This window comes from Chryseobacterium sp. JAH (genome assembly GCF_001507335.1).
Lineage (GTDB): Bacteria > Bacteroidota > Bacteroidia > Flavobacteriales > Weeksellaceae > Chryseobacterium.
In genome coordinates, this window is the sequence record NZ_LMAH01000003.1 from 691,671 (window position 1) to 749,341 (window position 57,671).

Annotated in this window: 57 protein-coding genes (2 of these 57 cut by a window edge); 19 read left to right on the forward strand and 38 right to left on the reverse strand. The window is 35.5% G+C overall.

Going from position 1 to position 57,671, the window contains the following annotated elements; genetic code table 11:
• Nucleotides 1-395, forward strand: partial view of a YjjG family noncanonical pyrimidine nucleotidase gene (locus AR685_RS10370; protein ID WP_059124504.1) — the 3' portion only. It extends 301 nt beyond the left edge of the window; 395 of the gene's 696 nt are visible here — the last part of the coding sequence; the start codon falls outside the window, past its left edge; its stop codon occupies nt 393-395.
• 69 nt (nt 396-464) lie between these two features.
• Here the strand turns inward: AR685_RS10370 and trpS are convergent, their stop codons facing one another.
• From trpS to ileS, 11 genes are all read right to left on the reverse strand, one after another.
• Nucleotides 465-1,433 (reverse strand): tryptophan--tRNA ligase, encoded by a 969-nt coding sequence (trpS, locus tag AR685_RS10375; protein ID WP_059124505.1) that lies wholly within the window; start codon nt 1,431-1,433, stop codon nt 465-467.
• A 110-nt stretch (nt 1,434-1,543) separates the two neighbouring features.
• Nucleotides 1,544-2,404, reverse strand: a complete 861-nt coding sequence (locus AR685_RS10380; protein ID WP_059124506.1) for a hypothetical protein — start codon at nt 2,402-2,404, stop codon at nt 1,544-1,546.
• Nucleotides 2,405-2,527: a hypothetical protein gene (locus tag AR685_RS18370; RefSeq protein WP_317040572.1), complete on the reverse strand. Its 123-nt coding sequence runs from the start codon at nt 2,525-2,527 to the stop codon at nt 2,405-2,407.
• A gap of 12 nt (nt 2,528-2,539) precedes the next feature.
• Entirely contained in the window at nt 2,540-3,115 is a 576-nt protein-coding gene (locus AR685_RS10385; protein WP_317040573.1) for a hypothetical protein, read from the reverse strand.
• Between the two features lie 48 nt (nt 3,116-3,163).
• Nucleotides 3,164-4,162: a hypothetical protein gene (locus tag AR685_RS10390; RefSeq protein ID WP_059124507.1), complete on the reverse strand. Its 999-nt coding sequence runs from the start codon at nt 4,160-4,162 to the stop codon at nt 3,164-3,166.
• Between the two features lie 7 nt (nt 4,163-4,169).
• The gene (locus AR685_RS10395) at nt 4,170-4,814 is read right to left on the reverse strand and encodes a vancomycin high temperature exclusion protein (protein WP_059124565.1); all 645 of its coding nucleotides are present in this window, start codon (nt 4,812-4,814) and stop codon (nt 4,170-4,172) included.
• Between the two features lie 128 nt (nt 4,815-4,942).
• Nucleotides 4,943-5,581: a lipoprotein signal peptidase gene (locus tag AR685_RS10400; RefSeq protein WP_047443583.1), complete on the reverse strand. Its 639-nt coding sequence runs from the start codon at nt 5,579-5,581 to the stop codon at nt 4,943-4,945.
• The gene (locus AR685_RS10405) at nt 5,581-5,778 is read right to left on the reverse strand and encodes a DUF2683 family protein (protein WP_059124508.1); all 198 of its coding nucleotides are present in this window, start codon (nt 5,776-5,778) and stop codon (nt 5,581-5,583) included. Before AR685_RS10405 ends, AR685_RS10400 begins: the two co-directional genes overlap by 1 nt.
• A 43-nt stretch (nt 5,779-5,821) precedes the next feature.
• On the reverse strand, nt 5,822-6,067 hold the full coding sequence (locus tag AR685_RS10410) for a DUF6576 domain-containing protein (RefSeq protein ID WP_059124509.1): 246 nt from the start codon (nt 6,065-6,067) through the stop codon (nt 5,822-5,824).
• A gap of 85 nt (nt 6,068-6,152) precedes the next feature.
• Entirely contained in the window at nt 6,153-6,533 is a 381-nt protein-coding gene (locus AR685_RS10415) for a TraR/DksA family transcriptional regulator (protein ID WP_047443777.1), read from the reverse strand.
• 58 nt (nt 6,534-6,591) lie between these two features.
• A complete protein-coding gene (gene ileS / locus AR685_RS10420; protein ID WP_059124510.1) occupies nt 6,592-9,990 on the reverse strand; it encodes an isoleucine--tRNA ligase in 3,399 nt (1,132 codons plus the stop codon).
• Between the two features lie 399 nt (nt 9,991-10,389).
• On the opposite strand from ileS, the gene AR685_RS10425 reads away from it, so the two are divergent.
• A complete protein-coding gene (locus AR685_RS10425; protein WP_059124511.1) occupies nt 10,390-11,682 on the forward strand; it encodes a phenylacetate--CoA ligase family protein in 1,293 nt (430 codons plus the stop codon).
• A gap of 95 nt (nt 11,683-11,777) precedes the next feature.
• Nucleotides 11,778-12,374, forward strand: coding sequence for a hypothetical protein (locus AR685_RS10430; RefSeq protein ID WP_059124512.1), 597 nt, complete (start codon nt 11,778-11,780; stop codon nt 12,372-12,374).
• 38 nt (nt 12,375-12,412) lie between these two features.
• Here AR685_RS10430 and AR685_RS10435 read toward each other — a convergent pair whose 3' ends face one another.
• Nucleotides 12,413-13,660, reverse strand: coding sequence for an NAD(P)/FAD-dependent oxidoreductase (locus tag AR685_RS10435; protein WP_047443593.1), 1,248 nt, complete (start codon nt 13,658-13,660; stop codon nt 12,413-12,415).
• A gap of 98 nt (nt 13,661-13,758) precedes the next feature.
• Here AR685_RS10435 and hutH point away from each other — a divergent pair, with 98 nt between their 5' ends.
• The 7 genes from hutH to AR685_RS10470 all read left to right on the forward strand — a co-directional run bounded on the left by hutH (nt 13,759) and on the right by AR685_RS10470 (nt 22,268).
• Complete coding sequence (gene hutH, locus AR685_RS10440; RefSeq protein WP_047443594.1) at nt 13,759-15,276, forward strand: histidine ammonia-lyase; 1,518 nt, start codon at nt 13,759-13,761, stop codon at nt 15,274-15,276.
• 125 nt (nt 15,277-15,401) lie between these two features.
• Nucleotides 15,402-16,133 (forward strand): 3-oxoacyl-ACP reductase FabG, encoded by a 732-nt coding sequence (gene fabG / locus AR685_RS10445; RefSeq protein ID WP_047443596.1) that lies wholly within the window; start codon nt 15,402-15,404, stop codon nt 16,131-16,133.
• Nucleotides 16,134-16,198: 65 nt separating this feature from the next.
• Nucleotides 16,199-17,419, forward strand: a complete 1,221-nt coding sequence (locus AR685_RS10450) for a beta-ketoacyl-[acyl-carrier-protein] synthase family protein (protein WP_047443597.1) — start codon at nt 16,199-16,201, stop codon at nt 17,417-17,419.
• 4 nt (nt 17,420-17,423) lie between these two features.
• Nucleotides 17,424-17,678 carry an acyl carrier protein gene (locus AR685_RS10455; protein ID WP_047443599.1) on the forward strand — a complete coding sequence of 85 codons (255 nt, stop codon included), beginning with the start codon at nt 17,424-17,426 and terminating at the stop codon, nt 17,676-17,678.
• A gap of 109 nt (nt 17,679-17,787) precedes the next feature.
• Nucleotides 17,788-18,672 carry a lipid A biosynthesis acyltransferase gene (locus AR685_RS10460; RefSeq protein ID WP_059124513.1) on the forward strand — a complete coding sequence of 295 codons (885 nt, stop codon included), beginning with the start codon at nt 17,788-17,790 and terminating at the stop codon, nt 18,670-18,672.
• 337 nt (nt 18,673-19,009) lie between these two features.
• The gene (locus AR685_RS10465) at nt 19,010-20,548 is read left to right on the forward strand and encodes a phytoene desaturase family protein (protein WP_059124514.1); all 1,539 of its coding nucleotides are present in this window, start codon (nt 19,010-19,012) and stop codon (nt 20,546-20,548) included.
• A gap of 58 nt (nt 20,549-20,606) precedes the next feature.
• On the forward strand, nt 20,607-22,268 hold the full coding sequence (locus AR685_RS10470) for a C45 family autoproteolytic acyltransferase/hydolase (protein WP_059124566.1): 1,662 nt from the start codon (nt 20,607-20,609) through the stop codon (nt 22,266-22,268).
• Between the two features lie 132 nt (nt 22,269-22,400).
• On the opposite strand, the gene AR685_RS10475 is transcribed toward AR685_RS10470, so the two are convergent.
• From AR685_RS10475 to AR685_RS10560, 18 genes are all read right to left on the reverse strand, one after another.
• Complete coding sequence (locus tag AR685_RS10475) at nt 22,401-23,585, reverse strand: DUF2062 domain-containing protein (RefSeq protein ID WP_059124515.1); 1,185 nt, start codon at nt 23,583-23,585, stop codon at nt 22,401-22,403.
• The gene (locus AR685_RS10480; RefSeq protein WP_047443606.1) at nt 23,586-24,071 is read right to left on the reverse strand and encodes a hypothetical protein; all 486 of its coding nucleotides are present in this window, start codon (nt 24,069-24,071) and stop codon (nt 23,586-23,588) included.
• Nucleotides 24,068-24,445, reverse strand: a complete 378-nt coding sequence (locus AR685_RS10485; protein WP_082002097.1) for a 3-hydroxyacyl-ACP dehydratase — start codon at nt 24,443-24,445, stop codon at nt 24,068-24,070. The genes AR685_RS10480 and AR685_RS10485 overlap by 4 nt, the downstream gene beginning before the upstream one ends.
• Nucleotide 24,446: 1 nt before the next feature.
• Nucleotides 24,447-25,082 (reverse strand): hypothetical protein, encoded by a 636-nt coding sequence (locus AR685_RS10490; RefSeq protein ID WP_047443607.1) that lies wholly within the window; start codon nt 25,080-25,082, stop codon nt 24,447-24,449.
• The gene (locus AR685_RS10495) at nt 25,048-25,674 is read right to left on the reverse strand and encodes a LolA family protein (RefSeq protein ID WP_047443608.1); all 627 of its coding nucleotides are present in this window, start codon (nt 25,672-25,674) and stop codon (nt 25,048-25,050) included. Before AR685_RS10495 ends, AR685_RS10490 begins: the two co-directional genes overlap by 35 nt.
• On the reverse strand, nt 25,674-26,423 hold the full coding sequence (locus AR685_RS10500) for a polysaccharide deacetylase family protein (protein ID WP_059124516.1): 750 nt from the start codon (nt 26,421-26,423) through the stop codon (nt 25,674-25,676). Before AR685_RS10500 ends, AR685_RS10495 begins: the two co-directional genes overlap by 1 nt.
• A gap of 1 nt (nt 26,424) precedes the next feature.
• On the reverse strand, nt 26,425-26,691 hold the full coding sequence (locus AR685_RS10505; protein WP_047443612.1) for a hypothetical protein: 267 nt from the start codon (nt 26,689-26,691) through the stop codon (nt 26,425-26,427).
• Nucleotides 26,692-26,717: 26 nt separating this feature from the next.
• A complete protein-coding gene (locus AR685_RS10510) occupies nt 26,718-27,782 on the reverse strand; it encodes a beta-ketoacyl synthase N-terminal-like domain-containing protein (protein ID WP_047443614.1) in 1,065 nt (354 codons plus the stop codon).
• Entirely contained in the window at nt 27,782-28,978 is a 1,197-nt protein-coding gene (locus AR685_RS10515; RefSeq protein ID WP_059124517.1) for a beta-ketoacyl-[acyl-carrier-protein] synthase family protein, read from the reverse strand. The genes AR685_RS10510 and AR685_RS10515 overlap by 1 nt, the downstream gene beginning before the upstream one ends.
• Before the next feature lie 81 nt (nt 28,979-29,059).
• The gene (locus AR685_RS10520) at nt 29,060-29,317 is read right to left on the reverse strand and encodes a phosphopantetheine-binding protein (protein WP_047443784.1); all 258 of its coding nucleotides are present in this window, start codon (nt 29,315-29,317) and stop codon (nt 29,060-29,062) included.
• Between the two features lie 90 nt (nt 29,318-29,407).
• Nucleotides 29,408-29,947, reverse strand: a complete 540-nt coding sequence (locus tag AR685_RS10525) for a 3-oxoacyl-ACP synthase (protein WP_052187820.1) — start codon at nt 29,945-29,947, stop codon at nt 29,408-29,410.
• Between the two features lie 10 nt (nt 29,948-29,957).
• Entirely contained in the window at nt 29,958-31,091 is a 1,134-nt protein-coding gene (locus AR685_RS10530) for a beta-ketoacyl synthase N-terminal-like domain-containing protein (RefSeq protein ID WP_059124518.1), read from the reverse strand.
• A gap of 45 nt (nt 31,092-31,136) precedes the next feature.
• On the reverse strand, nt 31,137-31,556 hold the full coding sequence (locus AR685_RS10535) for an acyl-CoA thioesterase (RefSeq protein WP_059124519.1): 420 nt from the start codon (nt 31,554-31,556) through the stop codon (nt 31,137-31,139).
• A complete protein-coding gene (locus AR685_RS10540) occupies nt 31,546-32,808 on the reverse strand; it encodes an ABC transporter permease (protein ID WP_059124520.1) in 1,263 nt (420 codons plus the stop codon). The genes AR685_RS10535 and AR685_RS10540 overlap by 11 nt, the downstream gene beginning before the upstream one ends.
• Nucleotides 32,798-33,550, reverse strand: a complete 753-nt coding sequence (locus tag AR685_RS10545; RefSeq protein ID WP_059124521.1) for an ABC transporter ATP-binding protein — start codon at nt 33,548-33,550, stop codon at nt 32,798-32,800. Before AR685_RS10545 ends, AR685_RS10540 begins: the two co-directional genes overlap by 11 nt.
• A gap of 1 nt (nt 33,551) precedes the next feature.
• A complete protein-coding gene (locus AR685_RS10550; RefSeq protein WP_059124522.1) occupies nt 33,552-34,547 on the reverse strand; it encodes a BtrH N-terminal domain-containing protein in 996 nt (331 codons plus the stop codon).
• A 2-nt stretch (nt 34,548-34,549) separates the two neighbouring features.
• On the reverse strand, nt 34,550-34,954 hold the full coding sequence (locus AR685_RS10555; RefSeq protein WP_047443625.1) for a hypothetical protein: 405 nt from the start codon (nt 34,952-34,954) through the stop codon (nt 34,550-34,552).
• A gap of 172 nt (nt 34,955-35,126) precedes the next feature.
• Nucleotides 35,127-35,513 (reverse strand): VOC family protein, encoded by a 387-nt coding sequence (locus AR685_RS10560; protein WP_059124523.1) that lies wholly within the window; start codon nt 35,511-35,513, stop codon nt 35,127-35,129.
• A 274-nt stretch (nt 35,514-35,787) separates the two neighbouring features.
• Here AR685_RS10560 and AR685_RS10565 point away from each other — a divergent pair, with 274 nt between their 5' ends.
• The 3 genes from AR685_RS10565 (at nt 35,788) to AR685_RS10575 (ending at nt 40,284) form a co-directional block, all read left to right on the forward strand.
• A complete protein-coding gene (locus tag AR685_RS10565) occupies nt 35,788-38,700 on the forward strand; it encodes a M16 family metallopeptidase (RefSeq protein ID WP_059124524.1) in 2,913 nt (970 codons plus the stop codon).
• A gap of 134 nt (nt 38,701-38,834) precedes the next feature.
• A complete protein-coding gene (locus tag AR685_RS10570) occupies nt 38,835-39,551 on the forward strand; it encodes a hypothetical protein (protein ID WP_059124525.1) in 717 nt (238 codons plus the stop codon).
• 226 nt (nt 39,552-39,777) lie between these two features.
• On the forward strand, nt 39,778-40,284 hold the full coding sequence (locus AR685_RS10575; protein WP_047443630.1) for a hypothetical protein: 507 nt from the start codon (nt 39,778-39,780) through the stop codon (nt 40,282-40,284).
• Nucleotides 40,285-40,359: 75 nt separating this feature from the next.
• Here AR685_RS10575 and AR685_RS10580 read toward each other — a convergent pair whose 3' ends face one another.
• From AR685_RS10580 to AR685_RS10610, 7 genes are all read right to left on the reverse strand, one after another.
• Complete coding sequence (locus AR685_RS10580; RefSeq protein WP_047443632.1) at nt 40,360-41,079, reverse strand: DUF3667 domain-containing protein; 720 nt, start codon at nt 41,077-41,079, stop codon at nt 40,360-40,362.
• A gap of 103 nt (nt 41,080-41,182) precedes the next feature.
• Nucleotides 41,183-41,452 (reverse strand): hypothetical protein, encoded by a 270-nt coding sequence (locus AR685_RS10585; protein WP_047443633.1) that lies wholly within the window; start codon nt 41,450-41,452, stop codon nt 41,183-41,185.
• Nucleotides 41,453-41,617: 165 nt separating this feature from the next.
• Entirely contained in the window at nt 41,618-42,058 is a 441-nt protein-coding gene (locus tag AR685_RS10590) for an ABC transporter permease (protein ID WP_047443636.1), read from the reverse strand.
• Between the two features lie 152 nt (nt 42,059-42,210).
• A complete protein-coding gene (locus AR685_RS10595; RefSeq protein ID WP_047443637.1) occupies nt 42,211-42,642 on the reverse strand; it encodes a hypothetical protein in 432 nt (143 codons plus the stop codon).
• A complete protein-coding gene (locus AR685_RS10600) occupies nt 42,642-43,781 on the reverse strand; it encodes a beta-ketoacyl-ACP synthase III (protein ID WP_047443638.1) in 1,140 nt (379 codons plus the stop codon). The genes AR685_RS10595 and AR685_RS10600 overlap by 1 nt, the downstream gene beginning before the upstream one ends.
• Before the next feature lie 2 nt (nt 43,782-43,783).
• Nucleotides 43,784-44,698 (reverse strand): hypothetical protein, encoded by a 915-nt coding sequence (locus AR685_RS10605; protein WP_047443640.1) that lies wholly within the window; start codon nt 44,696-44,698, stop codon nt 43,784-43,786.
• Between the two features lie 42 nt (nt 44,699-44,740).
• Nucleotides 44,741-48,394, reverse strand: a complete 3,654-nt coding sequence (locus tag AR685_RS10610; RefSeq protein ID WP_059124526.1) for an MMPL family transporter — start codon at nt 48,392-48,394, stop codon at nt 44,741-44,743.
• A gap of 193 nt (nt 48,395-48,587) precedes the next feature.
• Here AR685_RS10610 and AR685_RS10615 point away from each other — a divergent pair, with 193 nt between their 5' ends.
• From AR685_RS10615 to topA, 4 genes are all read left to right on the forward strand, one after another.
• Nucleotides 48,588-49,580, forward strand: coding sequence for a hypothetical protein (locus tag AR685_RS10615; protein WP_059124527.1), 993 nt, complete (start codon nt 48,588-48,590; stop codon nt 49,578-49,580).
• Nucleotides 49,581-50,720: an EpsG family protein gene (locus AR685_RS10620; RefSeq protein ID WP_059124528.1), complete on the forward strand. Its 1,140-nt coding sequence runs from the start codon at nt 49,581-49,583 to the stop codon at nt 50,718-50,720. It begins immediately after the preceding gene.
• A gap of 290 nt (nt 50,721-51,010) precedes the next feature.
• A complete protein-coding gene (locus tag AR685_RS10625) occupies nt 51,011-52,162 on the forward strand; it encodes a hypothetical protein (RefSeq protein ID WP_059124529.1) in 1,152 nt (383 codons plus the stop codon).
• Between the two features lie 49 nt (nt 52,163-52,211).
• Complete coding sequence (gene topA / locus AR685_RS10630; protein WP_059124530.1) at nt 52,212-54,782, forward strand: type I DNA topoisomerase; 2,571 nt, start codon at nt 52,212-52,214, stop codon at nt 54,780-54,782.
• A 101-nt stretch (nt 54,783-54,883) separates the two neighbouring features.
• Here topA and AR685_RS10635 read toward each other — a convergent pair whose 3' ends face one another.
• Nucleotides 54,884-55,099, reverse strand: coding sequence for an ankyrin repeat domain-containing protein (locus AR685_RS10635; RefSeq protein ID WP_059124531.1), 216 nt, complete (start codon nt 55,097-55,099; stop codon nt 54,884-54,886).
• Nucleotides 55,100-55,478: 379 nt separating this feature from the next.
• Between AR685_RS10635 and AR685_RS10640 the strand changes: the two genes are divergently transcribed.
• Together AR685_RS10640 and AR685_RS10645 are read left to right on the forward strand one after the other, a co-directional pair.
• A complete protein-coding gene (locus tag AR685_RS10640) occupies nt 55,479-56,564 on the forward strand; it encodes a twin-arginine translocation signal domain-containing protein (protein WP_059124532.1) in 1,086 nt (361 codons plus the stop codon).
• Between the two features lie 123 nt (nt 56,565-56,687).
• On the forward strand, nt 56,688-57,671 hold the 5' portion of the coding sequence (locus AR685_RS10645) for a formimidoylglutamase (RefSeq protein ID WP_059124533.1). It continues 87 nt past the right edge of the window; only the first 984 of its 1,071 coding nucleotides appear in the window; the start codon lies at nt 56,688-56,690; its stop codon lies off the right edge, out of view.

Sequence of the window (57,671 nt, forward strand, 5' to 3'; positions counted from 1 at the left end):
TTCTCAATTACAATCATTTGGTAGAAAGTGCGGATGTTGTTTTAGAGTATTTAAAATCAAAAAAATACACCTTACATATTATTTCAAATGGTTTTCAGGAAGTGACGGAGAGAAAATGTATTCTCTCTGGTATTGATCATTATTTTCTAAGCATCACGAGTGCAGATTCTGTTGGGGTTAGAAAACCAAAAGCAGAGATTTTTGAGTATTCTTTGGGTTTAGCCAAAGCTACGAAAGAAGAAAGTATTTTGATTGGTGATGATTGGATTGCTGATGTTGTCGGAGCACAAAATTTCGGTATAGATGTTATTTTCTTTGATGTTTTGAACGAAAATCCACGGCAAGAAAATTTAAAAGTGATTAAACATCTATTGCAGATCAAAGAATATTTATAAAATTATCCATAAAAGTTTCGGCGGCACCAAAGGTGCCGCCGAAACTTTTTTATTAAAGAAATATTCAGATCAAATTCCCAGGCTTTCTCTTACTCTCTGAATGGTCTGTGTAGCGATGGCTCTTGTTTTCACAGCGCCTTCCTGAAGTTTTGCTTCAAGTTCATCAAGATTGTTCATGTAGTAAGAAAACAACACTCTTTCTCTTTCGAATCTTGTCAAAATTAAATCCAAAAGCTCTTTTTTAGCGTGACCGTAACCGAAATTTCCGGCTAAATATTTAGCTCTCAATTCTTCAGTTTGCTCAGGTGTTGCGATTAATTCAAAAATAGCAAAAGTTTTATCTGTAGACGGATCTTTTGGCTCTTCTAAAGATTTAGAATCACTTTCGATACTCATGACCTGCTTTTTCAATTCCTTTTCAGGCAAGAAAATGTTGATGATATTTCCTCTTGATTTAGACATTTTGTGGCCATCTACACCAGGAACATATTTGGTGTCTTCCTGCAGTTCAGCTTGTGGCAAAACCAAAACTTCCCCCATCTGATTATTAAATCTTGAAGCCACATCACGTGCAATTTCCAAATGCTGAAGCTGATCTTTTCCTACAGGAACGATTTCTGCATCATACAATAAAATATCAGCAGCCATTAAAATAGGGTAGGTAAATAAACCTGCGTTTACATCCTGTAAACGGTCTGCTTTATCTTTAAAAGAATGTGCTAAGGTCAGTCTCTGATAAGGAAAAAAACATGATAAATGCCAAGATAGTTCACAGGTTTCAGGGATGTCGCTCTGTCTGTAGAAGAATGTTTTTTCAGTATCTAATCCGCAGGCAAGCCAAGCTGCAGCAATTTCGTAGGTATTGTTTTTAAGTTCTTTTGCGTCTTTGATCTGCGTAAGTGAGTGCAGGTTTGCAATGAATAAAAAAGATTCGTATCCTGCTTGCTTTGATAGCTCAATTGCAGGAATAATTGCACCCAAAAGGTTTCCAAGGTGCGGTGTTCCGGTGGCTTGTATGCCGGTAAGAATTCTTGACATTTTGTTTAAAATTGTTTATGCAAAAATAGGGAAAATTTAGAATTTTACTTATTGAAACGGATATGTAATAATATAAATAATCAATCTCACTTGAATTGAAATTTCAAAACCTATTTCTTCAATTCAATTTTATACTTAAAAGTTAAAACCTTCAGATGCCAAAGTGTTAAGGTCTGTTCCGCTGAGATGATATCATTTTCTGAACCAATAATCAAACGGTCACGGAATGAACTGATAAACTGCGACCAGTATTCACCCTTAGAATCTTTCAGTAAAAAATAAAATCCGGCGTCACCAAATCTGTTTCCTGAAGAATCTAAAATTAATTCCCCATTTTTTCCAACACTTGGATTCATCAATACTGTTGCATTTCCATTAGGCAGAGGAAATACAGCTTTCACACAAGTTTTTCCGGAAGGCAAAGTGCAGATTCCATAAACGCCAGAATAAATTACCTGTGTGCTGGATTTAATAGAGCGAAACCAAAATGTATATTTGATTTCAGTGGTATTTGCATCAATAAGGTTGATGATTTCGCTTTTTAAAGATTCTGAGTCATCAATGTTTTGGGTAGGAATATTCAGTTGATTGATTCTATTGCTGAATAATTTATTAATCAAGATTCCAAAAAATTTGAAAAAAGGATTCCAATGTATAGAAAACTGCAGGTTGTGATTGTCTGTGTTTTCATAAAATCCAATCACACTTTTTGATAGATTTGAGAATTCAGCTTCAGTTAAATTCAATTTCTGCATTGAGGGAATAATGCCTTTTGATTCTGAGTCTTTTTGAATAATTAAGTTTTCCTTTTCTGCAAACTGATGGATAAAATCTTCACCAATTGCATCGAGATTTCCAAACGGACCTATCAGCCACGGAAAATCTTCGGGGTTAATTTTCTTTCCATGCAAGATTACCCATTGCTGAGTTACCCAATCCTGGAATTTCTGCATCGGATAAGCAAATCTCATTTAATCGTTTTTGAAATTGGGAATGATGTTGCGTCGTCCGTTCCATTCACCAAATTCTGAGATAGGTTTGAAGCGCAATGTTGTAAATTCAAAATGGAAATCTTTTCTATTTCTTTCTTTCATAGCATCAGAATGTCATTTCGGCTTGGGGACTTTGCTGTGTCCGTGAACCATATCGGTCATTTCTTTCTGCGTTTTCCAAACGGAAAAAGTGGAAACGGTGTTTGGAAATTTGATGGAGGCTAAAGATAGAGTTGTTGCGGGATGGTCGCGAACCAATTTCTCAACCGGTCTTCCCCAACGGATAAATCTTGGAATTTCCAGAAATTTCATTCGGGCAATGGTAACTGCGACAACAGGAGAATCCGGATTTTCAAATTCTAAAGTTTCGTCCGGAATTTCAAACTTATTAAACTTGCCCCATTTTCGCATAAAAGTTAACCTCGTATGCCAACCTTTTGCAAGGATTTTTCCTAAGTCATTTTCAGTTAAAAAATGATCTACGTCCGCTTCATTTTCCCATTGAGCAAATACGGCGATCTGCCGGATCAGCATTCGGGAAGGTGAAAGAATAGGAGAGCCAAGCGTCATTGCAGTCATACATTCTGCGTGAATTAATCCAGGAATATTTTTTGGTTTCGGTGGAAACAGAAGAGTTTTAAGCGCAGAAATATAATTTGTTTTTACTAAATGATAGGTGAATACGCTCATTATTTCAAGTTATTGGAAGTTTTTGCAGATGAAATTATAATATTAATTTTACTTTTTCCTTACTGCGTTATAATAATTGATTCCTTCTTTTTTCATCCAGAAATAAGGAATTTGTTTTGATTTCTTTTTTTTAACATCGGTAATAACAGCAAAAAAATTATAGATTAAATAAGTGTATTTACCGTCATTAATAATTAGATTTGTATCTGAAATTGTTCCAAAAAAGATTAAATTTTCTGTATTTTCAATTTGGTTTGTAAAAGCTGCAAAATTCTTTCCTTTATAATCTCGTAGATATTGTAGAATTTTATCTACATTATTTTGACTGAAAATTTCTTTCGATCTACTAATGTGAAAATAAGCAACTTTGTCTTTATTTAAAACCTTTTTAATGATGAAGGGATCTATTAATATACCATCATTATAAGTTTGAAATAATTTGAGAGCATCTAAAAAGGAAATGTAATTGCTAAAATATCCTTCTGTTTTCAGATTATTTATATTGAAATTTGATAAGAATTGAGCTTCTTTTTTGCTTATTTCCAATTCTTTTCCTGATGTATAGGAATGGTTGTACAAATAATTCTCTGGGATTTCTGAATCTGGATTTTCGTTAAGTGCACTTCCTATTCTGATTAATTTTCTTAAGCCACCAATTGAAACATCGTTTCGATCATTTTTTTTGGTTTTGAATGAACTATAGAAATTTACTACTCTTCTTGTTTTGTTATCTACAACAATGATTTTTTCCCGGAACCATTCATCAAAAGCTTGTTTATCTTCAGGTTTAAAATTGTAAGTTAAAGCATTTTCAAAAATTTTATTTCTAATAGAATCTAAATTGGTTTTGTAAGAAGTTGAATCTAAAGTGGTGTAAATTTTCAAATTCTTTTCCTGTGTATTGATTTTCAGTTTTGTCAATTCATCATCAATGAAACGAATTACTGTGCTATCTTTTATCTGCTTATTATCTGAATAATAGTAAATGTTTTCCTTTTTGCAGGAAATGAAAATGAATAGTACAAAAAACAGCTGAAAACTTTTCATGGCTATATTAAGGAATCAGAATCTTCTTCCCACCAAACTTCGGTTCCACCCCAAATATAAAATCCCAAAACACCTTTGCCCGCGCCAGTTTTTCTCGTGCATTGGTTTTAAAACCTGCGTATTTATTGACATCTTCTGCATTATAGCCGAATGCTTCTATTCCATTTTTTCTCGCAAGATATACAGCTCTCTCATTGTGGAATTTCTGAGAAATAATAATGTAGGAATTCTGCCCGAAAATTTCTTTCGCCCTTAAAACAGAATCCAAAGTTCGGAATCCTGCAAAATCCTCAAAGATTCTTTCTGCAGGAACTCCGGCTTTGATCAGTTCGTTTTTCATTTCCTCAGGTTCATTATAATCCTTTTGAGAATTGTCTCCGCTAACGATAATATTTTGAACCTTTCCGGATTTATATAAGTCTGCGGCGGCTTTTATTCTGTTAAAAAAGTAGGCATTGGGATTTCCGTTGGATAAATTTTTACTCGTTCCCAAAAGAAGTCCTGTTTTTTCGGTGGGAAGTTTTGAAAGATCGGAAGTAACAAAATTTTTCGTCTTATCCTTAATCGTAAAGTTTGACCAAATGACAAAAATAATTCCTGCCACGAAAAGCAGCAGGAAGATTTTGATTGTATTCTTTATAAATTTTTTCATACATTTTGAACCGTTGTAGGTTTTATAAAAGTATGAAATCCCCATGAGTTGGCAACACAAAAACCGATAAAGATTACGGGATTAAATATGCCCTTTAAAAGACAATAAGGATCTACATATTAAATATTTTAAAATTCTAGTCCATTAGGGAAGGCTTTCTTTCTGAATATTAATAATAATGCAGCGCCTACGGTAATCGCAGAATCGGCAACATTGAAAATGTATTTGAAGAATTCAAGATGTTTACCACCAATTAAAGGCCAGCTTTCAGGAACTGTCCAGTCAACCAAAGGAAAATGAAGCATATCAACCACACAACCTTTCATAAATGTTGAATAACCTTCACCGAAAGGAACAAGTTTAGACACTCCACCGTAACCAATCCACTGATTAACGCTCTCGTCATAAACCATCCCGCTGTCAAAAATTAATCCGTAAAACATTCCGTCAATCAAATTTCCGATAGCTCCTGCGAAAATAATAGCCATTGGAATGATCAGATAATTGGATTCTCCCCTTGCCAACCATTTTTTAAACAGATATACCATTCCGCCAATCAAAAAAATACGGACGATCACCAAAAAATATTTACCAAGCATTCCACCAAAATGAAAACCATAAGCCATCCCTGGATTCTCAACAAAAGTTAATTTGAAACCTGGGAAAACAGAAACACTGTCATTAAGGCTGAAATTGGTTTTAATATAAATTTTCGATGCCTGATCGATTAATAGAATAAGAAAAGTGATAAGTGCAATCTTCTTCATTACAAATTCGGCTTTGGTTTTTCTTTAAAGTTTCTTGTAGGCTTATCTTTTTTCACCGCTGGAGTACGAGGTTCGAATGTCTGAGTTTTTGCGCCTCTTGTATGAAATTTTTCATAACGAATTCCCATTTCTTTCATCACACCTTTCAGTGCATTCAGCTCCATTTGGTTTTTTGGGTGTACTATTAATGCTTCCATTTTTTCTTATTTATTTTTTATCAGTCTTAACATGGTTGAAAACTTATTTTTTAGACAACTCATCTAATCTCTTTCTGTCTTTTGCAGACAGATCTTTGATTCCATTTTTACCCATTTTACTGAGAAGACGGTCTATTTCCTTTTCTCTTTCACGTTTATCTGAATTGAACTGTTGATCGATCGTCAAATTTTTTGTTCTGACAGGGTAAAATCTGTTTTTGATTCTGTCTCTGTTAAAAAACCATACAACGACGATCAGAATAATTCCTAAAATCAAATATTCGCTCATAGATATAATTAAAAATTAGGTTTATAAAATGTCATACAACATTTCATAAACCCAATAATTTATTTACAAAAATAAGATAAAAATTTTATCTCTGCATATTTTTAGCTTCGATGCTCAGTGTAGCGTGGGGAACTGCCAAAAGTCTTTCCTTTGGAATCAGTTTTCCGGTTACTCGGCAAACACCGTAAGTTTTGTTTTCGATTCTGATTAAAGCATTTTTCAGATCTCTTACAAACTTCTCCTGTCTTCCTGCTAAAATAGAGTTCTGCTCTTTGCTCAGCGTTTCTGCTCCTTCTTCGAAAGCTTTGAAAGTAGGTGACGTGTCGTCAGTTCCGTTGTTTTGATCGTTGATAAAACTTTCTCTTATCAGTTGCAGATCCTTCTCTGCTTTATCTATTTTTTCTCTGATTATTTTCTTAAACTCTTGTAAATCAGAGTCGTTGTATCTCACTCTTTCGTCTTGCATTGTCTTTTTCTTTTTAATAAATTTATGAAATGGATTTTGAAAAAACAATAACTAAATATTAATTTTTTTCAACATTTACTTTAAAATTAATGTCATCGATATCGATTTCGTTAAAATTTGAAAGTGAAGATACAATTTCTATTTTATTTGACAAGACCTCAGATGAAATATATTCCTCATTTTGCTTAATTTGTTCCAAAAATGGCGTATTTTCTTCCAAAATGATGCTTATTCTGTCTGTTAATTCAAAATATTTCTCTTTTCTAAGATTTTGGATCCTGTTGATAAACTCTCTTGCAATACCTTCAGATTTTAATTCTTCTGTTAGCGTCAAATCTAATGCCACAGTTGTTTTTCCATCAGAAGTTACGGTCCATCCCGGAATATCTTTCGTTGAAATTTCTACATCAGCAGTCGTAATTTCATATCCTTGGATTTCTACTCTTCCTTCTTTTTCTAAAGATGAAATCTGATCTGGGGTGAAATTAGAAATCTCATTACCAACTACTTTCATGTCTTTTCCAAGTCTTGAACCTAGAGTTTTGAAGTTGGGTTTGATCTGTTTTACAATCAAATGAGATGCTTCTTCAGCATTGATCAGTTGTAATTCTTTAACATTAACTTCCTGTTTAATTAATTCTGAAACCGCTAAGATTTGCTCTTCCGTTTTCTTATCCAAAACAGGAATCAACACTTTTTGTAAAGGCTGACGTACTTTTATATTTTCCTTTTTTCTCAGAGAGAAAACCATACTTGTTATGTTTTGTGCTAAATGTGTTTTTTCAACCAAATCCTGATCGATTAAACTTTCATCGGCAACAGGGAAATCTGTCAAGTGAACTGATTCGAATGTTTCTTTTCCGGTAGCTGCATTCAAATCCTGATACAACTGATCCATAAAGAACGGAGCGATTGGTGCAGATAGTTTAGCAACAGTTTCAAGGCAAGTATATAAAGTCTGGTAAGCAGAGATTTTGTCATCAGAATAATCTCCTTTCCAGAAACGTCTTCTGCATAATCTCACATACCAGTTACTTAAATTATCATTCACAAAGTTGCTGATGGATCTTGCAACTCTTGTCGGCTCATAATCTTCGTAGAATGCTTTTACTTCTTTAATCAAAAGATTCAATTCAGATAAAATCCAACGGTCGATTTCCGGACGGTTTTCAACATCTTTTTCAGCATATTTAAATCCGTCAACATTCGCATATAAAGTAAAGAATGAATAGGTATTGTATAGTGTTCCGAAGAATTTTCTTCTTACTTCGTCAATTCCTTCGATATCAAATTTCAGGTTTTCCCAAGGGTTGGCATTCGAAACCATGTACCAACGTGTTGCATCCGGTCCGTAAACCGCTAAAGTCTCGAACGGATCAACCGCATTTCCTTTAGATTTTGACATTTTCAGACCGTTTTTATCCAAAACGAGTCCGTTACTCATCACATTTTTATAAGCAACCGAGTCAAAGACTGCTGTTCCGATTGCATGAAGTGTGTAGAACCATCCACGGGTCTGGTCAACGCCTTCGGCAATAAAGTCTGCAGGGAATGCTTTATTATTATCGATTAATTCTTTGTTTTCAAACGGATAATGCAACTGAGCGTAAGGCATTGAACCTGAATCAAACCAAACGTCAATCAGGTCGCTCTCACGGTGCATCGCTTTTCCTGATTCTGAAACTAATACAACTTTATCAACGATATTTTTGTGAAGATCAACTAAAGAATAGTTTTCCTCAGACATATTTCCGATTTCAAATCCTTTGAACGGATTTTCTTTCATAAATCCTGCTGCGATAGATTTTTCTATTTCATTATACAATTCTTCTACAGAACCGATGATAATTTCTTCCTGTGCTGAACCAGTCGAAGGATCTGTTCTCCAGATTGGCAACGGAATTCCCCAGTATCTTGAACGGGAAAGGTTCCAGTCGTTGACATTTTCCAGCCAGTTACCAAAACGTCCTTCTCCGGTAGCTTTTGGCTTCCAGTTGATTTCTTTGTTTAAATCTACCAAACGGTCTTTTACCGCCGTCATTTTCACAAACCATGAATCTAACGGATAATATAAAAGGGGCTCATCAGTTCTCCAGCTGTGTGGGTAACTGTGAACGTATTTTTCAACTTTAAAGGCTTTATTTTCTTCTTTTAAACGGATAGCAATTTCTACATCAACAGACTTTTCCGGTGCTGTTCCTGCATCGTAATATTCGTTTTTCACATATTTACCGGCAAAATCTCCCATCTGCGCAGTAAACTTCCCTTGCAAATCAACCAACGGAACCGGATTTCCGAATTCATTTAATACCAACATCGGCGGAACTTCAGGGGTCGCTTCTTTAGCCACTTTCGCATCATCAGCACCAAAAGTTGGCGCCGTGTGAACGATTCCTGTACCGTCTTCTGTCGTAACGAAGTCTCCTGAAATTACTCTAAATGCATTTTCAGGGTTTTGGTAAGGTAAAGTGTAGGGCAATAACTGCTCATATTTAATTCCAGCCAAATCTGCACCTTTGAACTCGCCAAGAATTTGGAAAGGGATGGTTTTGCTTGATGAAGTATAATTTGCGAAATCTTCGTCAGTTCCCTCAACGAATTTTTTACCGAACTGTTTTCCAGTTAAAGCTTTAGCCAAAACAATATTGATCGGTTCAAAAGTATACTGATTAAATGTTTTTACTAAAACATAATCGATCTTCGGTCCTACTGTCAAAGCAGTGTTCGAAGGCAATGTCCACGGAGTAGTCGTCCAGGCTAAGAAATGTACATCTCCAAAACCCTGTAAAAACGAAGGCAATGTTTCCGGAAGTGTTTTGAACTGTGCAACAATCGTTGTGTCGGTCACATCACGGTAAGCTCCGGGTTGGTTGACTTCGTGAGAAGAAAGTCCGGTTCCTGCTTTCGGTGAATAAGGCTGGATCGTATAGCCTTTATACAACAAATCTTTGCTGTACAATTGCTTTAACAACCACCAAACGGTTTCCATGTATTTTGATTTGTACGTGATGTACGGATCTTCAAGATCAACCCAATAACCAATTTTTTCAGTCAGGTGATTCCAGACATCGGTGTAACGCATTACTGCTTCACGACATGCCTGGTTGTAATCTTCAATCGAAATTTTTTTGCCAATATCTTCTTTCGTGATTCCGAGTTCTTTTTCAACTCCTAATTCCACAGGAAGTCCGTGCGTGTCCCAACCTGCTTTACGGAAAACCTGCTTCCCGTTCTGAGTCTGGTAACGGCAGAAAATATCTTTCAACGCTCTTGCCATAACGTGGTGAATTCCGGGCATTCCGTTTGCCGAAGGCGGACCTTCGTAAAACACAAATTCAGGATTTCCTTCACGGGTTTCAACACTTTTTTCAAAGGTTTTATTGGCTTTCCAGAATTCCGCAACATTCTCGGCTACGTCTATCAGGTTGAGGTTTTTATATTCTTTAAATTGGCTCATTGTAATTTCTCAATTTCGTTGATTAATCAAGTTGGCAAATTTAGTGATTTTTGTCGGTTTATAATATATGTTTTATTTTGACTGGGTTTATTGAAAAGTTTGCGAAAATAAAGAAGGTTTAAGCTGTCGATTGTGAATAGTCAAATGTGAGTTTTCACAGTTAATCAATAAATATTTAGCTAGAATATCTATAGGAGCGTACTTTAGCCCGCTTTCAAAATTACCAAATGGAATTGGCTTTAGCCAAATCCTATTTTTCTCTCGCAGATTTTATAGATAACGCAGATTTATGAGATTAAAATTTAAAACAATCATCTGTGAAAATCTGTGTGATCTGTGAGAACAAAATTTAGCATCCAACTTTTAATTTTAATAAATTTGTCATCTAAATTTAAACTATTGGAACTTTTCCCACTCATCGAAAAATCAAGCATTCAAGACATCAAAAAGTTTCAGGAGGAAAAACTTCAGGAGCTTTTAGAATATCTTGAAAAGCATTCGCTTTTCTATCAGAAGCTATTCAAAGAAAATAATATTCAGATTTCTGATATTCAGACTTTGGAAGATTTGCAGAAAATTCCGACGACCTCGAAGAATGATATTCAGCAGAACAATGATGATTTTTTCTGTGTTCCCCAAAGCCAAATTGTTGATTACAGTACGACTTCCGGAACATTGGGGGATCCGGTGACTTTTGGTCTTTCAGAAAATGATATGGAAAGAATTGCTTACAACGAAGCAATATCGCTTGCCTGCGCGGGAATTCAAAAGGGTGACGTTGTACAGATGATTACGACGATTGACAAAAGATTTATCGCTGGTCTTGCCTATCTTTTAGGTTTACGGAAAATGGGAGCAAGTGTTATCAGAATGGGCCCGGGAATTCCTGAACTGCAATGGGATTCTATTTTCAGATATCAACCAAAATATTTGATCACGGTACCATCATTTCTTTTAAAAATGATCGACTACGCTGAGAAGCACGGTATAGATTACGAAAACTCAAGCGTTGTTGGAGCGGTTTGTATTGGTGAAAGTATTAAAAATCAGGATTTTTCAGACAATATTCTTTCGCAGAAGATTAAAGAGAAGTGGAACATAAAATTGTTCTCCACTTACGCATCTACTGAAATGAGCACTGCTTTTACTGAATGTGAATTCCAAATTGGCGGGCACCAGCATCCGGAATTGATTATAACAGAAATCCTTGATGACGAAGAAAATCCTGTGAAAGAAGGAGAAAGCGGCGAGTTGACCATTACGACTTTAGGCGTTGAAGCTTTGCCTCTGTTGAGATTTAAAACGGGAGATTTAGTTAAAGCGCATTATGAACCTTGTGAATGTGGCAGAAATACGATGAGACTCGGTCCGGTTGTCGGTAGGAAGCAGCAGATGATCAAATATAAGGGGACTACTTTGTATCCACCTGCAATGAATGATATTCTGAATGATTTTGAAGGAATTTTATGTTATCAGATTGTGATTCAGTCGAATGAAATTGGTTTGGATGAAATTATTATTAAACTGAGCACAGAGAGAGAAGATGAGAGCTTTGAAGGCGAAGTACGTGATCATTTCAGAGCAAAATTAAGGGTAAGTCCGAAAATAGAAATCATAGGTTTTGAGGTTTTGTCAAAAACAGTTTTCAATCCCAATAGCAGAAAGCCGATCACCTTCGTCGATTTAAGATAAACTTTAATTGTTTTTCAAACAACTTAGAAATATTATTGTTCAGCTGAAGTGAATTTTCTTTTCTGATACTATATTTGCAGTCTTAATTTTAAACTATGAAAAAAATATTTCTCTTTCTTTTTGTTGCATTAAGCACAACTGTTTTTGCTCAAAATAAGCTAACTGTCGAATCCGGAAATTTGGATGTTTTAAAAGGTCAGACTGAAGTTAATGTTGAACGTGTGTACGGAGATCCTCTTTTTCAGGCTGACAATTTTACTGAAACCGAATATTTAGAGAGAAGACATAAAGAAACTGTCGCCAAAAACGGTGAAGCGGCGTGGAAGACATGGATTGATTTTTGGGAACAGCATGTTGAAACAATCTGGACAGAAAAGTTCGTGGAGGGTTTAAACAAATCAAAGAAAATAAAATTTACCCAAAATGCTGAAAGTAAATATACTTTAATCATCCATCCAAAATGGATGTATGCAGGATGGACAGGCTTTATTACTCAGCCCGCAAAATTGTCTGCTGATATTACGATTGTTGAAACAGCAAATCCTTCAAATATTTTAGCAATAATTAAAGCGGATAAAATTGAAGGCATCGGAAGCAAAGTTGATTACGGAATGGAATATGGAAGAATTTCCGCAGCCTATGAAAAGACAGGAAAAGAGTTTGGAAAAGAACTGAAGAAAGCTTTAAAATAACAAAAAACGGGTCTGAAAATTTTCAGACCCGTTTTTTGTTATGATGATTGTTGTCTCTCCATTTTTATGAGATTAGCGAGATTTTTTACCACGGTATCATGCTTTCTAACAAAAGGATTTTCTTTATTCCAGACATATCCAGCCAGAACAGCACATATTTTTCTTTTCACATCTTCATTTTCCGGTCGGTGGAAAAATAATTCCTGAAGATTTCCGGTGTACCATTCTTTTACATAGGTTGTAAAAACATCCACTCCGTATAAAATATAATCTGAAAACTCAGTCTGCCAGTCTACTTTTTCACCGTTTAGTTGTCGTATGGCCAGTTTTGCAGCGGTTATTCCGCCTTCGGTTGCAAATGCCATTCCTGATGAGAAAACAGGATCAAGAAATTCCGAAGCATTTCCGGTCAATGCAAATCCTTCTCCGAATAATTTTTTTACCGAGCATGAATAGTCTTTCAAATGTCTGGGTTCAAACAAAAAATCCAAATCTCCGAAACGTTTTACATAATAATCGGATAGTGAAATTGCTTTTCTTAAAGCTGCCGCTGGATCTCCGTTTTCAGATAATTTGTCAATATATTCAGTCGGACCCACGATTCCTACACTTGTGTTTCCGTTTGAAAACGGAATTACCCACAGCCAAACTTCAGTTTCTATAATGTCGAAAGAAATTAAAGTTCCTTCAACGCCTTCTTCTCGGTTAATATCTTCTACATGCGCAAAGATTGCAGAGTGTGGAGATAATTTTGAAGGTTTTTCTAAATCTAAAAGTCGTGGGAGAACTCTACCGTAGCCACTTGAATCGATCACAAATTTTGCATGAATCTCTTTTGTCTCGCCATCTTTATTTTTTACGGTGGTCACAGAATCTGTTCCGTTAAATTCAATTCCAATTACTTCGGTTTCAAATTCGAGGTCAATACCTTTGTTGATCACTTCCTGAGCCAAAACGTTGTCAAAGTCGGCTCTAGGAACCTGCCAAGTCCAATCCCAGCCTTGGCCGAATTTATCACTAAAATCAAAAAGACAAACTTCGTCACCTCTTAGAAAACGAGCACCCAGTTTTTTTTCAAAGCCCATTTTATCTAAAGCGGGGAACAATCCGGCTTCGTCAAAATGATCCATTACTCGTGGGATTAAGCTTTCACCAACCACCAATCTTGGGAATTTTGTTTTTTCGACAACTTTTACGTTGATATTGTTCTTCTTTAAGTAAGAGGAAGATACGCAACCGGAAGGTCCAGCTCCGATTACGAGAACATCAACAAATTCTTTGCTCATCTTAAGATTTTTTATTTTAATAATAACTTCTATCTTTGCCGCTAAATTAGTGACAATTAATTATATTTTACAAAATTATATATTATTACTTTTAATTGATGAAAATAAATAACTTTTTAGAACTGAGAGATTTTCAGCGAATTATTATTGAAAACGAAAGCATAGAATTAGACCCTTCACTTCTCCATAGAGTGAATGAAAGTTTTGATTTTCTTAAAGAATTTTCAAAAAATAAAGTAATTTATGGTGTAAATACCGGTTTTGGGCCAATGGCGCAATTTAAAATCAGCGATGAAGATACCCACCAGTTACAATATAATTTAATCAGAAGTCATTCTTCAGGTATTGGGAATCCGCTTCCTGCAGATGAGGTCAAAGCCTGTATGCTGGCGAGATTAAATACTTTGTCTCTTGGAAATTCGGGGGTGCATGAGTCTGTGGTAAATTTACTTAAAGAATTAATAAACAGAGATGTTACGCCGTTGATTTTCGAGCACGGAGGAGTAGGTGCAAGCGGAGATTTGGTTCAGTTGGCACATTTAGCTCTGGTTCTAATTGGCGAGGGCGAAGTTTTCTATAAAGGCGAAAGAAAATCGACCAAAGAAGTTTTCGAAGCAGAAGGTTTGGAGCCGATTCAGGTTGAAATTCGTGAGGGTTTAGCTTTAATGAATGGGACTTCAGTTATGTCAGGGATTGGGATTGTCAATGCATACAAAGCCAATCAGTTAACTGAAATTTCACTAAAACTATCTTGTGCAATTAACGAAATCGTTCAGGCATACGATGACCATTTTTCAGAAGTGTTGAACGGAACGAAACTTCACGCAGGTCAGCAAAAAATAGCAGATAAAATGCGTTCTCATTTGTCTGATAGTAAATTGATCAGAAAAAGAGCCGACCATTTATATACTCATTTCGAAGAGCAGGAAAAGGTTTTTAAAGAAAAAGTACAGGAATATTATTCACTAAGATGCATTCCGCAAATATTAGGTCCCGTTTTAGATACGTTAGAATATACCGAGAAAGTCCTTGAAAATGAAATAAATTCAGCAAATGATAATCCAATCATCAACGTTGCTGATCAGCACGTTTACCACGGTGGAAACTTCCATGGGGATTACATTTCTCTGGAAATGGACAAGCTGAAAATTGTTGTTACAAAACTGACAATGTTGGCTGAAAGACAGTTGAATTATCTTTTAAATTCAAAAATCAACGAAATCTTGCCTCCTTTTGTAAATTTAGGTAAATTAGGTTTTAATTTCGGGATGCAGGGCGTTCAGTTTACGGCTACTTCAACTACGGCTGAAAGTCAAATGTTGTCGAATCCGATGTATGTTCACAGTATTCCTAATAATAATGATAACCAAGATATTGTAAGCATGGGTACCAATGCTGCAGTGATTTGCAGAAAGGTGATAGAGAATGCTTTTGAAGTATTGGCAATTGAAGCTATTACTGTTGTTCAGGCAATTGAATATTTAGGATATCAAGATAAGGTGTCATCGAAAACAAAAGAATTGTTTGATGATATCAGGCAGCTGATTCCGGCATTTTCAGATGATATGGTGATGTACCCATATCTTCAGAAAGTAAAAGATTATCTGAAAAAATAAAAGTCTGGATGGTGGACCCGAAGGGTTCAATATGAACAGTCATAGGTGAATCTATGGAAATAAAATTGGAAAAATGAAACCAGAACTCTGAAAGGGTTCATCAATTTAACACCACAAAAATACAAATGAAATGTGCAATAATAACAGGTGGTTCCCGAGGAATTGGTAGAGCAATCTGTATAAAACTGGCAGAAGAAAAAAATTATCATATTTTAATCAACTACACTTCTAACGAAGCTGCAGCAAAGGAAACTTTATCTAAAGTAGAAGAGTTGGGTTCTACAGGAGAAATTCTTAAATTCGATGTAGGAAATGCTGAAGAAACGCTGCAGGTTTTAAATGAATGGCAAGACAATAATCCAAAGTCAGTTGTTGAGGTGATCGTCAATAATGCAGGAATCACGAGAGACGGACTATTCATGTGGATGCCAAGTGAAGACTGGAACTCAGTGATTAATACGAGTTTAAACGGTTTTTATAACGTGACGAATTTCTTCATTCAGAAATTGTTGAGGAACAAATACGGTAGAATCATCAATATGGTTTCTGTTTCGGGAGTGAAAGGAACGGCCGGACAAACCAATTATTCAGCTGCAAAAGGTGCTTTAGTGGGAGTTACAAAAGCTTTGGCTCAGGAAGTTGCTAAAAGAAATATCACAGTAAATGCTGTTGCACCAGGCTTCATTAAAACAGATATGACTCAGGATTTCAATGAAGATGAACTGAAAGCAATGATTCCTGCCAACCGTTTTGGAGAAGCTGAAGAAGTGGCAGATTTGGTTGCATTTTTAGCCTCAAAAAAATCTTCTTACATTACAGGAGAAATTATTAATATTAACGGAGGAATTTATTCATAAATTAGGTAGCAGAAAAAGGTAGCAGTTGTGCAACCTAAATCTACAACCTACAACCTAAATTTTAAATGGAAAATAGGGTAGTCATTACCGGAATGGGAATTTATTCTTGCATCGGAACTTCTTTGGAAGAAGTGAAAGAATCCCTGTATCAAGGTAAATCCGGAATTGTTTTAGTCGATGAGAGAAAAGAATTTGGTTTCAGATCAGGTCTTACCGGAGTTGTTCCCAAACCCGATTTAAAGAACCTTCTTAGCAGGCGTCAGCGTATAAGCATGGGCGAAGAGAGCGAATACGCTTATCTTGCAACATTAGATGCTTTAAAACAGGCACATTTGGATCAGGACTTTTTAGACCAAAATGAGGTCGGAATTTTATATGGAAACGACAGTGTTTCTAAAGCGGTAGTTGAATCTATTGATATTGCAAGAGAGAAAAAAGACACCACTTTAATGGGTTCTGGTGCGATTTTCAAGTCGATGAACTCAACGGTCACGATGAATCTTTCCACAATTTTTAAATTGAGAGGAATTAATTTAACTATCAGTGCAGCTTGTGCGAGTGGTTCTCACTCGTTGGGGCTGGCTTACATGATGATAAAAAATGGTTTTCAGGATATTATCGTTTGCGGGGGCGCTCAGGAAACCAATAAATATTCCATGGCGAGTTTTGATGGATTAGGTGTTTTTTCGGTAAGAGAAAGTGAGCCAACAAAAGCTTCGCGACCATTTGATTCGGACCGGGACGGTTTAATTCCAAGTGGAGGTGCGGCATCTTTAATTGTTGAAAGCCTAGAATCGGCACAAAAAAGAGGTGCTACTATTTTAGGAGAAATCATTGGATATGGTTTTTCTTCAAATGGCGGTCACATTTCTACACCGAATATTGAAGGCCCTGCTTTAGCTATGAACCGAGCTTTGAAACAATCTGGTTTAGAAGTGAAAGATATCAACTATATCAATGCTCATGCTACTTCAACACCGATTGGTGATGCCAACGAAGCAAAAGCAATTCACGAAATTTTCGGAAGTGAAGTTCCTGTGAGTTCCACAAAATCAATGACCGGTCATGAATGTTGGATGGCAGGAGCAAGTGAAGTGATTTATTCAATTTTGATGATGCAGAACGATTTTGTTGCACCTAATATCAATTTGGAAAATCCCGATGAAGACGCAAAAAAGATAAATTTAATCTCTGAAACAAAAAATCAAAAAATTGACGTATTTTTGTCGAATTCTTTCGGATTTGGGGGAACCAACTCCGCATTAATCGTTAAAAAATTTAAGTAAAAACATGGAAAGAGAAAAAATTGTTGCCATTGCTAATGATTTTTTAATCAATGAATTTGAGGTAGATGGTGATGAAATCAGCAATGATGCCCATTTCAAGAAGACTTTGGGTTTAGACAGTTTGGATTATATCGATTTGGTGGTAGTCATTGAATCAAATTTTGGGGTGAAATTAGGTGAAGCAGATTTTAAAAATATTATCACTTTTGACGATTTCTACTCCACAATAGAAAGCAAAATCACAGAAAAAAACGCATAATTATTGATTGAATTTTTACTTTAAAAATGTAGCAATATAGCACGGTAGCGATTTACAATGTGGAAAATAATTGTTAATTTACTATAGTGATAAGTTGTAAATTGAGTTTATGAGCAAGTGGAATGGCAAATCTAAAGGCACAATCTTAGGTTATAGAATCTTTGTGTGGTGCATTAGAAATATGGGAATCAGGAGTTCTTATTTTGTGCTTTATTTTGTTGCAACTTATTATTCGCTATTCGAGAAAAAAAGTAATTTCTACATTTCCTACTACTTTCAGAGAAGATTAAACTATGGGTATTGGAAGTCTAAATTTTCTATCTTTAAAAGCTACTTCACGTTCGGAACAGTTTTGATTGATAAAACTGCAATTTCCGCAGGTTTGCGAAAAAAATTCACCTTCGAATTTGACGGTATTGAAAACCTTCGGAATCTTTTATCGGAAAAAAAAGGTGGTGTCCTCATCAGTGCCCACATCGGAAATTTTGAAATTGCCGAGTATTTTTTTGCAGAAATTGATTTCGATTGTCAGATAAATCTAGTGACTACCGATCAGGAAGTTACAGTGATTAAAGAATATCTTGAAAGCGTCACCGTTAAAAAAAGCGATATCAAATTTATCTATATAAAAGAAGATATGTCTCATATTTTCGATATCAATGAGGCTTTATCAAAAAATGAATTAATTTGCTTCACAGGTGATCGCTATTTTGAGGGTTCAAAATTTTTGGAGGCAGATTTACTTGGTAAAAGCGCTAAGTTTCCTGCCGGTCCGTTTCTTATAGCTTCAAGATTAGGAGTGCCCGTGGTATATGTATATGTGATGAAAGAAAAAAATCTTCACTATCACTTATACGCAAGAGTGGCTCAGCAAGTTAAAAAACGAGACGCACAAGGACTTTTAAATTCTTATACCCAAAATCTGGAGTCGATGATTCTAAAATATCCACTTCAATGGTTCAATTACTTCGATTTTTGGGATGATGTAGATTGATTATTTCCATATTAGATTTTTACTTTTGTTGAATAGCTGTCAAGGCAATTTTATAACCGCTATTTCTAGCCTCCAATCCCACTTTCTTCGGTCACTGCGAGCAAGGTGAAACAATATAATAGGTTTAGCATTCATAATGCCAGAAAAAAAATCCCAATCAGGCTGGCTGCATACATTCAATAGCTTAAAATTGCGAAATATTGTGTACTTTGCTGAGTGAAAGCACAAATTTGACAAAATCAAAGGGCTTTATGAACGAAGAATATTTTCAATTATTTTATAAAAAATATTAGAGTTCTATTCATTAAAGAAAACTTATAACTAATTTTTTTCTCCTTTGAAAAAACAATACGACATATTGGTCATTGGCAGCGGTCTCGGTGGCCTTGTTTCTGCGCTTATTTTAGCGAAAGAAGGACTAAAGGTCTGCGTGCTTGAAAAAAACAATCAGTATGGCGGAAACCTACAGACTTTCTCGAGGGATAAATTAATTTTCGATACGGGAGTGCATTATCTCGGAGGACTTTCGGAAGGACAAAATCTTCATCATTTCTTTTCTTATTTAGAAATTATCAATGATCTCGAGCTCCATAAAATGGATGAAAACGGATATGATAAAATCACGTTTGAAGATGATGAAAACGAATATCCTCATGCGCAGGGTTACGAGAATTTTGTAAAGCAGCTTTCAACATATTTCCCTGATGAAAAAGAAAATCTCGAAAATTATTGTGAAGAAATTCAAAGGGTTTGCAATTATTTTCCGAGGTATAACGTGGTTGGACAAAACAATTACAACGAAGAGATCCTCCATCTCAACACCAAAAGATTTATCGAGTCGATTACGGCTAACGAAAACCTTCAGGCAGTGTTGTTAGGTTCAAATTTTCTTTATGCAGGAGATTCTGAAAATATACCTTTTTACGTTCATGCTCTGACAGTTAATTCTTACATACAAAGTTCATACAAGTGCGTGAAAGGCGGAAGTCAGATTTCCAAATTGCTCATTAAAAAATTGAGGGAGTATGGGGCAGATGTATACAAACATTCTGAGGTTTCTGAAATGATTTTTAATGAAGATAATACCATGACCTCAGTTAAGACTAAGCAGGGAAAAGAATATTCGGCAAAACAGTTTATATCCAATATAGAAATTCGCTCTGCGCTTAAGATGATAGGAGAAAGTAGATTGAAGAAATCCTTTCTAAACAGGGTCTTAAGTTGGGAACCTGTATCTTCATGCTTCAGTGTCTATATAGTTTTGAAGCCCAATACGATTGCCAATTTTAATTATAATATTTACCATTTCTCCTCTAAAGATTTAGTTTGGAATTCATTTCGTTATGAGAAAGAAAAATGGCCGGCAACTTATATGCTTTCCTCAACACCTTCGAAGCATCATGGGGAATTTGCAGAAAGCCTTACGGCGATTTCTTACATGGATTTTGAAGAAGTCACAGAATGGGAGAATACCTTTAATACTATCGCTGATCAATCCGAAAGAGACGAACTGTATGGGAAATTTAAGCAGGAGAAGGCCGATAAAATGATAGATGCTTTAGAAAAGAAAATGACCCATATTAGGGATTCTATAAAAAGTGTCTACACATCTTCTCCATTGTCTTACCGTGATTATATTGGAAGCTACGAAGGAAATATGTACGGTTATATAAAGGCTTCAGAAAACCCTTTAAAAACAATGGTTTCGCCGCGAACTAAAATAGAAAATCTTTTTTTGACAGGACAATCGGTTAATATGCACGGGATTTTAGGATGTACCATCGGAGCTTTCAATACCTGTGCAGAGATTTTGGGTAGGGAAATAATTGATGAACGTTTGACAAAAATGAATAATAAAAAAAGATGTGAAAAATAGAGGTAACATACATTCTATCATTCAAAACAGAACGAGATGTAATGGTCAGAATAGCAGGATTTTTGTTGTTCTGTGGATCAGCCTTATTCTCATTTGTAATCTTATTTCTTGTGGCGTCAGAAGATCAGTAAAACATATTCCTGATGTGAGCCAATATTCTTTAGAAATCCCAAAAGTCAACAAGATTAATGATTCTTCTTTTAGTTTTAATCAAAATTATTTAACCAAAAACAGGCAACAACTCTGGGAATTATATATCAAAGGAAATGCGCTGCAGTTGGGTTATAATAACGGCGCTTTAACACAGAATTTAATGCAGAGGCAGGAAGATATTTTCTTTTCAAAAGTAAAGGGCTTTGTTCCCTCTAAATTTAAACAGAATCTTTTAAGAGGCTTCCTGAAATGGTATAATCGCAAAATGTACCTGAATGTAAGAGATGATTTTCAGGTAGAATTGTATGGCTTATCTCAGTATTCATCAGATAAATATGATTTTGTTGCGCCGAAATTAAGGAGGGCAATGTATCTGCACGGAGCGCACGATATTGGCCATGCCATGCGGGACCTTATGGTCGTAGGTTGTACTTCGCTCGCCGTGTGGAATGAGAATACGGAAGACGGTGATTTACTTATTGGAAGAAATTTTGATTTTTCTGTGGGTGAAGATTTTGCTAAAAACAAATTAATAGAATTTGTAGAACCTGAAAACGGAATTCCATACCTGTCAGTAAGCTGGCCGGGAATGATTGGTGTTGTATCCGGAATGAATAAAGAGGGAATTACGGTAACAATTAATGCCGGAAAATCTAAAATTCCTTTAACGGCAAAAACGCCAATTTCTTTGGTTACAAGGGAGATTCTTCAATATGCCAAAAACATTAATCAAGCGATCGCCATTGCTAAAAAAAGAAAAGTTTTTGTTTCAGAATCTATTTTGGTGGGAAGTGCGAATGACAAAAAAGCAGTAATCATTGAGGTTTCGCCAGATAACTTTGGTGTTTACGATGTTGCCAATTCTAGCAGGGTTTTATGTACCAATCATTTTCAGTCTGATGCATATAAAGATGATAAAAGAAATCAAAAACATATAGTAGCAAGCCACTCAGAATATAGATATGAAAAGCTTCAGGAATTGTTGTGTGAAAACTCAAAGCTCAATCCCGAAAAAATTGCAGCAATCTTAAGAGATAGATCAGGTCTGAAAGATAAAAGTATAGGATTGGGAAATGAGAAAGCTATCAACCAGCTTTTAGCTCATCATGCGGTTATTTTTTCTCCTGAAAAAAGACTGGTATGGGTTTCTTCGAGTCCTTATCAGTTGGGGGAATTTGTTTGTTATGATTTGAATGAAATTTTTTCAGATAATAGATTGAGTAAGGGGCAATTTGCAAAATCAGAGTTGAATATTGCTAAAGATCCTTTTGCAGATTCTCAAGAATTTGAGAATTATGAAGTTTTCAAGATCATAGATTCCGAAATAAGTGATGCAATTAAAAATGGCAATATCATTTTAACAGAAGGCAGTATTTCAGATTACCAGTCGCTTAATCCCGATTTTTGGTGGACATATTATCAGGCTGGAAGATATTATTTTATACATAAAGAATATACTAAAGCAAAGATTGAATTTGAAAAAGCCTTGACAAAGGAAATTACTACAGTTCCCGATAAAGATAATGTTGAGAATTACTTAAAGAAAACCATTAAGAAATTAAAATGATTTTTTATGTTTGAACCGCTTAATTATTCGATGAAGATATAGATCTTTTCAGATAATACTTTACTCATTTCTGTGAATGTTAAGTTGGAAAAAAATTATGATAAGTCTGAAAAATTAAATTTTTAAAGCCTGCTATGCTTTAATTTTTTCGTTGTCAGGACTTACTTTATTCAAGAACAAAAAGGTGATGGTTCCTGAGAATAAAGACATTACAGTCGCTAAAATCAGACTTCCAATCACATATTGAAGCAGATTGTTTTTCACCAAATCAAAATTTAATTCCTGATTGAAAATATTGCTTTCTCCGCTCACAAAAGGAGCTCCCAAAAAGAGGGAAGCAGCAATGATAAAAGGAATGAATGGTGGGAGACTTACATTTGATGCGACAAACGCCAGAACTTTGTTGAGTTTGAAAAGTACAGATAAAGAAATCACAAGAAGCGTGTGAAGTCCCCAGAGCGGTGAGAAGCCTATGAAGACGCCTAAAGCAACAGAAAAGGCTTTTGTACGAGTGCTTCCGTCACTTTCTAAAATATCTTCCTGAATGAATCTTTTAAAACTTTTTTTTTTGAAATTATTTATGAAATTTCGAGGTATAATATAGAGTAAAGTAATGGTTACCAAAATAGTATTTAGAATACTGATTCGTGTAAAATCTTTGAAAGGTCTGAAATGAGAAACTCTTTCAGCAGGATCATACAGAACTTTGATTGGAACATTTTTTACAGGAATATGTTTCCAGGCTGTTCTTACTATGATTTCAATTTCAAATTCGAATTTTGGAGTAAAATACTTCTTAGGAATTTTATGTAAAGGATATAATCGGTAACCAGACTGTGTATCTTCCAATTTAATTCCGGTTTCAAACCAAAACCAGAAGTTAGAAAATCGGTTGCCAAAGCTGCTTTTCTTAGGAATTCCGTCTTGGAACATGTTTCGGTTCCCAATCAGTAAAATATCTTCTTTTTCGTGCAACAAAGCCTCTACAAACACTGGAATGTCGTCAGGATAATGCTGTCCGTCAGAATCAATGGTTATTGCGTGGTCAAAGCCTGATTTTTTTGCTTTTCTGAAGCCAATCTTCAAAGCATTGCCTTTTCCTTTGTTTTCCGGTAAATTGATGATGGAAACCTGAGAATAGGTCTTTAATATTTCTGAAGTGGAATCGGTAGAACCGTCATTAATAACAATGATGTTTTGTGTATAGGTCAAAACACCATCAAGTACTCTCCTGAGAGTTTTCTCATTATTATAACTAGGAATTAAAATGCATATTTTCCTATCAATAATTGAGCGCTGTACTTCAGAGAGTGTCATTTATTTTAATGAATTTTTTTCAGTTGCTGTCATCGTTTTAGACTGCATCGCAAATTTTTTAATATACACTTTCAACCCAGCATTTTGTTTTGAATAATTTTTGATAATAAATGCTTTGTCTTCTTTTAAATTTTTAGAGTAGCCAACAATTTTCGGAATGTTTTCCTGAACGCTCATTCTGATCACTCTCAGTTCGACATTGTTGGGATTAGATTTTATGATGCTTTCAAGGTTTACTGCACCAGATTTTACGAAAGATTTTCTTTTGTTTTTTTCGGTCGTTACTTTAGCTTCGAGGATTTCTGCGGCAGCTTTATATGCCGAAATTACAGGCTCAGAAGATGATTTTTTTTCAGCCAGTTCAATGAATTTTTTCGCACCTTCTGTAGAAAGGTTTGCCTTAGAATAAGAATTTCTTAACTCTTCAAGATCTCCACTCTGAAAAAGTAAAAATAGGCCTGCGAATAATGATAAAATCAGTTTCATGTCAATAAGGTATAATGTACAGACATTTTCAATGCAATAGTCTCGCCAAATGAGGTTGTGTTTTTTACCTTCACATTGCTTTCTTCTTCCTTGATGTCGAGTTGCATTTTCAATTCAGGTGTTTCAAATGGATTAATAATGGCCATGAATTTTACATTGGAAGCTGATCTTAAAAATAACTTCTTCCCTGTGAATTCTTCCGTTAATTCTTTTACAATCTGCATCATACAAACACCTGGCGTTACAGGATTTCCTGGAAAATGACCATTGAAAATATCATGATCTTTATTCAGCTTAATGTTTGCTATAAAACTTCCATTTTCTGTTTTTTCGGAGCTTTCTAAAGTATAAAAATCTGTAAGTATGGTCTGCATTTTATTCTGTTTCGGTTATTTGAAATAGCTTGATATTGATCCTGTAATCTTTATGCTGAAGATTAATTGTCTCTGCAAAAGTAGGTTTTTTAGCTTCAAAACTAAAATTGATTTTCTCTTTCCTTTTCTGTGTGTAAACGATTTGTGTGAGCAGAGAGTTTTCTTTGTTAAAACATAAATAATAATTTTTCTTACCAAATTTTGAAAGATAAATCTTAGAATCATTCTTTTCAAAACTTTCAGCAACAGTATACTTTTGTCTCAGTAATTCCTGAAAATCATTTTTTAGAAAATTAATAACCATTTTTTTATCTAAATCTGCCAAGACATAGTTGAGTTTAAAATCATTTTCTGAAATTTCAAAATCAATCATTTTGTTTCCGAAATCTGAGGTCAATACAACTCTATGTGTAGTTTCTGATATTTTTTTGATGATGAGAATTCCGCTAATATCATTGCCATAAACTTCCATCTGGCATTTATAGACATAATCGTCTTGTGATGAAAAATATAAATTTTCAACTGTTGTTTCGGAATTTGAAACAGCTTTTACATCCTTGAGCTGGTATGTTTTACAAGAAAGCAGCAGGAACAAAAATGAACTATAAAGAAAACTCAGAAGCGGGTATCGGCGCATTGATTTTGGTGTTTTTAAAAACAATATTCGTGGTATCTCCAGAAGCTTCCGTCATATTGACCTGAGAAACCGTTGTTTGGTTTCTAGGAAAATGGAGTTCGATTTGCTTAATGTACTTCAGCAATTGCGCAGATTTAGGAGTGAATTTAGCGATGTTAAATGTTGAGTTTTTCAGGTAAACTACAGAAAATTCAGGGTCGTTGAACATTTTTCCGTTTGAACTTCCTACGATCAGCTTGTTGATCTTCTCAAAAGTTTTGCTCTTTGCATCAACAGAAGATTTTTTACCTTGGTCGTTAATAAAGATTTTATTTTCCTTAAAAACAATGCTGTACTGATATGGCTTGGTATATTTCCAGCTCAGCGTGTTTGGTGATTTTAAAGACATTCTGCCTTGAGTGACGATGTTTTTGTCTAGAAAATCCATTTTTTTGGTTTGAACGAAATCGCTCTGCAACGTTTTGATCTCTTTGGTTTCAGCTGAAATTTTGTTCACGAAGGCTTTAGATTCAGCGTTTGTCATTGCCGTAGTTTGGGCAAACACAAAACCTGAAAATAAAAAAAGCACTAAGAAAGTTATATTTTTAAACATTATTTTTCTGATTTAATGATTGAATCAATCGTAAAAGTAGAATACTTCTCACGCTCCAAAAATAACAATAATCTGACCAAAACATTATGCGTTTTCTCAGAGGTATCGTGAAGTAGGATGACACTTCCTTTTTTTAATTTTTTGATGATTCGGTTGTAGATTGTTTCCTCGTCTTCAGTCACTGTGTCAAGTGAACGTATATTCCAGCCAATGTTTTTTTTATTCGTTTTTTTAATGGCTTTAGCTATATTTGGATTGGTTACACCGAAAGGTGGACGGTAAAGATTAGTTGTTATATTTCCAGATCTTAAAATAACTTCATCACATTTTTTAATTTCCTCAATCATTCTTGGGGTTGATAAAAAGCCGGTGTTGTTCGAATGTGAAAAGGTGTGATTCCCAATGGTATGACCGTCAGCAATAATTCTCTGAAAAGTTTCAGGATATTTTTCAATCTGTTTTCCGATGCAGAAAAAGGTAGCTTTGATGTTGTTTTCTCTTAGTAGATCTAAAAAAGTTGGTGTGAATTCAGTGGGCCCGTCATCGAAAGTCAAAGCTACTTCTTTAAATTTTGTACGTTTATGGGTAAAGCTGTTGACGAAATATCCCAATTGAATGTCGAATGAACCCCAAATTATTACTGCAGAAAATAGGATGAAGCAGAAGATATAAACCCAAATCGTTCCCTGAAATGCATAAATTAAGGCATTAAGGAAAAGATAGAAGATGATAAATGGGTAGTGTTTCATGTTAATACATACTTGCCGCCGTAATTGTCGGAATAAACAATATCAGTAGTCCAATCGTAGTGGTTTTATAAATGGAATATTCCGTCTTTTTAAATTTTTTTAATGCTAACCAAGTTATTAAATTTAACAAAATCAAAATTGAATATCCGAAAAGTACCAGAATTATTGCTTTATCATTTCCATCCCAACCAATACTGAGCATTTTTAAAACTAAAATGAGATTAAAGGCTGCCGCTATTGTAAAATGGATTCTAGTATGGGTCTTCATTTTACTAGAGCTTTTTTATTTAAAAATTAATCAGCTCTTTCCATCAAGACCAAACTGTGGTCAATTCCTCCTAATTGATTGTATAAAAGAACATTTTTGATGCGTTCCTTTGTCACATTATTAATTTTCATCACTTCTGGAATCACTTGATTTCTAAAAATATGACAAGCCATAAATGTTGAAAAACCGCTCGCCGTATTGAACTCTCCGCTTAAATGTTTGTAATAAAGTAATGAAGAATTTGGAAATAATTCAGATGCATTTCTATAATAAACATCCGATTCTGAATCTCCGCTGAAACCTAAAATCACAGCATCAATCTCTTCTTTTTTTAGATTATTTCTAGCTAAAAAATCTTCAATGAATTGTTGAGTTTCATTTAATTCCAATGAATTAACAATTTGAATATCTTTTAATTGTGCATAAGAAGTTTCAGTTTTCTCTTTTCCTAAAACGAAAAAACTAGAACCTTCACCCCAAATCACACCTTCCGTCGTTGAATTTAAATAATCCGTTGGAAGATTTTCTTCTTTTTTAATGGAATTGCTCAATTTATAAAGTTCCATTGTTCTGTCGGTTTGCTCGTCTGTTGAACCTACCAAAACATTTTCCGCTTCACCATCCAAAATCTGAAGTTTCGCATCCAGCATTGAAAATTCGAGTGAAGATGAACTGTTGACATAAGTAAAGTTGTAGCCATGACACTGCAATCCCAAAGCAATTTGCCCGGAAACTGTGTTGTGTGTCGATTGAATGAAAAACGTTGGTGTCAAGAATTCTTCATTGTTTTCCAAAACATTTTTCAGGAACTTTTCAGAATCCTGAGAGCAGCCCATTCCGGTTCCTACAATAATAGAATCCGGTTTTTCTATTCCTGCTTCCTGCAAAGCTTTGTTGGAAGCTACCGAGCTCATTTTTACAGTTTTAGACATTCTTCGGCTCATCGCTGGCGGAATGAATTCTTTATAATTGGGTTCGATGGCTTTTAAAATCTGAACTGAATTTTCAGGTTTTAAAGTATCGAAGAAATTTTCATTTAAAGTGTCCTGAACCGAAATGCAGGCTGCACTGTTGATGTAAACTGCACTCATTATTTAGAAAAAATTAAAGTTGAACAGTTTCCACCAAATCCAAAAGAATTGGAAAGGACGTGGTTGATATTTTTCTCTTTCAGTTCGGTAACCGGTGTCAAATCAAATTCTTCCATTTTGGTTTTGAAATTTAAATTTGGAAAAATCACATTGTTCTGCATTGCTAAAATAGAATAAACGGCTTCAATTCCTGCGGCTGCCGCTAAAGTATGACCTGTAAATGCTTTCGTAGAACTAAATTCCGGAACTCGGTTTTCACCAAAAATCCTAATCATTGCAATGCCTTCAGATAAGTCATTATTCGGTGTTGCGGTACCATGAACGTTAATATAATCAATGTTTTCTTTATCTAAACCGGAAACTTTCAGAGCTTTTTCCATTGCTAGGAAGGCACCTTGTCCGTTTTCCGAAGAAGCCGTTTGATGATGCGCGTCGTTGGCATTTCCATAACCAGAAAGATAAGCTAAGACTTTTTTATTTTCTTTTTTGACAACTTCATCAGATTCCAAAACAAGGAAGGCGGCGGCTTCGCCCAGATTCAGACCTTTTCTGTCGTTGTCGAAAGGCGTGTTGTAAGAGTCCGTCAAAATCATCAGCGTATTAAATCCATTCAAAGTAAACTTCGATAGAGAATCTGTTCCGCCTACAATCACTCGGTCAAGAACGCCGTTTTTGATGAGTTTTGCGCCCATCATGATTGCATTAGCAGCTGACGAACAGGCTGTGCTGATGGTAGAAACCATTCCTTTCAAACCCAATAATTCTGCAATCGCCAAAGATGAATTTCCGGCGTCGTGTGAGTCAATATATTTTTGCTTTTCAGGGAAATCCTCGTAGGTGTAGAAATATTTTTCAGTAATATCCATTCCGCCCACGCTGGTGGAGGAAATAAGTCCGGTTTTGTACTCGTTGATATTCGAAATTCCGGCACTGTCTACAGCCTCTTTTGCGGCAACCATTCCTAATAAAGCGGTTCTTGTAAAGTTGTTGTCTTCATTGAGTTGAAGTTTCTGCACAAGTTCTTCATTAGACAATTTTATTTCGCCCGTTTTGATGCTTCCGGCGTGGCGTGTTTCAAACAGTTCAATGTCTGAAATGCCATGTTTACCGGTTGTCAGCGAAATAAAATTTTCCTCGACATTGTGACCAATGGAGGAAATAATGCCCATTCCTGTAATGGCAATTTTTTGACTCATCTTTTAATAATGTACCCAAGTATCCATTAATCAATGTCAAAATATTGGGACATTGAGAGAAGGATACATTGTTAGATTAAATTATTTTGTTCTGTTTTCTTCGATGTACTTTGCCATCACTTCGATAGACTGGAAGATTTCTTTTCCTTTTTTTGGATCTGCTAATTTGATTCCGTAGTCTTTGTCAAGAAGTACAATCAATTCAAGAGCGTCGATAGAATCTAATCCAAGACCACCTCCGAATAACGGATCCGTGTCTTTTATTTCTTCTACTGCAACATCCTCAAGATTAAGAACATCAACGATTTTGTTTTTTAATTCTAATTTTAAATCTTCCATTTCTTTTAAATTTACCAATGTATCAATGTTCCGGTTTACAAATTGAAACTGAGTAGTATTGTTACATTGTTATACTGTTATATTGTTAAATTACGTAGTTAGCAAATATACAAAAGCTTTATAACTTTCCTGATATAGTTCGACCCAGCCACATAAGACTTTTTCCGCCTTCCCTGATTGCAGAATCTGTGCCGCGTATGAATTCAAAAATTCTTCATCAAATTCATCCAAGACAAAAAATGCGTTTTCGGTCTGCATTTTATGTTTAATGCTGATTTCACCAACGCAAATATTCGGCAAAGTGTACACGAAAACGGCAGGACTGGGGAAATAATTATCCTGAGAATTAATACTTTCCTGATATTTAAAATCGGTGTCTAGACTTGAGGATTTGTTGGCGAAAACTATAGCGGTTTTGCTGTGGTCGTCGTTTTTAAGGATCATCTCAGAAGCCAAAAATGCCAGTTTGCTGAGATTATCCATTTTATGAAATTTTGGATAACTCAGTTCTAGGCTTTTATAAGCTTCTTTCGAAAAATCTGAAAAATTCTCCGTTGGACTCTCAAAAATAATTTTTTCATTGAGGATTATTTTTGAGTTTTGTATGGCGCAAATGTCTGTTTTTTTCATCTTTTTCATTTTAACATTTTTCCAAAACAATTGCCGCATTACACCCACCAAAACCCGAAGCTGTCTTCAAAATATATTTGATTTCTGCCGACTGATTTTCTTTAATGATATTCAAATCCTGAGAAATGCCCACTTCTTTAAAGTTCTTAGATGGAATTAAAGTGCTGTTCAAGGCAGATTCCATGGAAATAATGCTCTCTAATAAACCTGATGCACCTAAACAATGTCCGTAATACCCTTTCATACTGTTCAAAGGAACATTCTGCAAATGCATTCTGTTGAAAGCGATGGCTTCCATTTCGTCGTTGTAAAGCGTTGCTGTTCCATGAGCGGAAATAAAATCGATTTGTTCTGAAGAAACTTTCGCTTCTTTCATCGCATTCTGGACGCTCGCATACAATCCGTCGCCGGTTCTTGATGGTCCGGAAATATGATTGGCATCGTTAATTGCTGAATCGCCTGCAACTTTAAACTTGAATTTTTCATTTTCTGATGGAGTGGAAGTGATATACGCTGCTGCGGTGGCTTCACCGAGATTAATTCCATTTCGGTTTTTGTCGTAAGGTTTGCAAGGTTCACTTCCGATTGCCTGAAAAGAATTGAAACCTGAAATTACAAACTCAGAAATCTCATCGCCGGCGACCACGAAAGCGTCTTTGTATTTTCCTGCCTGGATCATATTTTTCGCAACAGAAATTGCCATCAATCCGGAAACACAAGCATTTGAAACGACAATAGGTTTGGTTTTAAATCCAAAAAAATCTGCCAGTTTTTGCGCTAATTTTGAAAGGTAAACGCCTTCCGGTAAAGTGCTTTCGTTTTTTAATAAACTGATATTTCCTTTTGTTGTCGATAGAATAAAAGCGGTCTCATCGGAAATCGAATGTCTTTCCAAGAAAGGTTTCAGGCTCAACAAAAACATTTTTTCAAGTCTGGTGAAATTCTGATTGTCGAAGTGTTTATTAAATTCCTCTTCTAGTTTCTCAGAATCAATTGTAGAAACAAAGAAAGCTTCGTTATTGTCGATAATTCTATGCAAAGCAACTCCGGATTTTCCTTCCAAAAGTGCGTTCCAGTTTGATTTCACATCAAAACCCAAAGGCGTGACGCAGTTATAATCTGTAATGTAAATTTCTCTGTTCATCAATTACTAAAATTTTTGAATCTTTTTTGAAAAGCCAAGAGTCAACTATAATCCCATTTTATCTTTCCAAGCCTGAAAAAACTCGGGATTGTACAGACATAAATTATTTTCAGCATCCAGAAAAACCTGAATGGTCTCTCCACTGCAGACCAATTGATTTTGTTGATTGAAAATCTCGTATTTATAAATAAGTTTCGCCGAAACAGAATTCACGAAAGTCGTTACAATGTTGAAAGTTTCGCCATATTTCAGAGGGAGAAAATGTTCACACGTACTTTTTACAATCGGTGTTACAAATCCTGCTTTCTGAATGTCGAGATAGGTCAAACCGTGCTGTCTTCCGAAAGCTTCTCTTCCGTCCTCAAAATAAACGATGTAATGACCGTGCCACACGATTCCCAGCGGGTCTGTCTCATTGAAACGGACGCGTACTTCTTCGGTACAAGTTAAATTTTTAGACTGCATTTTGTTTTCTTTCGTACAATAATGAGATGATTACCATCGCAACATAAAATAATAATAAGAAAATCAGTTCTTTAGCAATTTCGCCAATGCCGCTGTTTCTTAAAATAATATCGTAGTACGCATTCAATCCCCAGTTCATCGGAGAAAGCTGCGCAATTTTCTGCATAAATTCAGGCATTAGAAAGACAGGAACCCAGATTCCGCCAATCGCTGCCAAAACCACTACTGAAGTCGCTCCAAACGGTGCAGATTGTTCCTGGGTATTGGACATCGTTCCTATTAAAACCCCAAATCCTATCGCTGCCAATCCTGCAAAAAGAGTGACAATAAGAAGGTGGAACATTTTTCCGGTGACATCAAACTTTGGTAAATCCATCAGTGGGAAAAGCCAGATTCCCACTGCAACCATCAGCAGAAACTGGATGACGCAGATTATGAGATACGTGAATGTTTTTCCTAAGATATGAATGTAATACGGCGTAGGACTCACACGAACTCTCACGCTAGTTCCCTGACTTTTTTCTTTGACTAAATTAATCGACAACGGCACCACAATAAAGAAAATCGCAAACAGCGCCCACGCCGGGACGTTATGTTGTACGGAATTCGGCATTACTTCTTCTTTTCCTTTGTTCGGGGTGATTTCTTTGAAGGTAATCAAACTTTTATTTTCAAGGTCTTCCGTCGTTCCGAGTTGGTCCTGGAAGGCTTTGTAAATTTTTTTATTTTCGATTTCAAAAACCATTTTGTTGATGGCATTCATTACAGAATTTTTGAAACCTGCGTTGGTGGCGGGGTCGAAATAGAGATGAATGTCTTTTGCTTTCGAAGCAGCAGCTTTTGTCGAAGTAGAATCGGTTTCCAAACCAAATGAACTTACAACGGTCTGAACTTTTGAATCGATATTTGAATTTAAATCTTTCGTTAAATTTTCAGGAATGACGATGGCCATCTGATAATCTCCCGTGAACACAGCTTTCTCGGCCGATTTTTCCTTGTAGTTGGTGACGAGTTCAAACGTTTTGCTGGTTTCCAGTTCTTTTTTGATGACTTTGGAAACTTCAGATTTATCATTATCAATAAAAATAATCGGAATTTTTGAACCTTCCAGATTTTTGAATGTCGAATCCTGAATTAAGGTTATGGTAATAATCAACAGCAACGGCATCAGGAAAATGATGACAATTCCGCCCGAATCTCTCTTCAGTAACTGAATTTCCTTGATGAAACTTCTCCACAATTTATACAACATCTCTCAATTCTTTTCCGGTTAATGAAATGAAAACATCCTCCAGGTTTTCAGCATTGGCAACTCTTTCCACTAATTCTTCCGGAGTTCCAGTCGCGTGGATTTTTCCGTGATCAATAATGGCGATTTTTGTACAGAATTCCTCAGCCTCAGAAAGGTGATGCGAGGTGTAAATAATGCACGTCCCTTTTTTATTTAAATCTAAAAGATAATCGATAATCGCTTTTTTCGACTGAACATCAACGCCAACAGTAGGCTCGTCCAGAAATAAAACTTTTGGGTTGTGAAGTGTTCCTGCAATCAGATTACAGCGGCGTTTCATTCCACCTGAAAACTGATCTACTTTTTTATTGGCAAATTTTGTCAAACCCATCAATTCTAAAGCTTCATCGACGGCTTTGTGAAGATAATCGTTCTTCAAACCATACAGACTTCCGAAGAACAAAAGATTCTCTTTCGCCGTCAAAGTCGGGTAGAGCGCATATTCCTGAGGAACGACACCGATGATTTGTTTGATTTTTGAATTGTCTTTTTTAGGAGACATTCCGTTTATAGTAAAACTTCCTGAGGTTGGTTTAATCAAACCAGAAAGCATAGAAATCAACGTCGTTTTCCCTGCTCCGTTGGGACCGAGAATTCCGTAGATCTCGTTTTTATCGATGTTCAAAGAAATATCATTAACCGAAAAGTCTTCCGAATTTTTGTATTTCTTGTAGAGGTTTTTTATTTCGATGATATTCTCCAAACTATATTGCTTTTCTCAATTTTTTATAAAACGCCTCCTCCAAATCAGCAATATGCAGCATCGATTTTGAAAGCTGATTGTAAATGTCGCTTTTCGAATTTCTGTTTTTGTAAACTCTTGCAATATCCACTGCAAAATCTCTCCAAAGATCGCCAATGGCAGTAATTTCTTTAGATAGCTCTTTCAATTCATCATTTTTAAGGATCACTGCAGCTTCCTGTAAAAAAGCTCCGTAAATAAACCTGAATCCGCCACCGCCGGTTCCTATTTCCTCCTGCATTCTGATCAGCTGTCCGAGATAATGATTGGTTACTTTTGTGCCTTTTTTCTCAGCCCATTTCGGGATGCTTTTCGCTACCCAACGCATTGCTTTTATCCCAATAATTGGAACAGGAGCGAGCATGTTTTTGCAGGTATCTTTGATTCCTTTTTTGATAGCTTCTTCCAGATTGACATTCTCTGGAATGTGTGTCGGGAAGTACATATGACCTTTCGGAGCGAGTGCACCTTTGGCATAACGCACTTTTTCCAGTTCGGCTTCAGTCAGCGTTGTTGCAAAATCCATCACAGGGTCGCTGATAAGGAATTTTCCGTCTTCTTTTCCGTAAACCACCAAGTTGTGGGCATTGAAGTGAAATTTATATTCTTCAGGAAAATAAGTAAGGTTGAAAACACCTACCTGTAGACCTGTGGGAATATTTTGTTCTAAATTTTTCTCTAAAGCAGCCTGAGCTTCTTTTGGGTTGGAAAATTTAACTCTTTTGATTTTGATTCCCAGTCTTTTTGCCGCTTTGCTGAAAATAGCTCCAGGCATTGGACGGTAACTGAAACCCGGGGCAAAATTTACTTTCAAAAAAGGTAAATACACAAAAAATAATCCGGAACCGATTCCGAAAATCATTGGTTCGCTGAGTTTTAATCCTTTGTTGAGTAATAGATTGGAGGCAACACCGTTTTCGCAGTGGGCTGTCTGGTGGTGTTCAAAGTTGATCTTCATTATTATTTACCGTCGAAGTTTTTTAATTCATCTACCGAAATTCCGAAGGTGTCGGCGTATTTTTTCAAAGTAGAATCGCTGAGTTTTTTAAATGTTTTCGGTTTTGCGTGTCGCTTGACCGTCCATTGCCACTTTCCAACGTACGCTGCAAGAACCTGTAAATCCATCTTATTGAGTTCCATAAAATAGATGATCGGGCTCACGATATGGTTGGCTACATTTTGTTTTGCTTCTTCAATTCTCTCATTGATGAGTGCCATCGATTCATCAAGGGCTGCTTTTTTAGCTTCCCAACCGATGCTTTGCGCGGTAGTGTAATTGTTATTTTCATCAGTCACATATAACATTTCGGTCATATTTGCTGACTGCAAATTACTTTCGTCTTGTGGAATGTCTTGTTTTTTCACCCGAAAATATTGATATTTTAATCTACAGACGATACTTTATGCATCTGTTTCTCACTTATTTTTCAATGTGCTAAAATAATAAAAATGCAGGACATAGGATAATGGAATATATCGACCTCATCTGTCGGAATTTAGAGCAAATTCTCTGTAAATCATTTGAATTACGTATTTATTACATCATAAATACATTAAACTTGTGTCCATCCGGATCTGAAAAAACAAAACCATAATATCCATCTCCAAATTCTTGAGGCTCGGAATCAATTTTTCCACCGGCATCTGTTATAGATTTTGCCCATTGATCTACTTCTTCTTTTGTTTCTGCTGACAGAGTGAAAATAATTTCATTGGGATTTTGTCTATTTGAAAAAGCAACTTTTGTATTCTTCTCCAGAATATCTTTAAGGAAAAAATGAATGACAAAGCTGTTGTCACTGAAGAAAAAACTAGTCAGTTCATTTGAACGCCCATTCGATTTGAATCCTAACTTAGTGTAAAAGTCAGTAGTACGGTCAAGATCTTCGATAGCAAAGTTTGCCCAAATCATTTTAGTTTTCATAAGATATTTTTAATGGATTAATTAGTTAGCGTGTGCAAATTCTGTTCCCAGAGCGGTTGTATTTTGGTTAAATATATTCCAGACAAAGATTTTGAAATTCACTGAAGAATATTGATTGCTACAGAGGACCAAAATGTTTTTATAAAAATTAAAAGTGATTCAAGGTGAGCTCCGTAGAGACTGCATTCTATACTGTGTAATATAAATAGAAGAAAGACTGTAACAAATGCCTTCAAAATCCTACTGATTTAACATTAAATTAATAAATTTCACTATGAAGAAAGTTTTTATTTCTCTTTCATTCTTTTTAATGATCAATGCAATGGCGCAGAAATTTGATACGCAGACGGTGACCGATGGTCAGGGCTACACGTATGAAACTGTAAAAAATGATCAGGCGGGAGTGAGAGTCTACACCTTAAAAAACGGATTGAAAGTGTATCTCGCAAAAAACGACGATGCTCCGAGAATTCAGACGTATGTGCCGGTAAGAACGGGTTCAAACAACGATCCAAGTGATAATACAGGATTGGCTCATTATCTTGAGCACATGGTTTTCAAAGGGACTTCTCATTTGGGGACTCAGGACTGGGCAAAAGAAAAAGTTTTGTTGCAGCAGATTTCTGACCTTTATGAACAGCATAAAGCAGAAAAGGATCCTGAAAAGAAAAAATTACTTTACAAAAAAATCGATGAGGTTTCTCAGGAAGCTTCAAAATATGCAATTGCTAATGAATATGATAAAGCAATTTCATCTTTGGGAGCAACAGGAACCAACGCTCACACCTGGTTAGATGAAACAGTTTATAAAAACAATATTCCTGCTAATGAATTGGAAAAATGGCTGAAAGTTGAAAAAGAAAGATTCTCAGAATTGGTTCTAAGGCTTTTCCATACAGAACTTGAGGCGGTTTATGAAGAGTATAACAGGGCTCAGGATAACGACGGTCGTTTGGTAAATTATGCTTTAATGGAAGCACTCTTCCCTAAACACCCAAATGGTCAGCAGACCACAATAGGAACGTCAGAGCATTTGAAAAGCCCTTCAATGGTAGCAATTCACAAGTATTTTGACACCTATTATGTGCCTAATAATATGGCAGTTGTTTTGGTTGGTGATTTGGATTTTGATAAAACTATAAAATTAGTTGACCAGTATTTCGGATCGTTCAAATACAAAGAACTTCCCATGAAAAAAATGGTATCTGAAGAACCAATGACCCAGGTGGTAAGCAGAACTGTAAAAAGTCCGTCTGCACCGAGAATGACGATGGCTTGGAGATCAGATTCTTATGGAACAAAAGATGCGAGATTGGCAAGTATGGTTGGTGAAATTCTAAGCAATAATGGGGAAGCGGGTTTAATTGATTTAAATATCAGCCAAAAACAAAAGGTACTCAGCGCAGGAGCTTATGAATCTCCATATAAAACCTACGGAGCATTTACGATGTATGTAGTTCCAAAAGAAGGTCAAAGCTTTGATGATGCTAAAAAATTGTTGCTTGGGCAGATTGATTTAGTTAAAAAAGGTCAGTTTCCAGATTGGATGCTGAAAGCGATTGTCAACGATATGAAAGTTCAGCGTATGAAAGGTTGGGAAACCGCAGACGGTTTGGCTACAACACTTTACAGTGCTTACATCAACGAAAGGACCTGGCAGCAGGAATTAGATGAAATCAACGATTATGAAAAAATTACCAAAGCAGATATTGTAAAGTTTGCGAATGAGTTTTTCAAAGATAATTATGTTGTGGTTTATAAAGAAAAAGGAGTGAATGATAAACTGGTTCGTGTACAGAATCCTGCCATCACACCTATTAAACTTAACAGAGAAGCGCAGTCACCTTTCCTTAAAGATATTTTGGGAACTAAAGCAGGAGACATCAAACCTCAGTTTATTGATTACAAAACAGCAATTGCTACTTCTGAAATCAAAGACAAAAAGGTGAGCTTTGTTCAAAACAAATACAACAAAGTCGCTCAGGTCAGTTATATTTTCCCTTTCGGGACAGACAACGACAAAGAATTAAGCCTTGGAGTAAGTGTTTTACAATATTTAGGAACTGACAAATACACTCCTGAACAGCTGAAAGAAGAATTCTACAAACTGGGAATTTCAAACAGCTTCAGAACTTCTAATGACCAAACTGTTATCACTTTGAGCGGACTGGAAAGCAATATGAAGAAAGGAGTAGAATTGATGAACCACTGGATGACCAACGTGAAAGCCGACAAAGCGATCTATGATCAAACCGTAAAAACAATTCTAGAATCGAGAGAAGTTGCTAAAAAAGATAAGACCAGAATTATGTCAGCGCTTTCCAATTATGCTAAATATGGGAAAGACTCCAGGATGACCGATATTATTTCTAAGCAGCGTCTGGAAAGCATCAACGTAAACGAACTGATGTCTAAAATCAAGACCTTAAATCAATATCCTTATGAGATTTTCATCTATGGAGAAGATCAGAAAGGATTGGAAAAAGCGGTAAAACCATTCATTGCCAACACAAAACTACAGCCTGCGAAAGCTAAAGTGTATGCTGAGCCTGCAACAGAAGGAAAAGTATATTTCACTGCTTACGACATGGTACAGATGGAAATGGCTAAAGTTGCCAAAGCTCAGAATGTAGACTTAAACAATTTTGGGAAAGTAAACGTATTCAATGAGTACTTCGGTCGCGGATTGTCGTCTATCGTTTTCCAGGAGATCAGAGAAAGTAAGTCACTGGCTTATTCTGCCTACGTTTCTTACGCAACGGCTTCTGAAAAGGATCACCCGAACTATGTGACCAACTACATCGGAACTCAGGCCAATAAATTACCTCTTGCCGTAAGCGCAATGAATGATCTGATGGCAGATTTCCCGCAGATTCCGGCACAGTTTGAAAATTCTAAAGGTTCGGCCTTGAAGCAGATCGCATCAAACAGAATCAACAGAACCAATATTTTCTACAACCAGTTGGCATTGAAAAAACTTGGCGTAGATTACGATATCAGAAAAGATGTGTACGCAGAGATTCAGAATTTAAGTCTGCCTCAGCTGACCAGCTTTTACAATGCTGATATTAAACCGTTGAAGTATAACACGGCCATCATCGGGAAAAAAGAAAACCTGAATATGGAATCGATCAACAAAATGGGTGAATTCAAAGAAGTAACCCTTGAAGAAATCTTCGGATATTAATTTTCATTAATATAAATTGTTTGAAGTGAAGCAGAAATGCTTCACTTTTTTTGTGGAATGAAGTTAGAAGTAATTCCGGAATTTGAAAGTGTGTATATTTGAGAGGTATCTACAACTTGTATAAAATTACATCTATGAAAATATTTATTTTATTCTTTACAACATTTCTACTTCTATCTTGTGGAAAAAATTCAGGAAGTATAGAAAGTGTAGTATCACATGAACGCGACTCATCTGCGCTTGACAATCTGAATATACAAACGAATTCGTTTACTGAAATTGACAGCACTGGAGTTTTGATTTTTCCTTTGCAAATGGGGCAAAATAAAAGGAATGATGAAAGCTATAATTATAAAGAAATGCCAGACAATCAATATTGGAACATACTATTTCTCAATTCTATTACAAACGAGTATCACCTTTTGACAGAAGAGAAAGTAATGATTTTAGAATATGATTTAGAATACAATTCAGAACAGGAAATAAAAAAAAATAAAAAGACCAATCACATCTTTTATAAAATAAGAAGCAAAGATTACAATCAAGATAAAGTAATAACAGAAGATGATCCTGTCTATTTATACGTGTCGGATAATTTCGGGGAAAACTTTCGCCAACTTTCTCCTTCAAATTATAGTCTGAATTATTGGGATTACATTGAGAATTCGAACAAAGTTATAATGACATTAACTAAAGATAGCAATCGGAATAAATTGTTTGATGAAAAGGATGAGGTTTTGACCTTCGAGATCGTTTTAGATGATGCGGAAAAACCTAAAGAAGTATTTAAAACCGAGCTTAAACAAAAACTTAAAAAGCTGTATGATCGAGACTGGAAAAAAATAAAATAATTTCAAATATGATTACTGCTGCTGAAAATCCTACATACTGCAGTGAGTATGGTTTTTATTCTAATATAAAAAGCTGCGCAGTTTTAAGCAGCTTTGCTTATTTTAATCCACAGGAAAGGTTTATAATAAAATATTTTTTTAATTTTATTCTGTGAAAAGATTAGTGAAAAATCTTTAAAACAATCTGTTAATAACACCAAAGCATATCAACTTAAAAAATATTACCATGAAAAAATCTGCATTTTTAGCACTTTTTTTTGTGCTTTTTTCTTCAACTATCTTTTACGGTCAGAAAATTACCGATGGCGCCACAGTAGATGTCAACGGTTTGGCAGTGACTTTTAATATTCTGAATAAAGAATCAGTGAATGTTGGAGGCAAAAGCTTTGACCGGTATAAGGTTTCGGCAACGGTAACCAACAACAGTGGGAAAAGCATCAATATGAGACTGGCGACAGCTCCTCAGATTGTAACCAATATCGGTTTGGTAGAGATCAACTGCATCAATGCAACTGGAGCAAAGCTGACTTCAAAAAAAATCGATCTGAAACCAAAACCACACAACCTCAATGTTACCTATTGGGCATACAACAAAGATGGGAAATACGAGAGTTCAGTACTTCCGGTGGTGGCAGGTTATTATCTTGATCCAGGTGACAGTTCGACGGATAATGCAATTTTCATTGTTCCACAGGGTGAAGAGCCAAATGTTTCAGTGAGAAAACTGCAGTAGATGACACAACTTAACTGAAATAAAAAAGTGATGCACTCCTAATGCATCACTTCTTATATATTGGGGTTTAATCAACTAACCGCCATATCCTAAGGCAAAAATAGTTATGCCTATCAAAATAGTTGCAATGATTAAGTATATTAAGTAGCTTCCAATACTTCTCAGGAATACTTCCTTCGCAGTCATTTTGTTAAAGAACTGTTTATTCGTCCAAAAAATCAAAATGAAATCGATAAGGAAAAGAATGTTTGTAATAATATTAAAACCTGACTCGTCTTTTACAAAGTACAAAACAGGTAAAAACAAGATATGAACGCCCAGTCTCTGTGAAGTTTTAAATGCCTCAAAAATGATGATTTCATAAAAATTATATCCTGTTTTTTTAAACATCAGATAAGTCGTGAATGTATAAACAGGAATGGTCGCAACCACAAACCAGTAATAATGTTCAAAAATCTTTTCCAATACAGCACCTGAAGATTCGTCTATTGCGGAACGGTGATTTAAATCTAGTAAATGATAAATTAAGGCATAAATGGTCGCCACAATGATCACCATAGAGATAGGCCTGAAATGATTCACGCGCTTTCCCTCGATGTAATCACTAATTACATAACCGGGTTTTTCAAAAAGTTTTTTTAGAGAGTAGCCAATTCCTTTATCATAATGCAGAAGGCCATGTTGGATATCTTCCCACAGAAATTCATAATTGATTCTCTTGGTTTTGGCCGATTGTCCGCATTGGTTGCAATAGTTTCCGTCAAATAGATTTCCGCAGTTTTTACATGTGATCATACAATGAATTTTGCATTACAAATATCCGGATTTTTTCGATGAAATATTGAGTCTAAGAGAAGAATAGTAGAACTTCTGATAGCTTAAACAAAGTGAATTACTCTTATTTCCTTTTTTTGTACTTCAACTGTATCAGCATATAGACTTCATCTTTCTCAATATCTTTACACCAGGTACGTTCAACAACCAACGCATTATCATACAGGTAAAGGTCTTCCATATTGTTGACGTATTCTAATCTTTCGGAAGTTTTATACTTAAAAAATGAAATCAGATTGACCTCATCACCTACCGCCGGAGCAACAGGAAATTCCACAGAGTTTTCAAACTCAAATTCTATATCGTAGGAATAAAATCTTACTTTAACGTTCATAACTTTAATTTTGCCAAATATATCGAAATAAAGCGGTTTTGCGTCAACAATGTATTGGTGAAAGTGAGTTCATCACAGATTAAGTAAAAAGAATTTGTAGTGAAATTAATAAGTTTTTACAAAAAAAGCCGACTTGACGCCGGCTTATCTATTTATAATAAATTACTATTTCAATTCCTGAATAAAGAGATTGATTTCTGCTTTGATCAGCAGTTCGTCATTTCTGAAACTTTCACATGAGATATTGCAGATGTTTTCGTACTGAGAAATGAGTGACGCTTTAGAAATAATTCTTTCACCTACTTTTGGTAAAGCAAAAAGCTCAATCTTTTTGATGTTGGTGATAAAGCCAATAAGTTTTGTATCATCATGTGGACCTTTGAAAAAACTTTGTCCGAGAATCGATGAGCAGGTTTGTGCTAAATTTTCTACCAATCCGGCTTCAACGAATTCATTGTTGTGAACGAAGATATTGTCTGCGCTAATTTCAAAGGAAGTTTCTACTTTTTCCTGAGTCAACTCAAGAATATAGTCAACCATCAACATCGGTTCGCGATGCGGTAAAAAATGGTGAATATTGATGATGTTGTCTTCTTTTAGCTCCATTTAAAATTGTTTCATTAAAACTTTTAATTGCATTTATTTCGTCACTTAGATTAGATTTAAAAAAAAAATCGTATCGAGAAGTTGAGTTGCTGAGGTTCTCAATACAAATTCTTTTAGAATTTTACTCGAACTGATGAATAATTGTTTCAATCTTATTTTACAACCGTTTTCATCTGCGATTTTGCAATAACGGCGTCATTTATCTTCGTGATAATTTCTACCAAAGTTACTCCCAGCATTTCATTCAGAATGGTAGCTTCAGTAACTAATTGGTCTCCCACTTTTGGTAAAGCATCAGCTTCAAAAGATTTGATGGCTCCGATATAACCTGTAGGAGATTCTTTTCCTAAAAGAAAATATTTGTACCCCGTATGTAAAGCCACAGTCTGAGCCTGATGCTCGATCAATCCTGAAGCCTGAAAAATTCCTTCATGTACAAAAAGATTATCTTCTTTGATGGTAAATCCTGAGATTACATGGTTCTCAGAGTATTCTGAAACCTCACCTACCATGACGAAAGGTTTTTTCTGGGGAATCAAATTTTCCACAAAGCTTTTATCTGAATTGGGTAATGTAGCTTCCATTAGCAAACCGTTAGCAATGCACAAGAATAAGCGAACCTTCCACTTTCCGGAACACAAAGAAGGATTCTTTCTCCTTTTTTAAGATTCCCTGAATTCATTAGTTGTTCCACGGCGATAAAGATTGATCCGGCACCTACATTTCCAACTTCTGAAAGATTGTAGAACCATTTTTCCCATGGGAAGTCTAAACCTACATTAGCAAATTCCTCTTTCAATCCTTCTTTGAAATAGCCTGAAGAAATGTGTGCCAAAACGTGATCGATAGAATCAGGATCAAGCTGATGCTTATCGAAAGATGTTCTTAAACTTTCAGCACCTTTTACCAGGATATATTTATCTAAAATTTTAGTGTCTTGTTTTAAGGCAAAAATAGACTGGTTGAGCCATTCTTCAGCAGGGTATTCTGCCCAAGATTTCAAGCTTCCATCTTCCTGCTTTTCACAACCGGAATACATACATGCTTCAATTTCGTGAGCATAAGAGTAAAAATCAATCCAGTCAATTCTTAAAGAAATTTCATTTTCTCTAGGTTTTGGTTCCAACAGAAATGCAGCGGCACCGTCAGAAAGCATCCATCTCAAAAACTCTCTTTTGAAAGCTATAATTGGTCTTTCTTCCAACAGTTTCAGATTTTCTGCTTCGTGGTTGAATTTGTCAGCGGTCATCCATGCAGACATTCTTTCAGAACCTACACAGACTGCGTTGTCTTTTACTCCGGCTTTGATGTTCAGAAAACCATAGTTCAGTGCATTCATCCCCGAATTACAAAGACCTGTTGCAGTGTTGATTTCTACAGACTTTCCGATGTTGAGTTCACCATGTACCATTGAAGAGTGTGACGGCTGAATTTGATCAGCAGAAGAAGTTCCGCAGGATAGAAGCTGCATATCTTCTTTTTTGAACTGCTCATCAAAAAGACCTTCAACAGCTTTTGCTGTGATTTGAGCATTGGTATGCGTAGGTTTCCCCTCTTTATCTAAGGCGTAATATCTGGTTTTGATTTTGTTGTTCCTTAGAATTAAAGCTCTCGCTTTAGAAGGTGTATTATTTACGAAGCCAAGATAGCTTTCCATTTCGTCATTCGAAACCGGCTCATTCGGCAAGTATGTTGAAGCTTTTGTTATAAATACGTCTTGCATTTCTATTTTAAATTAATTCCTTGTAAATATTCTTTTTGTTTCTGTCTTTTAGACCACAAAAGGGGTGCTAATAATATATGAAAAACCAAAACAATAGGTGAAATAATCCATATTGCTGCCATCAAATATACTTTAAAGAATTTGATCAGCAATGGGCGTTTTTCTTTTTTCTTGATAATGAGATTGCTCCATACAGTAAAGATTTTGTTGCCTACTTTCTCTACACGAACCAAGAATGGTCTGATTTCTACGGCTCCGTTTTTCACCAGATCTGGCTGAAGATTTGCAAAGTCACTGTTGTCAAAATGATTTTCAATAATCTTTCCATATTTTCCTGCTCCGTTGATTTCTTCATTCGAGACTCCAGCGGCAGGAAGCATTCCTGACTTTTCTTTCTGCCCCGTAGTCAGCCAACGAAGAATCGTCAAAACACTGGTGTAATTATCGTGTCTGTCTACCAAAGCAATGTTTCCAACCAATTTGGCATTTAGATTTTTTAAATAAACCTTCAGTTTTTCCTGAGACAGCATCCACATATTTCGAGTACCGGAAACGGTAACGACAGGAGTATCTTTTAATAAACCTTCCGCATAACTGCTTTTCAGGAAAGAGATGATGGGAATAGAAGGAGTCAGATACCAAACCTGATATCCGAAAAGGATAAGATCGTATTTTTTATTCAGTACATTTTCCGGTGGCGGAAGAATCTCGCTTGGAATCTGTAAATAAGATTCGGGGAAAGTATTGAAAAAAACATCACTCGGCCACGGAAAAGGGAAATCTTCTTTCAGCTGAATGTTGTAGTAAGTGACTAGATATTCGTCTTTTTTATCCTCAAACGGCTGGGCAATATTTTTCATAATATCCTCCAGCTGACCCGTCTGTGTATAATAGAGAACAAGTACGTTTTTCTGCATTAATATTCTTTATGGATTACAAAAATATGCTTTTAAAATTTATTATTCGTGTCGGAATACTCTTATTGATTCGGAAGTACACACTAAGTTAAATGAAGGGTTTTCAAAAACTGTATTTTCTGTGTTCATAAAAATAACAGTTTTCGGAAGCTGAGCAATTTCGTTAACATTAAATTGAGCATCTGAGATCAGGAGAACATCAATGTCTTTGGTGATTTCAGAAGTGTTTTTGATGTAATTTATTTTTCTGTTTTTTACGATATAATTGTTTTCAGCAATCTGTCTTTTTTCTTCGTTTTTGATGAGACTGAAAACTCTTCTTCCTGCTTGGTGAAGGGTCAGCAAAATGTCTTTTTGTCCGAAATCATCTGCAATATGCAAAATGTTGGCATCGGTAGCGATATGTTTGTTCAGTTCAAAATAAACAGATTTATTTTCATTAAAATCCTGTTTAACTTCTTTCACAACTTCCGTTTCTTTATAGAGGAAACTTAGAAATAATTTCTTTTTAAAATAATTCTCGTCTTCAATTTCGTTTCGCAGCTTCGCAAATTCATTTCTGAAATAAGAATTGATGTTTTTTGCTCTCTCTTTATAAGTTGTTCCAAAAGACAAATTGTCTTTGCTGATTCTGTCACCCACTTTTACGATAATGTCACCGTCGTAAATAATGAAATCACCTTTTGGTAAAACTTCAGAATTTCCATGAATGTATAACGGTAAAATATCTAAACCGAATTCTTCGGCAAGATAAAAAGCGCCTTTATGAAAACGTTTCACATCATTAGTATAAGACCTTTCTGCTTCTGGGAATACGACTAATGAATATCCCTGTTTAATTTTTTCCTTTAATTTTTCCTTTCCATTTTCAATACCTTGAGAAACAGGATAAAAACCTAAAGCTTTTACCAACTTTCCAAAAACCGGAGAGTCATACACCCAATCATTGACCAAATACACAATTTTATGGGTTGCCATAGCAATCGCCAAAGTATCAAGGAAAGAAGTGTGATTCGCAATGATAATCGCAGGCTTGCTGAAATCTTCGTAGGGATTAGTGATGACTTTCTTTTTTACAAAAGGATTTCCATACAGGACAGATGTTAAAAACTTGGCTAAAATTAACTTAATAAATTCTAACGTTTTTCCTTTGGATTTTCTCACAAAAATGCTTCCGATTACTGAGAATATCAGTCCTCCCAAACCATAATAAATAAAAAGAATCACCGAATGTAAGAACAGTCTGAACGTAATTGGGGAAAGTCCTTTTTTTGTTCTGTTGATAATTAAAAATCTAAACCAAAACGGATATAAAGTTGAGGTAATGATAATCACCGAAAGCATACCGATAAGCGCAACCAAAGCTAAAGAATGCAACGCCGGGTGTTTTGCGAAAATCAAAGAGCCAATCGATAAAATCGTCGTGAAAACCGCCAAAATAATCGAAATTCTGTACGTCGGAAGTTCGTTTTTCCCTGTCGTATGTTCTTTCTGCATTGCTTTCGTCAAGAAAATACTGAAATCATCACCAACCCCGAAAACCAATGTGCAGACTACGGTGCTGAAAATGTTGAGTTCTAACCCGAGAAAATAGAGAATTCCAGCAGTGACAACTCCAGTTAAAACAATAGGAAACATGGTGAGCATCGTCAATTCAAAATTCCTGAAGAAAACAATAATGGTGAGAAGAATGGCCAATAATGAATAATTAATCAACGTGTTGAAATCTCTTTTCAGCAAGCCCAAAAAGTTCTCATTCATCTGCTGGCGATCGATGGCGATGGCATCGTGCTTCTTTTCGATGTCTTTGATAAATGCATCTCTTTTCTTTTCGTCTACTTTCACCACATTCGAAACTGTATAGAATCCATTTTCCTGACTGAGGAATTCCGAGATCTGGAGCGCCTTTATTTTTTGGTAATCTTGTAAGCTTAAAGTGGAGTAGGTTTTATTTAAATTTTCATTGAACTGGTCAAAAGCAGAACCGTTGAAACCGAATTTATTACCATTAGAAACCAATTCAGAAACTGTAGATTTCTTTTTATTTTCGTTCCAGAAATTTTTCCATATTGCTACTTTTTTCAGCTGGTCTTCTTTAGACAAAACAACATTTCCAAGTGAATTGTAGCTTAAGATTTTGCCATCCTTCTTTTCTTTTTCCAAAAACTGACTCAACTCTGAATTTCTTGCCAATGCTTCTTCCTCAGAGTTTCCATAAGAAATCGTGTAAATGGATTTTGACGTGATGTCAGATAATTTTTCAAGCTTGGCTTCGCTTATTTTTAAATCTTTCGGAATGTAATTTAAATCGCCAATATCTTCATTGAAACCAACGTGACGGAAACCAAACAAACACGCAATAATCACAAGCGAACAGCCAATAATCAAAGGCTTATTCTTTTCATAAGGATAATGCCCAATTTTATCGATGAAATTGGTATTTAATGTGTCAGATTTTTCTTTTGGATGATAAAGCTGCGGAACAATAATCAATGCCGAAATTGATGAAAATAATACCGTAATTGATGCGAAAAGCCCTAGATCTTTCAGCGCTTCGGAACGCACAAAAACCAGACACAAGAATGAAACCGCCGTTGTCGCACTGCTTAGAATAATCGGCTGGGTAATTTCTTTGTAAAGCTCTTCTATATTGTTGTTATGCTTGTAGTGAGTAAGAATGTGAAGTGCATAATCAATCGTAATTCCAATTAAAATCGCACCTACGCTCAGTGAAATGGCTGAGATTTTATCTTTAATAAAATATAAAACCATTAGAGCTAACAAAACTGAAAACAGCGTTGGAAGAAAAATGATGAGTGGTGTGAAAAAACTTCTAAAATAATAAATCAATAAAATCATCAGCACAGTCATCGAAATAATAACCGTATTCTGAATGTCTTTCTTAATTTGCTGTGCGTTAGCAACTGCAATTACCGGAGAACCAAAATAGCTCAACTCCGTTTTTCCTTTAAATTCTTTGTTGAGGTTGTCTTTGATTTCGTTCAGCTGATTGACGAAAACTTCATTGTTTTTGGTATCGTTGCTTTTGTTTTTTGGTTCGATGAAAAGCAGAAGGTTTTTTCCGTCTTTAGTTACTACGTAATTGTCTTCGAGTTTGAAATCTTTGCTAATGTTAAGCGCATTCAGTTTTTTGATTCCTAAAAAAGTGATTCCTAGAGGGTCTTTTTTTATAAAATCTTTCGTTACCAAACTTGTAGGCGAAACCAATGAAATGTAATTGTTCTCAACTTGGTTGGCGATGCTGTCTTTGTTGAGTTTTTGCTCGATTTCCCGATAATCGTTTTCGTCTAAAAACAGAGGCAGATTCTGGTTGACAAAATCAAAAGTTTCTGAGATCTCATTATCGTCCACCTTTCCCTGAACGGAACCGATGTATTTTTGCAAAGGTTTTGTTTTTTCTAAAAATTGGTCAGCCGTTTCGGATAACTGGAAGTTGTCGTCTTTCGATTTTTTCTCGATGATGACAATGATTTTGTCTGAAAAGTTGAGTTGTTTCAAAACTTTTGCAGTCAAATCAGACTTTTCATTTTTCGGAATGATCTGATTGATGTCTTCCTCAAAATTGATTTTAGAAGCGAAGAACAGGCACATTCCAGCAATTCCTAAAGCGGCTGCGATAGAAAGAATTCTGTTTTTGGCAATCAGATAATATAAATAGATGAAAAAACGATGCATGAGTTTCTCAAATCAAGTTTGCAAATTTAATTTTTTATAGAGTAGTTTTAAAACATTTATGATAAGTTTTCGCCGAAAATCAATAAAATATTCCACGTAAAATGAAAAAATCTTTTATTTTTGCAAACGTTCCCTTTACGCTGACACATATTTTTTAGACACAGAATTATTCTTAATCGGGAAACTGCATGGTATGTTGAGAACATTTGATGAAAAATTAAACGGATTTCTGTTTGTAGTAATTCTTCCATTTCTGCTTTTCTTCATGTCTTATTATGGATTTGAATCTTCGTATGTAAAGCTTAAGTCGATGGAGAGTCCTCCTGATTTTATGTTTACATCGGTATATGCTTACCGAGTGATTCCTAATTTTTTGATGGTAGAAGTGACAGGATTCCTGGATTTTATCATCAATTCTTATCTTTCACCACTAAAAGTGGTCCTTCTTAAAAACGGAACTGTTTTCTATCACAGTGTCTTTCTCATTAATAGCGTGTTTTTGGTTTTTTCGTCGATCGTTTTAGATTCAATTTTAAAACTGAGCCCGATTGAAGTTTTAGGAAATTCCAATATTAAAAAAATAGTGCATCTCTTAGCCGTATTTTTCATTGTCATTGTGCAGTATGTTCCCACCAATTGTGATTTAATGGCAATTTTTTTTTATCTGTTGGGAGTTTTGTTCTCATTGCAGTATTTTCATCGCAAAAAAAGATCTGATTTTATTTTTTTGTGTATTACGGTATTGGTGTCGACACTGATAAGAGAAACGGCATGTCTCAACATTGCTTTTTTTGCGGCAATTTTTATAGAGAATAAAGCCGGAGTTTTTAAGTATATAAAAGAAATCGGAATACTGGTTCTGTCTTTTGTACTGCCTTACCTAGGATTAAAAATAATGATTCCACAAGATGTCTCATTTTTTGAGGGAGTTTATCTTGCTGAAAATTTTACCAGCCCTTTTAATCTTGCGGGATTTCTTTTTGCCAGCATAGGGTTCTACTTTATTTATAGCCTATGTAGTGTTGAGGGAAAATCAATTTTAAAAAAATATCTTTTCTTTTCCATACCCTATCTTGGAATGATTACTTTAGTGGGACTTTTCTGGGAGGTGAGGCTTTTTTTACCACTTCTACTTTCAGGATTGATTGTGGCTTTTCACCAGTTTGAAAATATTCATACAACCTAAATGAATCTACTACACCCATATTATATCATTGCGCTGATTTTCATCCTCGTTTTCAGTTTTCAGGAAGTGTACGGAAGAAAAGTAGAGAAAAAGTGGCTGTGGTTTTTAGCTGGATATTTGATTGTACTTGCAGGCTTGCGTAATCAGGTAGGCCCAGATTACGGAAGTTATATAGGTATTTATAATTATTCTGACACAAAAGAATATATCAATATTATATTGAAAGCTTTATATCTCGACGGAACTCAACCTATAGAGCTCGAATGGTTGTTTGTTTTAATCAATAAGATTTTGCTTAACGTATTCAACGCGCCTTTCTATATGCTCACGCTGGTAATTGCTACGATAACAATCATTCTCAAAATAGAGTATATTGATGATAATACATTTTATCCTTTTACCTTTATCCTGTTTATGTTTATTCCCGGTTTCTTTATTGGGGAGAGTGGACAGATCAGGCAGTGTTTAGGTTCTTTTATTATTTATTACGGTATTCGGTTTATTAAACAAGATAGATTATTAATGTATTTGCTTTGCATCTATTTGGGTGCTGGTATACATAATGTCTGTTATGTTTTTCTCCCAATGTATTGGTTAGTACGTATTCCGATGAATAAATTTTGGATGCTGATTTGTATCATCGCTTCTATTTTTGCATCTCCCTTTGAAGTTTACAGGGTTTTTGGAGACTTTATTAGTAGTGTAGCAAGTGATAATATGCTTGTAGAAGGTTTTAACGGTTATATAGACGAGACAACTCAGAGGATTAATGGAGGAATCGGGATCCCTGAGGGGCTAATGGCAATTCTCACATTTTTCTTGTTCTTTTTCGATACTCCAATGAAAGAAAAATTTCCGTATTATGAGTATCATCGGAACTATGCAGTCATCGGAATTTGTTTGTATTTTATTTTCAGAAATAATCCAGTTTTTTCTTCAAGACTAGCAGGAGCTTTTATTGGGTTCTCATATATCATCATTCCGAATGCAATGGCTGTTGTTTCTTTAACTACCAAAAAATTGATTCATACATTTATCATTGCTTTGTTTGTCTTCAATTTTATTGTATTTGCAAGTTTCAAAAATATAGTGAGGGGTAACTTTACCATCGATCGCTATCATAATTACTTATTGCCGTAAAGTATCTTAGATTTTATTAGTAATTTTTAGTATTTGTAAAGTGAAAGATATTTCTTCGCAGTGCAGGACGTTTGCAGGGTGAGAATGAAAAGTTCGGAAACCGCAGGTAAGACTGTGGAGAATAAATTTTCAAAAGAAAATTTCTTTAAATCTTATATTAATGAGAAACAAAATTGTGCTTAGCTATTTGTAAATCCCTATTTTTGACTTTAAGAAAGCAAAGAATTCATAATGTTTTAGGAACTGTTGTGTTTCTCTTTTTTTATTGAATAACATCCGCGAAACTGATAATGATACGGGGAAAAATTTTATCTTATTTAAATACTAAGATTTTTATCTATGTTTTGATTGTCGCAACAGCTCTATTTGCGATTGCTTTCACCTATCTTCACAATGCAAAATCGGATGGATATATTTTAGGAGACTGGCTTATCAATTATCAGGATGGTGGTTTCAAGCGTAGAGGTCTGTCTGGGAGTTTCTTTTTTTTGCTGCAGGATATTTCTGGGATAAAGCTCAATTTGTTAGTCTACTTTTTTCAGGTAATGATTATTTCAGGCTTTTTCTACTTTTACTTTAAATTGATTCAGTACAAAGAAGCTACATTTCTTTATTTGTCGCTTTTATTATCTTCCATCGGTTTTATAGGTCTTTTTAACTGTGTAGATTATGTGGGAAAAAAGGAATTCATTGTGTTCTTTTTGTTTGCGTTTTTCGTATGTCATTTAAATAAAAATTCACTGTCAAAATCAAAAGAATATTTGATTTGCTTCGGCCTTGTCATAGCTATGTTTTTTCATGAAATTACTTTGTTTTTCATTACATATTTCTTGATCGCGTTGTATTTAAAAACAGATACAATTGAGTTTAAAAGATATTTTAAATATATCATGGCAGTTTTTATTCCTGCCGTTTTCATTGGTCTTTTAGGTAAAAATATCAATGAAGGACAGTCTTTACAGATTCTTCAGGAGCGTGGGGTGATTCTCACAAGAGGTATTTTCTTTTGGAATATTAATGAAAGACAGTATATCATCGAACATTTTAAAGAGTACCGACTGTACTTGATCAGTTTTTTAATATCTGTTGCACATGTTGCATTTTATTTAAAATATCAAAGACACCGAAAGGCAATATCTATTTTATTGGTTACTGCTTTTGTCTTCTCGTTACCGCTTTTTTATCTGGCTATCGACTGGGGAAGATGGATGTACATTCACATGATGTTTATTATTGTACTCTTTGCCATGCAATTGAAGGATAGCACTCATTCTACAAGTTTTAAAGTTCTCAAATTAAATCCCAAATTTTATATCACTTTATTCATTATTATTTTATCGCTGACGTATCGTGTAGAAATGTCTGGAAGAGGTTTTACTTTTGAAGGTTTTTTCTATAGAATCTTCGTTGAACCTATAGAATTATTGCATAAAATGGTCTGACGGAAAAATGATATAATAAAAAAGCTTTACTTTTGCAAAAATTTAGAGGATGTCGAAAAATTTAGTAATCGTCGAGTCTCCGGCAAAAGCAAAAACTATTCAGAAATATTTAGGGAAGGATTTCGAAGTCAAATCGAGCTTCGGACACATCCGTGACCTTCCGAAAAAAGGAATGGGAATTGACCTTGCCACCTTCAGTCCGGATTACGAAGTTTCCGCCGATAAAAAGAAACTGGTTACAGAATTAAAGTCTGCTGTAAAGAAAGCCGAAATGGTTTGGCTCGCTTCCGATGAGGACCGCGAGGGTGAAGCTATCGCCTGGCATTTGGCAGATGAATTAAAACTGAAACCCGAAAACAGAAAAAGAATCGTCTTTCACGAGATTACCAAAAATGCTATTCTTAAAGCTATTGAAAACCCAAGAGATATTGATCAAAACTTAGTCAATGCTCAACAGGCAAGAAGAGTTTTAGACAGAATCGTAGGTTTTGAAATGTCTCCGGTACTTTGGAAAAAAGTAAAACCGGGATTGTCTGCAGGAAGAGTGCAGTCGGTTGCAGTACGTTTGGTGGTTGAAAGAGAAAAAGAAATTCGTCAGTTTACTCCAAAAGCAAGTTTCAAACTTGATGGAGTTTTCTTAAATAAAGCAGATCAGGAAATCGCTGCCAAACTTAAAAAAGATTTCGAAAAAGAAGAAGACGCAGAGAAATTCTTAGAATTGGCAAGAACCACAGAGTTCAAAGTTCTGAATGTTGAAACCAAACCGGGCACGCGTTCAGCGTCTGCACCCTTTACAACGTCTACACTTCAGCAGGAAGCTTCTTCAAGATTAGGCTACAACGTAACAAACACAATGCGTTTAGCTCAGAGATTATACGAAGAAGGATTTATTACCTATATGAGAACAGACTCGGTCAACCTTTCTCAGGAAGCGATTGATGGAGCTAAAAATCAAATTGTATCAGAATATGGAGCAGAATATTCTGCTCCAAGAAAATATACCACCAAATCATCTTCAGCGCAGGAAGCTCACGAAGCCATCCGTCCGACAGATTTTTCTGTAAAATCGATTGGTGATGTTCAGCTAAGTAAATTATACCAATTAATTTACAGAAGAACATTGGCTTCTCAGATGGCAAATGCTAAAATTGAGAAAACGGTGATTGAAATCGGAAATGCAAAACTTCCCCAGCGTTTTGAAGCACAGGGTGAAGTGATCATCTTTGACGGTTTCTTAAAAGCTTACGGAATTGTAAAAACTGAAGACGAAGACGAGGAAAGCAACGAAAAACTTTTGCCGAAAGTTACTGTAGGTGAAATTTTAGACTATAAAAAAATTACCGCTACAGAAAAATTCACAAGACCATCGGCTAGATTTACCGAAGCGATGTTGGTTAAAAAATTGGAAGAACTGGGAATCGGCCGTCCGTCAACATATGCGCCGACAATCCAGACCATTCAGAACCGTGAGTATGTAGACAAAAGAGAATTGGAACCACAAATTCGTGAAGTGGTAAAAATCTCTTTGGCAAAAGATAAAATTAAAAAAGAAGTTCTTGAAGAAAAATTCGGGGGCGACAAAAATAAATTCATTCCTACCGATATTGGTGAAGTGGTGAATGATTTCTTAACCAATAATTTCGCTGAAATATTAGACTATGGTTTCACAGCAAGAGTAGAAGAAAGCTTTGACGAAATTGCCAACGGTGACCAGAAATGGAAGGAAATGATGACCGATTTCTACTCAAAATTCCATCCGAGAATTGAAGATGTAGAAGAAAATGCAGATCGTGCCAACGGTGAGCGTCTTTTAGGTATAGATCCTAAGTCAGGAAAGAATATTTATGCAAGAATCGGAAGATTCGGACCCATGATTCAGATTGGTGAGCAGGATGATGAAGAAAAGCCAATTTTCGCATCGTTGATGGCCGGACAAAACATTGCAACCATCGCTTTAGAGGACGCTTTAGAATTATTCAAATTACCATTTGAACTAAATAATTTTGAAGATCAAACCGTGACCATTGGTGTCGGAAGATTCGGGCCTTATGTGAAATGGGGAGAAACCTATATCAGTATTCCAAAAGGTGAAGATCCGCTTTCGGTGGATCAGAAACGTGCAGAGGAAATCATTGCTGAAAAGAAACTAGCTGACGCTCCAATCGCCAACTTCAAAGGTGAGCCAATTACTAAAGGAACCGGGAGATTTGGGCCTTTCATTAAATATCAGAGTATCTTTATCAATGTTCCTAAACGATATGATTTTGACAATCTTTCTCAAAGCGATATCAACGAACTGGTAGAAGCTAAATTAGAAAAAGAAGCCAACAGATACATCCAACAGTGGGAAAAAGAGAAAATCTCTCTTGAAAATGGAAGATGGGGACCATTCATCAAATTTGGAAAAGCCATGTTCAAAATTCCAAAGAAGAAAGATGACACCAAATATGAATCTGACGAACTGAAAGAAGTCTCTCTCGATGAGGTTAAAAAATGGATTACCGCACAGGATCCTAAAGCTTTTGCAGAAAAGAAAAAACCAGCTGCTAAAAAACCAGCTGCTAAAAAAGCGACAACAGCGAAGAAAGCTCCGGCGAAGAAGCCAGCTGCTAAGAAATAGTAGTGTTAAATTTAAATATAAAGCCCTTTTAGATGATTTCAAAAGGGGCTTAGCTTTTTTAATACTTGTGGTTTTTATTGCTAAAGACTTAAAGTCATTATTCAATCTAACGAATCCAGTTTTTCCTCAGCTCCCACACTTAAAAGGTAGTCAACTATTTCATTATTTTCTCCTTCTTTAGCGGCATCCAATGGAGACATTCCATTGTCACCAATTGCGTTAACATTGACACCTTCTTCCACTAATCGTTTAACTTGATCGATGTGACCGTAATAGCACATTTCAAGTAATTCCCATATTTTCTCTTCTTTTTCCAATTTATATTGAGTTTAAATTTTTGCTGCTCAATTCTCAATATCTGAGCTTTTGAGTACTTCCTTATTGTGGCAAACTTAAGCATCTTTCTCGTTTTTATTTAAAGTATTAGTATCCAGTTCTAATATCTCTTCAAAACTATCACAAATAGTTCCTTGTACCTTTTTGTTTTTGAGAAGATTTATATTTAGAATATGGGCTTCTGTCTCTTCTAATTGGTAATAGTTGTTTTTAAAATTTTATTAAAAGGTAATTCTCAACAGAAAAGTCTGTTTTTTTGATGTAATCTTTACTTCATTTGGTATTGAGTCTTCATTACACCCGAAACCGCAGGACACTATTTGCATCGCTTTCCTCTACATTAGCTGAAAATCAACTACAATGAGCCAGTCAAAATACACCCGCAGAGATTTTTTACAAACTTCAGCCTTGGGAATTGCAGCAGTATTCTTCGGTTCGTCATTTACTAGCGCATTTGATTTTTCAGACAAACCTTATTTTAATTTAAAACCTATCGGAAGGTCATTAGAATTAGACGGTTATTATATTTGGTGCTCTTCCCCGATTTGGGGTGAAGACGGAAAAGTACATCTTTTTTATTCCCGATGGAAAAAAGAAAAAGGGATGGGCGGCTGGCTGAACGGTTCTGAGATCTGCCGTGCGGAAGCTAACTCGCCTTTTGACGAATTTCAACATCAACAAGTTATTCTCGCCTCGAGAGGAGGTGAGTTTTGGGATGCAACCACTTGCCACAATCCTTTAATTAAAAAAGTGGATGATCAATATTATCTGTTTTTCATGGGCAATTCAAACGGAAAGACGAATACGAAAAGAATTGGTTTGGCAACTTCGAAAAGTCTCGGTGGAGAATGGGCTAGACCTGATCAGCCCTTACTTCTTCCCGGGAAAGAAGGAGCGTGGGACGATCATTGTACCACAAACCCTGCTTTCGAAAAAGGAAATGACGGTAAATACTGGTTGTTTTATAAATCTTGGAATACTGAAGAATACGTTAAGCAAAAAGGGACTGTCCGTGGAAACAGAAAATATGGCTTAGCGAAAGCCTTGAAGCCGGAAGGTCCATACATGAAAGTTTCTGAAAATCCGGTAATCGATTTTTCCTCTTCGCCAAATAATGCTCAGTTGGAAGACGCTTTCATCTGGAAGCAAAATGGAAAATTTCACATGGTCGCCCGTGATATGGGATTTTATAACCACGAATATGGTTTGCATTTAACGACCAAAGACGGCATCAAATGGTCAAAGCCCAAAATTGCTTATCTCAATATGCAGCATTACATTCAGGAAGCAACTCCGCCGAAGCATTTGAAGAGATTCGGAAGGTTGGAAAGGCCAATGATTTTGATGAGTAAAGATGGAAAGAGACCTCAGTTTTTATTTGGAGCAACGCAGGGTGGAAAGTTTGAGACTTCTACAACGTATGTATTTGAGATCCTGAAAGACTAAAATGCCGGCAAAACTTTGTGAAAGTTGATGCCTAAGAATGTTTTTCGATCTAAAATATAATTTCTAAGCTCTGCTTACTCATTTAATTTTAATATTTTTGAGCTTTAATAAGTATTTGAGCACATGGATTTCGAAGATTTTATCATTTCACCAAGAAATTTCAGAACAGAAAACTGGCAGATTGGTCACCAAATAACCAAAGAAATAAAAGAGGACAGTATTGTTTTGCTTTTCGTTTCAGATTACAGAGGTGCTAATGGTGATGCTGAAGTGCAGGATTTTACAGCTATCAGAAGAGAGTTTTACAAATTGTCAAAACTCGATTTTGAAATTCCGGTGGTGGATTTAGGAGATTTGGTTTCAGGTAAATCGGTTGAAGATTCTCATTATATTTTACAGGAAGTATTGTCGGAATGCCATTCTAAAAGAGCGATTCCGGTGATTGTAGGAGGTTCTAACGACTTTTCTTTTTCTTTATTTTCCGGATTGAATTTTCATCAGCAAAATATCAATTACACGCAGATCAGCAATATTATTTCGCTTAAGCAAGGCGAAGGTATTAACGAACATACTTTTTTAAGCAAGATTTTAGGCTCAAAAAATTTCTCTATCAAAAATTATCATCATTTAGGGTATCAAAAACATTTGAATGAAGCAGATTCTGTAAAGCTCATCAGAGAAGTTGAGTTTGATATCGTCCGTTTGGCTGAAATGATGAATTCCACAGAACGTACCGAGCCTTATTTCAGGAAAGCCGATTTGGTGACAGTAAACTGTGATGCAATCGAAAGTTTCAGTGATGCTTTTTCTATGAATCCGCAGGTGAATGGCTTGAACAGGAGAGAAATCTGTGCTTACATGAAGGAAATTGGATTGAGTGAAAATTTGAAATCGGTAGGAATCTTTAATTACAATATTTATTCTGAAAATCAGTTGAATCATCAGCTTTTAGCACAAATGCTTTGGTATCTGATCGAAGGAATTAATATTCAGCAGTCGCATCCTAAGGAAAGACAATATGAGATGTTCTATGTTCTGATTGAGGATAGACAATATGCTTTCAAACGAGATACATTCAGCAATCTTTGGTATTTTGGAGACGATGAA

What these genes read in the sequence shown, in the direction of transcription:
- trpS (WP_059124505.1), bottom strand. Translation starts at nt 1,433, where the DNA reads ATGTCAAGAATTCTTACCGGCATACAAGCCACCGGAACACCGCACCTT.
- AR685_RS10380 (WP_059124506.1), bottom strand. Translation starts at nt 2,404, where the DNA reads ATGAGATTTGCTTATCCGATGCAGAAATTCCAGGATTGGGTAACTCAG.
- AR685_RS18370 (WP_317040572.1), bottom strand. Translation starts at nt 2,527, where the DNA reads ATGAAAGAAAGAAATAGAAAAGATTTCCATTTTGAATTTACAACATTG.
- AR685_RS10385 (WP_317040573.1), bottom strand. Translation starts at nt 3,115, where the DNA reads ATGAGCGTATTCACCTATCATTTAGTAAAAACAAATTATATTTCTGCG.
- AR685_RS10390 (WP_059124507.1), bottom strand. Translation starts at nt 4,162, where the DNA reads ATGAAAAGTTTTCAGCTGTTTTTTGTACTATTCATTTTCATTTCCTGC.
- AR685_RS10395 (WP_059124565.1), bottom strand. Translation starts at nt 4,814, where the DNA reads ATGAAAAAATTTATAAAGAATACAATCAAAATCTTCCTGCTGCTTTTC.
- AR685_RS10400 (WP_047443583.1), bottom strand. Translation starts at nt 5,581, where the DNA reads ATGAAGAAGATTGCACTTATCACTTTTCTTATTCTATTAATCGATCAG.
- AR685_RS10405 (WP_059124508.1), bottom strand. Translation starts at nt 5,778, where the DNA reads ATGGAAGCATTAATAGTACACCCAAAAAACCAAATGGAGCTGAATGCA.
- AR685_RS10410 (WP_059124509.1), bottom strand. Translation starts at nt 6,067, where the DNA reads ATGAGCGAATATTTGATTTTAGGAATTATTCTGATCGTCGTTGTATGG.
- AR685_RS10415 (WP_047443777.1), bottom strand. Translation starts at nt 6,533, where the DNA reads ATGCAAGACGAAAGAGTGAGATACAACGACTCTGATTTACAAGAGTTT.
- ileS (WP_059124510.1), bottom strand. Translation starts at nt 9,990, where the DNA reads ATGAGCCAATTTAAAGAATATAAAAACCTCAACCTGATAGACGTAGCC.
- AR685_RS10430 (WP_059124512.1), top strand. Translation starts at nt 11,778, where the DNA reads ATGAAAAAAATATTTCTCTTTCTTTTTGTTGCATTAAGCACAACTGTT.
- AR685_RS10435 (WP_047443593.1), bottom strand. Translation starts at nt 13,660, where the DNA reads ATGAGCAAAGAATTTGTTGATGTTCTCGTAATCGGAGCTGGACCTTCC.
- hutH (WP_047443594.1), top strand. Translation starts at nt 13,759, where the DNA reads ATGAAAATAAATAACTTTTTAGAACTGAGAGATTTTCAGCGAATTATT.
- fabG (WP_047443596.1), top strand. Translation starts at nt 15,402, where the DNA reads ATGAAATGTGCAATAATAACAGGTGGTTCCCGAGGAATTGGTAGAGCA.
- AR685_RS10450 (WP_047443597.1), top strand. Translation starts at nt 16,199, where the DNA reads ATGGAAAATAGGGTAGTCATTACCGGAATGGGAATTTATTCTTGCATC.
- AR685_RS10455 (WP_047443599.1), top strand. Translation starts at nt 17,424, where the DNA reads ATGGAAAGAGAAAAAATTGTTGCCATTGCTAATGATTTTTTAATCAAT.
- AR685_RS10460 (WP_059124513.1), top strand. Translation starts at nt 17,788, where the DNA reads ATGAGCAAGTGGAATGGCAAATCTAAAGGCACAATCTTAGGTTATAGA.
- AR685_RS10475 (WP_059124515.1), bottom strand. Translation starts at nt 23,585, where the DNA reads ATGACACTCTCTGAAGTACAGCGCTCAATTATTGATAGGAAAATATGC.
- AR685_RS10480 (WP_047443606.1), bottom strand. Translation starts at nt 24,071, where the DNA reads ATGAAACTGATTTTATCATTATTCGCAGGCCTATTTTTACTTTTTCAG.
- AR685_RS10485 (WP_082002097.1), bottom strand. Translation starts at nt 24,445, where the DNA reads ATGCAGACCATACTTACAGATTTTTATACTTTAGAAAGCTCCGAAAAA.
- AR685_RS10490 (WP_047443607.1), bottom strand. Translation starts at nt 25,082, where the DNA reads ATGCGCCGATACCCGCTTCTGAGTTTTCTTTATAGTTCATTTTTGTTC.
- AR685_RS10495 (WP_047443608.1), bottom strand. Translation starts at nt 25,674, where the DNA reads ATGTTTAAAAATATAACTTTCTTAGTGCTTTTTTTATTTTCAGGTTTT.
- AR685_RS10500 (WP_059124516.1), bottom strand. Translation starts at nt 26,423, where the DNA reads ATGAAACACTACCCATTTATCATCTTCTATCTTTTCCTTAATGCCTTA.
- AR685_RS10505 (WP_047443612.1), bottom strand. Translation starts at nt 26,691, where the DNA reads ATGAAGACCCATACTAGAATCCATTTTACAATAGCGGCAGCCTTTAAT.
- AR685_RS10510 (WP_047443614.1), bottom strand. Translation starts at nt 27,782, where the DNA reads ATGAGTGCAGTTTACATCAACAGTGCAGCCTGCATTTCGGTTCAGGAC.
- AR685_RS10515 (WP_059124517.1), bottom strand. Translation starts at nt 28,978, where the DNA reads ATGAGTCAAAAAATTGCCATTACAGGAATGGGCATTATTTCCTCCATT.
- AR685_RS10520 (WP_047443784.1), bottom strand. Translation starts at nt 29,317, where the DNA reads ATGGAAGATTTAAAATTAGAATTAAAAAACAAAATCGTTGATGTTCTT.
- AR685_RS10525 (WP_052187820.1), bottom strand. Translation starts at nt 29,947, where the DNA reads ATGAAAAAAACAGACATTTGCGCCATACAAAACTCAAAAATAATCCTC.
- AR685_RS10530 (WP_059124518.1), bottom strand. Translation starts at nt 31,091, where the DNA reads ATGAACAGAGAAATTTACATTACAGATTATAACTGCGTCACGCCTTTG.
- AR685_RS10535 (WP_059124519.1), bottom strand. Translation starts at nt 31,556, where the DNA reads ATGCAGTCTAAAAATTTAACTTGTACCGAAGAAGTACGCGTCCGTTTC.
- AR685_RS10540 (WP_059124520.1), bottom strand. Translation starts at nt 32,808, where the DNA reads ATGTTGTATAAATTGTGGAGAAGTTTCATCAAGGAAATTCAGTTACTG.
- AR685_RS10550 (WP_059124522.1), bottom strand. Translation starts at nt 34,547, where the DNA reads ATGAAGATCAACTTTGAACACCACCAGACAGCCCACTGCGAAAACGGT.
- AR685_RS10560 (WP_059124523.1), bottom strand. Translation starts at nt 35,513, where the DNA reads ATGAAAACTAAAATGATTTGGGCAAACTTTGCTATCGAAGATCTTGAC.
- AR685_RS10565 (WP_059124524.1), top strand. Translation starts at nt 35,788, where the DNA reads ATGAAGAAAGTTTTTATTTCTCTTTCATTCTTTTTAATGATCAATGCA.
- AR685_RS10570 (WP_059124525.1), top strand. Translation starts at nt 38,835, where the DNA reads ATGAAAATATTTATTTTATTCTTTACAACATTTCTACTTCTATCTTGT.
- AR685_RS10575 (WP_047443630.1), top strand. Translation starts at nt 39,778, where the DNA reads ATGAAAAAATCTGCATTTTTAGCACTTTTTTTTGTGCTTTTTTCTTCA.
- AR685_RS10580 (WP_047443632.1), bottom strand. Translation starts at nt 41,079, where the DNA reads ATGATCACATGTAAAAACTGCGGAAATCTATTTGACGGAAACTATTGC.
- AR685_RS10585 (WP_047443633.1), bottom strand. Translation starts at nt 41,452, where the DNA reads ATGAACGTTAAAGTAAGATTTTATTCCTACGATATAGAATTTGAGTTT.
- AR685_RS10590 (WP_047443636.1), bottom strand. Translation starts at nt 42,058, where the DNA reads ATGGAGCTAAAAGAAGACAACATCATCAATATTCACCATTTTTTACCG.
- AR685_RS10595 (WP_047443637.1), bottom strand. Translation starts at nt 42,642, where the DNA reads ATGGAAGCTACATTACCCAATTCAGATAAAAGCTTTGTGGAAAATTTG.
- AR685_RS10600 (WP_047443638.1), bottom strand. Translation starts at nt 43,781, where the DNA reads ATGCAAGACGTATTTATAACAAAAGCTTCAACATACTTGCCGAATGAG.
- AR685_RS10605 (WP_047443640.1), bottom strand. Translation starts at nt 44,698, where the DNA reads ATGCAGAAAAACGTACTTGTTCTCTATTATACACAGACGGGTCAGCTG.
- AR685_RS10610 (WP_059124526.1), bottom strand. Translation starts at nt 48,394, where the DNA reads ATGCATCGTTTTTTCATCTATTTATATTATCTGATTGCCAAAAACAGA.
- AR685_RS10615 (WP_059124527.1), top strand. Translation starts at nt 48,588, where the DNA reads ATGTTGAGAACATTTGATGAAAAATTAAACGGATTTCTGTTTGTAGTA.
- AR685_RS10620 (WP_059124528.1), top strand. Translation starts at nt 49,581, where the DNA reads ATGAATCTACTACACCCATATTATATCATTGCGCTGATTTTCATCCTC.
- AR685_RS10625 (WP_059124529.1), top strand. Translation starts at nt 51,011, where the DNA reads ATGATACGGGGAAAAATTTTATCTTATTTAAATACTAAGATTTTTATC.
- topA (WP_059124530.1), top strand. Translation starts at nt 52,212, where the DNA reads ATGTCGAAAAATTTAGTAATCGTCGAGTCTCCGGCAAAAGCAAAAACT.
- AR685_RS10640 (WP_059124532.1), top strand. Translation starts at nt 55,479, where the DNA reads ATGAGCCAGTCAAAATACACCCGCAGAGATTTTTTACAAACTTCAGCC.